Genomic DNA, 57,671 nt, shown 5'->3' on the forward strand with positions numbered 1-57,671 from the left:
GGACGGGCGGGACCGTCGGCGACGCGGTCGCGGTCACCGAGGAGATCGCCCGCGTCCTCCCCGGCCTGGCCGTCGACTACGTCACCTGCGGCATGGCCATGCGGATGCTGGGTCCGGACGGCGGAGACGGCACGGCGGCCCGCGGCTGGCTGCCGCGGATCGCGTCCGGCGAGATGATCTGCTCGTTCGGGATGAGCGAGCCCGACGTCGGCACCGACCTGCTGAACCTCCGCACGTCCGCCCGCGTCGAGGACGGACGCTGGGTGCTGCGCGGCCAGAAGCTCTGGATCTCCCTCGCCCACAAGGCCGAGGTCGTGTTCGTGCTGTGCCGCACCGACCCGCCCGAGGAGGGGCGGCGGTCGCGGGGCCTCAGCGTGATCGCGGTGCCGATCGACCAGCCGGGCGTCACCGTCAACCGCGTCCACCTCGCCGGGATGCGCGCCGCCGGCACCTGCGAGATCTACTTCGACGGCGCGGCCGCGCCGCTCGACCACCTCGTCGGCGAGCGGGGCCGCGGCATGGCGCTCCTCGCGCAGACCCTCGACGTGGAACGCGTCCTCGCCGCCGGCATCAGCCTCGGCATCGGCCGCGCCGCCCTGGACCTGCACGTCTCCCACCTGCGCGAGCGGGAGGCGTTCGGCGGGCCGATCGGCCGCTTCCAGGCGCTGCAGCACGCCGCCGCCGACTCGGCCGCCGACCTGTCGGCGGCCCGGGCGCTGGTGAACACCGCCGTCCGCTCCATCGAGGACGCCCGCCCGTCGACGGCGCTGACCGCGATGGCCAAGCTCGTCGCCGGCGAGTCGACGGCCCGCGTCGTCGACCGCGGGATGCGCGCGATGGCCGCGCACGGCCTCGCCGAGGAGTCGGCGATGCAGATGTACTTCCGGGACGCGCGGCTCCAGCTGTTCAGTCCCGTGAGCAACGACATGATCCGCAACATCCTCGGCGAGGCGCTCGGCCTGCCGAGGAGCTACTGAGTCGGGGAGGTTCCCGGTGGACATCACGCGAGAGAAGACCGCACTGCTGGTCATCGACATGCAGAACGGCTTCACCGAGGCCGAGGGGTCCATGGCGAAGGTCGGGCTCCCGTACCAGGAGCTGCGCGCCGCGATCCCGGGCTGCCGGACGCTGGTCGACGCGGCCCGCAAGGCCGGCGTCCCGGTGATCTACACCCGGTACGTCTTCCACCCCGGGTACGTGGACGGGGGCATCCTGCCGAACCACATCGTCCCGGCGATGAAGGAGGTCAACTCCCTCGCGGCGGGCGCCTGGGACGCGGAGATCATCGACGAGCTGACCCCGGCCGACGGCGAGCTGGTCATCGACAAGTCGCGGCCGAGCTCCTTCTACGGCACGCGCCTGGAGCCGATCCTCAACAGCCTCGGCATCCGCTCGCTGGTCATCTGCGGGGTGACCACGAACATCTGCGTCGAGACCACCGCGCGGGACGCGGGCCAGCGCGACTACTTCACCCACGTGATCAGCGACGCGACCGCCGAGTTCGACAAGGACCGCCACGAGCACGCCCTGACCGGCGTCGGCTTCCTCTTCGGCTGGGTCAACACGGTGGACGACGTCCTCCGCGCCTGGGCCTGACATCCGCGCCCGGGCCTGACCCCACGATCTGCCCGCGGCGCGTCCCCCGCTTTTCTCAGCAGCCGAGCGGGGCGGCGCGCCGCGGGTCTTTTCGTCGTGACGTGTCCGAGCACCGCGGCCGCACACCACGGGCCGGGCGTCCGGTCAGCGGGCGAGGGCGGCGACCAGCGCGCGGGTGGCGGACCGTTCGTCGGGGGTCCCGATGATCCTGGCGGCGAACGTGGTCACGCCCAGGTCGGCGAACGACTCGATCCGGGCGGCGACCGTGCCGGCGTCGCCGATCAGGGCCATCCGACCTGGGGTGTCGCAGCCCTCGCGGTCGAGCATGGCCCGGTAGGACGGCAGCGTCCCGTACCACTCCAGGTCCGCTTCGGCGCGGGCCAGGGCGGCGGGGACGTCGTCCGTCACGCAGACCGGCAGCGGGACGACGATCTCCGGGGCGGGGCGGCCGGCCCTGGCGGCGGCCTCCCGGATCGTCGGGATCGTGAGCTCCCGGAGGGTGCGCGGACCCACCATCCACGTGATGGTGCCGTCGGCGAGCGCGCCGGTGATCTCCAGCATCTTCGGTCCGAGCGCGGCGACGAGGACGGGCGGCGCCGGGGCGCCGGGGACGTCCAGGTCGCCGCGGGCGGTCAGCACCTCGCCCCTGAACCGGACGCGCTGGGTCAGCGCGCCGGTCAGCGCCTCCAGGTACTCGCGCATGTAGCGGGCCGGGCGGTCGTACGACATGCCCCAGCACGGCTCGACCACCGACCGGTGGGACGGGCCGATGCCGAGGGCGAGCCGTCCGTCCACGAGCAGGTTGGTGGTCAGCGCCTGCTGGGCGAGCGCCATCGGGTGCCGCGGGTAGGCGGGGACGACGGCCGTGCCGACCCGCAGCCCCGGCAGGTCGCGGGCGACCGCGCCGAGCACGGTGAGCGTGTCGGTCCCGAACGCCTGCGTCAGCCAGTAGGAGTCGATGCCGTCCCGCGCCGCCGCGCGCAGGTCGGCGGCCGTCTCGGCGATGTCGCCGACCCGGTCGAAGATGCCGATCTTCACGCGCCGGGCCCGGACCGGAACGCGAGCAGGTCGCGGTCGGTGGCGCGCACCAGGAGCGCCAGGCCGAGCGCCTCGGCGCGGGCCCGCTGGTCCTCGACGGCCGTCCAGATGGTCTCCAGGCTGGTGGCGACGATCTCGGACGGGTGCTGGGCCATCACGTGCGCGATCTCCAGGGCGCGCGGAACGAGGTCCTCCAGCGGGACGACCTCGCTGACCAGGCCCAGCTCGCGGGCCCGCTCCGCGCCCAGCCGGTACGCGCGGCCGCTGGCGACCATGCGCGTGACCTCGGTCAGCGGCAGGCGGCTGAGCAGGCCGACGGCCTCGACCGGGTTGGCCAGGCCCACGTCGACGTGGGTGTCGAAGAACGTCGCGTTGTCCGAGCAGATGATCACGTCGGCGTCGTTGACGAAGTGCCATCCGCCGGCGCAGCAGTGCCCGTTGACGGCGACGATGATCGGCTTGAAGACGCGCAGGTCGCGGGACGTGAGCGCGACCCGGCCGTCCTCGTCCAGGGACGGGCTGGCCACGCCGCCGGCGAGGGTGTCGTCCACGTCGAGGCCGGTTGAGAAACCGCGGTCGCCCGCACCGGTCAGCACCGCGACGCGCAGCTCGTCGTCGTCGCGGAACGTCCGCCAGACCTCGCGCAGCTCCCGCACCATCGTGGCGTCGTAGGCGTTGAGCACCTGGGGCCGGTTCATCGTCACGAGCAGGACGTGGCCGTCCCGGCTGACGTCGAGCGTCTTCACGCGCCCTCCGCGGGCAGGACGGGCCTCGGGGCGGGGATGGCGCTCACGTCCCGTAGGTGTCGCGGATGACGCGCTTGAGGATCTTGCCGTTGGCGTTCTTCGGCAGCTCGTCCACGGCCTTCCACACCTTCGGGGTCTTGTAGCCCGCGAGCCGCTCCCGGACGGCCGACTCCATGGCGGCGAAGTCGAGCTCCTGCCCCTCGCGCGGCACGACGAACGCGCCGACCGTCTCGCCCCACTTCTCGTCGGGCAGGCCGACGACGGCGACCTCGGCGACCCCGTCGCACTTGTGCAGGACGCCCTCGATCTCGCGCGGGTAGATGTTCGCAGCCCCGGAGATGATCATGTCCTTCTTGCGGTCGACGATGGTGATGAAGCCCTCCTCGTCGCGGACGGCGACGTCACCGGAGGACAGGTACCCGTCCGGCCGGATCGCCTCGGCGGTCGCCTCGGGGTCGTCCAGGTAGCCGAGCATGTTGAACGGGGAGTACCCGAACAGCTCGCCCGGCTCGCCCGGCCCGACCTCCTGGCCGTCCTCGTCGAGCAGCTTCACGTCGGTCATCCACCACGGGTGCCCGACCGACCCGGCCTTGCGGAGCGCGTCCTGCGGCCGCAGGTCCGTCACGACGCCCGCCTCGGTGGAGCCGTACACCTCGTGCACGCCGACCCCCGGGAACGCCTCGATCACCCACTCCTTCAGCGGCACCGGCAGCGCGGCGGCGTTGAAGTACAGGGTCTCCAGGCTCGACAGGTCCCACTTGCGCGGCGCGTTCGCCATGACCTCGCGCAGCATCAGCGCGTGCGTGGGCACCAGGAAGATCGTCTGGAGCCGGTCGCGCTCGATCATGTGCAGCAGCTGCTCGGGGTCCCAGCGGCGCAGCATGGACGTCTGCCCGCCCATGAACGGCCCCGCATAGGCGAAGCAGAACCCGGCGCCGAGCGCCATCGGCGCGATGGCCGCGGTGCGCTTGCCTGGGCCGACGCCGAAGTCGACCGCGCAGCCGAACATGGTGAGGACGCGGGACCGGTGGGTGAGCAGGGCGCCCTTCGGCCGGCCCGTCGTCCCGGAGGTGTACTGCACGCAGAACGGGTCGGTCTCGCTGACCTCGACGCGCGGGTCGACCGCCCGCGCCTCCGCGAGGGCCTTGTCGTAGGGGCGGCCCCAGCCCTGCGAGCCGAGGGAGAGGGCGAGCGGCAGGTCCTCGGCGACGCCGGGCACGTTCGCCTCGAACGCCGAGTCGGCGATCAGGCCGGTCGCGCCGGACCGCTCGATCAGCGAGCCGTGCTCGGCGGCGGTCCCGCGCGGGTTGAGCGGGACGATCGCCACCCCGGCCTTCGCGGCGCCCGCGGAGGCCTCCACGTACTCCAGCTGGTTGCCGAGCAGGACGGCGACGCGGTCCCCGGCGGTGAACCCCGCGTCCACGAGCAGGCCGGCGACACGGTTGCTGCGGTCGTCCAACTCGGCGAACGTCAGCCGCCGGTCCCCGTCGATCAGTGCGGTGGCACGCGGCGTGCTGTGCGCGAACTCGCGGATCCCGCTGGCGATGTTCATCTGTGCCATGGCTGCCCGCCTCTTTCCCTTGCTACTTGCGTCTACAAGTGTCGTCTGATCTATCTCTCGACAACGGTTGACCGGCCTGCCCTGCCCGGCGCGTGTCCCTGCAGGTTATGCCAGTTATATGTCTGATTTATTTCGGTGTAATGCTCGGGCCGAGACCGGACGTGGCCAGGGTGCGGCGCGCCAGCCGGATCACCGCCGCGTCGATCAGCCGGCCGTCGGCGTCCAGCACGACGCCCGACCCGGCCGCGGCCGCCGCCTCGTACCGCGCCAGGACGTCCTCCGCCCGCGCGATCTCCGGCGCCGACGGCGTGAACACCTCGTGCACGACCGGGAGCTGCGCCGGGTGGATGCACGCCCGCCCCACGAAGCCCTGCCGCCGGACCCGCTCGGTGGACTCCGCGAGCGCCGCCGGATCGGCGGTGATCGCCGACACCGGGCCGACCGGCGGGGGCAGCCCGGCGGCGGCGCTCGCCATGATGGCCATGCTCCGGGCGAACGCCAGCTCCGCCTCGTCCGGGCCGGGGTCGAGCCCCGCGTCGGCGGCCAGGTCCACCTCGCCGATCTGGAGCCGGTGGACCCTGGGCGCCCGGGCGATGTCCCGGACGTCCAGGATCGCCCCCGCCGTCTCCAGCAGCGGCATGAGCCGGGCCGTCACGTCCCCGAGGTCGGCGAGCAGCGCGGCGACCGCCGCGACCTGCGCGGCGTCCTCGGCCTTGGCGAGCACGAGCCCGGTCAGCGCGGGCAGCCCGGCGAGCGCCCGCACGTCCTCGTGGCCCGCCTCGCCACCGTTGATCCGCACCCACAGCTCGGTGCCGCGGGCCGGGGCCCGCGTCCCCAGCCAGTCGGCGACCGCGCGCCGCGCCGCGTCCTTGCCGGCCGGGGGGACCGCGTCCTCCAGGTCGACGATCAGCGCGTCCGCGCCGCGGGTGAGGGCCTTGCCGAGCTTGTCCGGGGCGTTGCCCGGCACGTAGAGGTAGCTGCGGGGCAGCCGGCCGGGGGTCGGTGAGGGGGTGGACGAGGCGGTGGTCAACGCACGACCGTTTCGCCGCGCAGGAGGGACTTGGCCACCACCGTCCGCAGGACGTCGTTGGTGCCCTCGCCGATGCTCATCAGGATCGCGTCGCGGTAGAGCCGCTCCACCTCGTACTCGGTGGAGTAGCCGTAGCCGCCGTGGACCTTCATCGCCTCGATCGACGCCTGCAGCGCGACCTCCGAGCAGAAGATCTTCGCCATGCCCGTCTCCCCGTCGGCGCGGCCCCGGCGGACCGCGTCCGCCGCGAAGTAGGCCATCAGCCGGGCGGCCTGGAGCTGGGTCGCCACGCTCGCGAGCTGCAGCTGCACGGCCTGGAACTCGCCGATCGCCTGCCCGAACGCCTTGCGCTGCCCCGCGTAGGCGAGGGCCTCGTCGTGGGCGCGCTGGGCGATGCCGACCGAGCGGGCGGCGATGTTGACCCGGCCCCACTCCAGCGCGGACAGCGCGTGCTGCATGCCCTTGCCCTCGACGCCGCCGAGGAGGTTCTCCTTCGGCACCCGCACGTTGTCCAGGACGATCTCGCAGGACTCCGTGCCCTTGTAGCCGAGCTTCGGGATGTCCTTGGTGATCTGGTAGCCCTCGGAGCCGGCGTCCACGAGCAGGATGCTCATGCCCTTGTGCGCGGGGGACGCGGTCGGGTCCGTCTTCACCAGCACCGGCAGCGGGTCCGCGTACCGCGCGTTGGTGATCCACATCTTCGACCCGTTGACGACGTAGTGGTCGCCCTCCAGCCGGGCCGTGGTGCGGATGCCCTGCAGGTCGGTGCCCGCGTCCGGCTCGGTGAGGCCGATGCCGGTGCGGCGCTCACCGGAGGCGAGGCCGGGCAGGTACTTGTTCTTCTGCTCCTCGGTGCCGCGCATCGCGATCATGCGGCAGGCCAGCGAGTGGCTGCCGAGGATGCCGGCGATGCCCATCCAGCCGCGCGCGATCTCCTCGAAGACGAGCGCGAACGAGACGGGGTCGAGGTCGAGGCCGCCGTACTCCTCCGGGATCGTGATCCCGAACAGGCCCATGTCCCGCATGCCCTTGACGATCTCGGTGGGGTAGCGGCCGGACTGCTCCCAGTCGCGCGCCACCGGGATGATCTCGTTGTCCACGAAGTCGCGCAGGACGGCGCGGAACTCGCGCTGGTCCTCGTTGAGCTGGAAATCCACTTAGCTGCCTTCCTTGGTCTCAGGGGACGACGGTGCCGCGGACGGTGCGGCCGGGACGAACACCGGCAGGGCGCGGCCGTCGTCGAGGTCGACCCACGCGACCCGGACCGGGTCGTCGATGCGCCATTCGTCCGGCTCCCGCTCCTGGAGGCGGGTGAGGAGGACGACGCCCTCGTCCAGCCGGACCCGGGCGATGACGTACGGGACGGCGAGGTCCGCGCGCGGCGCGCGGTGCACCACCGTGCAGGCGTCCACGACGCCCGTGCCGGCGGACGCGACCCAGTCGAGTTCGTCCGACCCGCAGTGGATGCAGAGCGGGCGCGGCGGGTGCTGCACGCCCACCGGTCGATCACGCCGGTCCTCCCGGGCGCAGCGCGAGCAGGTCTGCAGGACGAGCCGGTGCTCGGTCGTCGCCTCCCACCACGGGCCCGTGATCTCGTCGGGCGCCGGGACGTCGGGCTTGAAGCCGTCGAGGCCGGTCATCCGTCCACCCCCAGTACCACCGTGGCGTGCGTCGAGAGGATCCCGCCCGTGCCGTGCGCGACCGCGAGCCGCGCGCCGTCGACCTGCCGGTCCCCGGCCTCGCCGCGGAGCTGCCGCACCGCCTCGACCAGCAGCAGGATGCCGAACTGGCCGGGGTGGCAGTAGGACAGGCCGCCGCCCGAGGTGTTGAGCGGGAAGTCGCCGCCGGGCCTGATCCGGCCGCCGGCGATCCAGTCGAGGGCCTCGCCGCGCCCGCAGAAGCCGAGCCCCTCCAGCGTCAGCGCGACCGTGATCGTGAACGAGTCGTACACCTGCACGACGTCGATGTCGGCAGGGGTGACGCCCGCGCGGGCGAACGCGTCCGCGCCGGAGCCCACCGCGCCCGTGACGGTCAGGTCGGGCACCGCGGTCATCGACGTGTTGGTCGTGCGCTCGCCGTACCCGAGCACCTCGACGGGCGTGCGGCGCAGGTCGCGGGCGCGCTCCAGCGAGGTGAGGACGATCGCGCCGCCGCCGTCGGTGACGAGGCAGGAGTCCAGCGCGGTGAGCGGGCTGGAGATCATCGCCGAGCCGAGCACGTCGTCCGCGGTGAGCGGGCCCTTGCCGTAGCGGAACGCGGCCGGGTTCAGCAGCGCCCACTCCCGCGCGGCCACCGCGATCTCCGCGAGCTGCTCGCGCGTCCCGCCGTACGCGTGCAGGTACCGCTGCGCGGCCATCGCGTAGTACGACAGCGGGAACAGCGGCCCGTACGGCGTCTCGAACTGCGCCTCGGGCGTGTGGTCCTCGATGACGCCGCCGAGCGAGCGGGACCGCGCCGACCGCTGGTTGGACGCGAAGGTGATCACGACGGTCTCGGCCTGCCCCGCCTGGATCGCCTGGGCGGCGCGGGCGACGAACATCTCGTACACCGAGCCGCCCGCGTACGTCGAGTCCGTCCAGCGCGGCTCGATGCCGAAGTAGTCGGCGAGCTGGGTCGCCGAGAACCGGGACACGCCGGTCGTGGCGATGCCGTCGACGTCGCGCAGGTTGAGGCCCGCGTCGTCCAGCGCCCGCGAGACCGCCTGCGCCTGGAGCCCGAGGATCGACCGGTTCGTCACGCCGAGGTCGCACTCGGCGGCGCCGACGATCGCGACACCCGTGCTCATCGTGCCTCCTTCCCCCCTGGCCCGTCGGCCGTGCCGAGCAGGACCCGGGCGCTCGCCGGGGCCACGGCGACGCGGTCGGCCTCGCCGTCGTCGCCGACGACGACCACCCGCAGGTCGAGGTCGAGGTGGCCGTCCCCGGCCTCGGTGACCGTGCCCTCGCAGCGGACGGTCTCCTCCGCGAACACCAGGGCCTTGAAGCTGAACTCCAGCGTGCGGACGAAGCACTTCGGGCCGAGCCAGTCCTGGATCTGCTCGACGAGGAGGGCGCCGAACACCTGGCCGTCCACGACCACGCCGGGCAGCTTCTTCGCCTTGATGAAGTCCAGGTCGTAATGCAGCCGGTACCAGTCCCAGGTGGCCCCCGCGTAGGCGATCATCTCCGGGAACGTGATCGTGCGTTCCAGCGGGGGAACGGTCTCCCCGGCCCGGTGCGCCGCCGTCGCGGCGGTCATGTCCCCGGTCATGTCCCCGCCTCCAGCGATACGTAGATGATGGTCTCCTCGTTCTCCGCGAGCAGGTCCCTGTCCTGCTGCGTGTACGTGGCCCGCGAGGTGATGATCAGCATGTCCGCGCCCGCCCGGTTCCGCTTGCCGGCCACCTCGGTGATCTCCCAGGTGGCGGTGACGATGTCGGACGGCAGGATCCGGCGGTGGAACACGTAGCGGTTGCCGCCGCGGACCTGCCGGGTGCCGGGGAGGTCGATGCCCCAGTTGTGGCCCGCGTGGCCGTCCGGGTCGATCGGCAGGTTCGCGTACTGGTTCGTCTCGCAGATCAGCGTTGGCGGCGCGGTCACGTCGGCCAGGCCCTGCGCCCGCGCGAACTCCGGGTCGGAGTACAGCGGGTTGTGGTCGCCGATCGCCAGCCCGAAGTAGCGGCCGGCCGCGGCGCCCATCGGCTCGGGCGCGGTGTAGACCTTCTTCCGGCCGGCGAGGGCGCGCATCTCGTCGGTGAGCAGCGTCATGACGCGTCCCCCGTGGCGTGCCCCGTGGCGGCGTGCGCCGTGGCGGCGTGCGCCGTGGTGGCGTGCGCCGTGGTCGGGGCGCCCTCGGGGTACAGGGCGGTCGGGAACACCTCAAGGAGGAACTCCGGCCGCAGCAGGCCCTTGCAGATCGCCCCGGTCGACGCCGGCCAGGGCGGCGACAGCAGCCGCTCCCGGACGGGCGCGACCGCGCGGTACTGCCGCAGCGCCGACTCGACGCAGAACTCGATGGTCGACAGCAGGTCCGCCGGGCCGAGGCCCGCGTACTCCAGCAGGTGCAGGATCGAGCCGTAGGTGACCTCCGCCTGCGCCCCGATGTCGTCCGGGTGCAGCGCCTCCTGCGTCTCCATGTCGAGCGCCGCGAACCCCGACATGAACAGGGTGCGTCCCGCGCGGACGCCCGGCGCGTAGGTCAGCGTGTCGTACCGCGACCAGCCCGGGTTCACCAGTTCGAGGGGGTGCCGGGACGCGGTGACGTCGATCGCGACGAGCGCCTCGGGGTGGTGCAGCCGGCTCATCAGGATGCCGCCCGCCCCCGGGTACACGCCCGCGCCGCCGAGCCGCTCCTTCCGGACGCGGTGCGTCTTGCGGTACACCTCGCGCGTGGCGGGCGTCGAGTAGTCGTAGGTCGTCACCGCGTTGTCGAGCGACAGGCCCGCCTTGCGGAGCAGCGCGTCCGCCCGGTCGAGGCAGTAGGCGTACTGGCCGGCGAAGTCGCCGGGGCTGACGACGTCGCCCGACCCGTCCACCGGCACCATCGTCGGCAGGTGCACGGTGCCGTCGTGGCCCTCCCGCACCGGCGAGGGCGCCCACGTGCCCGGCTCGCGCCGCTCGCTGGCGGCGAGCAGCTCGGCGCCGCCCCCGCGGACGGCATGCAGCTCGACCTCCAGCAGCGCGGCGGACCGGACGAGCCGCTCCACGACCACCGTCGTCACCGTGGGCCGGTGCTCGCCGAAGACCTCCTCGCGGACCGCCGCGGCGGCCGCGTAGTCGGCCAGCCCGGCGATCGTGACGTTCTCCGTCACGTGCACGACGTCACCGGGGCCGTACCCGGCCGCCTCGATGATCGTCATGGTCTTCTCGTAGGCGGTGCGCGCCTGCTCGGTCATCGTCCCGGAGACGGTCATCTTCCCGACCGCCTCGTCGAACGCGGCGGCGGTGTGCCCGGACGACCACGCGCCCCCGTCCTCCGACAGCCCGAGGCAGAACGTGAACCCCTCGTAGGGGAACCACGGGAAGGCGGCGGGCTTGATCGCTTGCAGTGTCATTGGTTCTCCTGCCGGTTGAACTGGGCGAGGCCGGCGGCGGCCCGCATGACGGCGGCGGCGTCCGGCTGCCCGCCGAGCGACTCGACGGTCCGCGCGAACCCCTCCGCCTCGGCCGCCGGGACCCCGGCGGCGCCCTCGAACTTGGCGAGCAGTGCCGCGCGGCCGAGCGGGCGGTCCCCGCCGCCCGCGCTGCGCGGTACCGAGCCCGTCACCTCGCGGCCGTCGGCGAAGGTGATCGTGACGCGGCCGGGCGCGTCCGCGGCGGCCACGCCGGGCGGGCCGGTGACGTCCCAGCGGACGCGTGCGGCGAGCCGGGTCACCTCGGGCCGGGCGATCGAGCCCGGCTCGAACGTGTCCAGCGCCAGTCCCCCGTCGGTGATCAGCGCCGCGACCGTCCAGGGCAGCGAGAACTTCGCCGCGTACGGGGTCGCGGGCCGGGTCAGGTCGCGGGAGGTGTCGCAGACGGTCGGCGCCGAGTCCGGGTGGACCACGGCGTGGATGCTCGCGATCTCGTCCGGGACGAGCCGCTCGCGGGCCATGACGTCCAGGACCGCGTCGATCGTGGCGTGCGACAGCTGGCACGCCGCGTACGGCTTGATCCCGATCCGGGTGGTCTCCCAGCGCTCCCCGAGCCCGGCGACGATGGACGCCGGGTCCGCGGCCTTGCCGGAGAGGGCGTCGAACACGCCGTGCGGCCCGTCGAAGACGGTCTCCGGCCCGGTCGCGCCCGCCGCCGCGAGCCGCGCCGCGATGATCCCGGACTGCGTCGCGAACCCCGGGTGCAGCTGCTTGGTGGACGCGCCGGTGCCGAGGAAGGCGAGCAGGCCGCCCGCCTGGCTGCCCGCGATGCCCAGTGCGCCGGCCGCCCGCACCTCGTCCAGCCCGAGGAGCCGCGCGGCGACCAGGGCCGACGAGAACACCCCGGCGACCATGGTGGCGTGCAGCCCGCGGGCGTGGAAGCCGTGCGGCGCGGCGGCCGCGACGCGGCACGCCGTCTCGTAGCCGGCGACCGCCGCGAGCAGGACCTCCCGCCCGGAGGCGCCGGTCTGCTGGCCGACCGCGAACGCGGCGGGCAGCACCACCGCGGTCGCGTGCACCAGCCCGCCCGCGTGCGTGTCGTCGAAGTCGAGGGCGTGCACGAGCGTGCCGTTCGCGAGCCCGGCGGCGGGCGCGGACAGCAGCTCGCCCGTGCCGAGCACCGCCGCCTCCGGCGGGCCGCCGAGCCCCCGCGCCACCTCGATCGCGGGCGCCGCCGCGCCCGTGCGGAGGGCGCCGAGCGCGGTCCCGAACCCGTCCAGCAGGTGCCGTGTCGCGGCGGCGCTCACCGGCCCGGGCACCTCGGCCAGGCCGAGCGCCCAGGCGGCCAGCTCCCGTGCGATCATCGTGACGCCGCCTCCGGCTCCGTGTCGGCGGACGCCGCGGGCGCGCTCTCCTCGGCGGGCGCGTCGCCGAACGCTCCCCCGGCCCGCAGCCGCTCCACCGTGGCGTCGTCATACCCGGCGATCTCCCGGACGACCAGGTCGAAGTCCTCGTTGCGGCGCGGCGCCCTGCGGTACTCGGGCGGCTCGGAGCCGACCCGGACCGGCGAGGCGAGCTGCTCCACCGTCCCGAACCGCGGGTGCTCGGTCGTCACCCGCAGCCCGCGGGCCTTGGTGTGCTCCTCCTCCATGGCCTGCGCGACGTCGTTGATGGGGCCGCAGGGGATGGACGCGGCGTAGAGCTGCTCCAGCCACTCGTCCACGGTGCGCTGCCGGAAGATGTCCTCCAGGAGCGGGATCAGCGTGTCCTTGTTGCGGCGCCGGTCGGCGAACGAGCCGAACCCCGACTCGGGCTCGGCCCACTCGGGGTGGCCCACGACGGACGCCAGCCGCGTCCAGAACTTCTCCTTCGCGCAGCCGACGATGAACCAGCCGTCGCTCGCCTCGAACGCCTGGAACGGCACCAGCGACGGGTGCGCGGAGTGCCGTGTCCGCTCCGGCGTGAACCCGGCGTTCAGGTGCCAGACCGCCGGGTAGGTCAGCAGCCCGATCGCGGTGTCGTACAGGCTGACGTCGCAGTCCATGCCGACGCCGTCGCGGCGCGCCGCGTGCAGCCCGGCCAGCAGCGAGATCGCGGCGACGAACCCGCCGGAGTAGTCGACCAGCGACAGCCCCGACTTGGTCGGCGGGCCGTCCGGCTCGCCGGTCAGGTCCATCCAGCCGGCGAGGCCCTGCAGCACGTAGTCGTAGCCCGGCTCCCTGCTGCGCGGCCCGTGCATGCCGAACCCCGTCAGCGAGCAGCACACGATGGCCGGGTTCAGGTGCTTCAGGTCGTCGTAGGTGATGCCGATCTTCTTCGGGACGTCGCCGCGCAGGTTGGAGTACACGACGTCGGAGACCTTCACCAGGTCCTCGAAGACCCGGCGGCCCGCGTCCGTCGACAGGTCGAGGGACAGGCTGCGCTTGTTGCGGTTGAACGTCTCGAAGAACAGGGAGTCCTCGCCCTCGCCGTACGGGGGGACGTAGCGGCCGACGTCGCCGCCGGACCGGGGCTCCTCGATCTTGATCACCTCGGCGCCGAGGTCGGCGAGGTGCACGCTGCCGAACGGGCCGGCGCCGTACTGCTCGACGGCGATGATGCGGACGTCTTCCAGAGGTTTCACGAAGCGCTCCCTGTGAGGTCAGGCAGCAGCGCCAGGAGCTCGTCCTGGGCCGCGCGGGTCTCGGCGGCGCTGAGGCCGTGGGTCGGCGGGCTGAGCTTCACCGCGTCGGCGAGGCCCTCGTAGGCGGCGATGCGCTCGGCGACCTCCGCGCGCCCGCCGGCCATCGTGAGCGCGTCGATCATGTCGGCGGAGACCGTCTCGGCGAGGTGCTCGGCGCCGGTGCCGTTGCGGAACGCGTCGATCACCGCCTGCTGCTGCTCGGCCAGGCCGTGGAAGTCGAAGAAGTCGGCGTAGGTGCGGACGCTGGCGTAGAAGCCGACGAGCCCGGAGACGCGGCGCAGCGCGGTGGCGCGGTCGTCGGACACCGAGCAGCACGCGGAGACGACGACCTCGACGTCCGCGCGCCGCTTGCCCCCGGTCCGGGCGATCCCGGCCTCCAGCTCCGGCAGCACCCGCTCGGCGAGGTAGCGCGGCGAGCACAGCTCGTGGCTGATCCAGCCGTCGCCGATCTCGCCGGCCAGCCGGGTCATGGCCGGGCCCATCGCGGCGATGTGCACGGGGATATCGGTGCGGCGGACGGCGAACGGGCGCTGGTAGCCGCGGATCCGCATCGGCTCCTCCTCGCCCGGCAGGTCGATCGGCTCGCCCGTCGTGCACGTCTCCCAGAAGTGGCGGACGTTGCGGACGACCTCGCGCATGTGCCGGACGGGCTTGCCGAACGGCACGTTGTGCCAGTCCTCGTTGAGCCGCTGCACCCCGGAGCCCAGGCCGAGGACGAAGCGCCCATCGGACAGGTCGTCCAGGTCCAGCGCCTCCAGCGCGGTGATCATCGGGCTGCGGGTGAACGCGAGCGCGATCCCGGTGCCGATCCGCGCCCGCTCCGTCGCGGCGGCCAGCGCAGCCGCGGCGACCGTGGCGCTGCGGTGCAGCTCGGGCACCCAGATGACCTCGGCGCCGCCCGCCTCGGCGCGGCGGGCCGCGTCGGCCAGCTCCGCCAGCGTCTCCCCCCAGGGCGCGAAGGTGATCCTCATGCGCGCTCTTCCTCGGTCTCGAGGGTGAGCGGCTTCTTCGCCTCGGGGAACAGGTCGTTCAGCGGCTCGGCGCCCCGCTTGTAGACGTAGAAGGTGCGGCGGAACGTGCACACCTCGTCGCCGTCCTGGTTCAGGGTGCGGGTGCGGATGGTGACGATCCCGGCGTGCGGGCGGCTCGACGACTCGCGCTTGTCCAACACGATCGACTCGCTGAACAGCGTGTCGCCGGCGAAGACGGGGTGGGGGAGCTTGATGTCCTCCCAGCCGAGGTTGGCGAACGCGTTCTGCGTGGTGTCGATGACGCTCTGCCCGACGGCGATCGCGACGGTGAGGGTGGACACGACCAGCGGCTTGCCGAACTCGGACTTCGCGGCGTACTCGCCGTTGAAGTGCATCTGGTTCGTGTTCATCGTCAGGAGCGTGAACCAGGTGTTGTCGGCCTCGGTGACCGTGCGCCCGAGGGGGTGCCGGTAGACGTCGCCCACCTGGAAGTCCTCGTAGAACCGTCCGTTCCACCCGTCCTTGAGCGTCATGGCCGTCCTCTCGCATCGCGCTGGAGTCGTTAAAGTCAGACGTATTGATTCTAGGGCAAGGTCACGGCCGATGTCCAAGCCGGGGCGGCTCTCCGGTTAGGTTCGCTGACGGGCTGCACCTGCGCATTTGCGGTGCCGACCGCGCGAGCCGCGGCCAACGTCGGTGCGGCCGCGCCTCAGCGAAACATCAGAGGTTTGCGGTCAGCTGTCCGCGATGTGCAATGCGGCCAGCGCGGCGTTGACGATCGCGCCGGGCCGCAGGTCGTGCAGCTCGTACAGGTCCCGGATGCTCCCCGACTGCCCGAACTCGTCCACGCCGAGCGGGACCGCGGGCACGCCCAGCGCGGAGCCGAGCCACGACAGCGCGTGCGAGGCCGCGTCCTGCACGGTCACGACCGGCGCCCGCTCGGCGAACGCGGCGCGCAGCGCGCCCGGCCCCGGCCGCGCCGTCGCCGTGCGCACGCCCTCCCGCAGGCCGCCCTGCCACGCGCGGTAGAGCCGGCCGGCGGACGTGACGTCCACGACATGGGCGGCGACGCCCTCCTCGCCGAGCTCCTCGGCCGCCTCCAGGACCTCCGGCATGACCGCGCCCGACGCCGCGAGGTGCACGACCGGCGCGCCCTCGTCCCGCAGCGCCGGCCGGTCGTGGTGGGCGTCCCGGAGCCGGTAGGCGCCCGCGAGCGCCTGCGCCCGGAGCGCCGCGTCGCCGAGCCGGGCCCGCGCGGCCTCGAACGGCGCCTGGTCGATCGGCCGGGTCGTCAGCCGGAAGTAGTACGCGCCCTCGTCGTCGCCCGCCCCGCCGGGGTCGGCGGCGATCCGGCCGAGCGCGTCGCACAGCAGCCAGTCCAGCGCCGCGCCGTAGGCGGGCTCGACGAACGTGACGTCCGGCAGCTCGATCCCGACCGACGCCGTGACCGACGACTGGTGCGCGCCGCCCTCCGGGGCGAGGGAGATGCCCGACGGCGTGCCCGCCACGACGAACCGCGACCCCGAGTACGCCCCGTACAGGAAGGCGTCCAGCCCGCGCAGGACGAACGGGTCGTACACCGTGCCCACGGGCAGCAGCGGCTGGCCCGACAGGTCCCACGCCAGCCCGAGCTGCCCGAGCAGCAGGAACAGGTTCATCTCCGAGATGCCGAGCGGGATGTACTGGCCGGCGGGGTCCTCCGTCCAGCGCAGCGGGCCGTCCTGCGACCAGGTCCGGCGGTGCGCGGCGGAGAAGACGCCGGTCTTGTTGATGAAACCGGCGAGGTTGGTGGACGTCGCGACGTCCGGGGCCGTCGTCACCAGGTAGGGGGCGACCTTCTCGTCGCGCGCCAGGTCGGTGAGGACCCGGCCGAAGACCTCCTGGGTGGAGGTGGGCTTCGCCGTCCGCACCCCCGTGGCGTCGGGCACCGCGATCCGCGGGGCCTCGGGACGGGGCGGCCGCTCCAGGTGCTCGCGCCGCTCCTCGGCCCAGATGCCCGCCGGGGAGTCCGGGTCGAGCCGGTCCCACTCGGTCTCGGGGGTGAGGCCCGTCCGGGTCCGCAGTTCGTCGATCTGCTCGCCGGTGAGCAGCGCCGCGTGGTTGCGGGCGCCGCCCGCGAGCGGGAGCCCCCAGCCCTTCACCGTGTAGGCGAAGATCACGCTCGGCTTGTCGCGGACCGCGTCGCACTGGGCGAACGCGTCCAGCACTGCCTCGACGTCATGCCCGCCAAGGTCGGTGACCAGCGGGCCCAGCTCCGCGTCGGGCACGTCCGCGACGAACTCGCCGACCTCCGCCGGCGCGCCGTCCAGGAAGCGTTCGCGCAGCTCGGGCCCCTCCAGTCCGAACAGCGACTGGTACTGCTCGTTGGGCATCGCGTCGATCCACGACCGCAGGTGCTCGCCGCCGGGGCGGGCGAAGGCGGCCTGGAGGCGGCGGCCGTACTTGATCTCCACCACGTGCCACCCGGCCGCGGCGAAGTGCCCGCGCCACTGGCCGATGCGGACGCCCGGCACGATCCGGTCCAGGGACTGGCGGTTGAAGTCCACGAGCCAGGTGACGTCGCCCAGCCCGGCCGCCGCGGGTTCGGCGACGGCCTCCCAGACGTTGCCCTCGTCCAGCTCCGCGTCCCCGATCAGCGCGATGAACCGGGACGCCGGCCGCGCGCCGAAGTGGGCGTCGACGTACCGGCGGGTGAGCGAGGCGAACAGCGGCGCGGCGGCGCCGAGACCGACCGATCCCGTGGAGAAGTCGACGGTGTCGGGGTCCTTCGTCCGGCTCGGGTACGACTGGAGGCCGCCGCGCTCGCGCAGCCGCGTCAGGTACGAGCGGTCGAGCCCGCCGAGCAGGTACTGGATGGCGTGGAAGGCGGGCGAGGCGTGCGGCTTGACCGCCACGCGGTCCGCCGGGTCGAGGTGCGCGAACCACAGCGCGGTCATCGCGGTGACCAGCGAGGCGCTGGACGCCTGGTGGCCGCCGACCTTGAGCCCGTCGCCGGTCTCGCGCTCGCGGTTCGCGGCGTCCACGATGCGCGTCGCGAGCCACAGCACGCGCCGCTGGATCTCGTCGAGGACGGTCGGTGTCGGGCCCGCTGGGAACTTGCCGGCCTCGCTCACGGCTTCACCTGCCTGGTCTCGCGCGGATACTGCATCGTATATGTCCGATTTTTAGTCGAGAACCGGTCATCTGTCACCCCTGGTGTGGGGTGGAGGTGGAGTTGACTGGCAAGATGGACCGGCTGATACTCATTCGCGGTGATACATCAGATATATACCGGGCGGCGTCGTCGCCCGGGGGGAGGGCGGGGCCGTGCCGACGCTGGAGACCATGAGCCTTGAGGTGGCGGACCGCGTGGCGCGCATCACGTTCACCCGCCCCGATTCGCTGAACAGCCTCACGCCGCAGGTGTTCGACGAGCTGGAGGCCGCCATCGACGCGGCCGAGGCCGATCCCGACGCCCGGGTCCTCGTCATCGGCGGGACGGGCCGCGCGTTCAGCGTCGGCCTCGATCTCACGCTGCTGGACGAGGCGTTCGGCGACCCCGCGGTGTGGGAACGCGTCGCCAAGCGGCTCGCCGCGCTCACCCTGCGCCTGGAGGGCCTGCCGATGCCGGTGATCGCCGCCGTCAACGGCCTCGCCCGCGCCGGCGGCTTCGAGCTGCTGCTGGCCTGCGACCTGGTCCTGATCGCGGACTCCGCCCGCATCGCCGACGCGCACGCCGAGTTCGGCGTCATCCCGGCGGGCGGCTCGACCGCGCGGCTGCCCCGGATCGTCGGCCGGCAGCGCGCCAGGGAGATCTTCCTCACCGGACGATGGATTCCCGCCGCCGAGGCCGTCGAACTCGGAATCGCCCTCAAATCCGTCCCGGCGGACGAACTGGACGCCGCCGTGGCCGAACTGGCCGGCCGTCTCGCCCGGCAGTCGCGCGCCTGCATGGCCGCCATGAAGCGCCAGTTCGCGGCGGTCGAGGCACTCCCGCTGGCGGAGGCCGTCGTCCCCGAGATCGAGGAGTTCGTCTCCTACACGACCCCGTCCGACTCCGACGGCCAGGAGGGCTTCCGCGCCTACCGCGAGAACCGCCCGCCGTCCTGGGCATGACCCCGCCCCCCAAAAGCCCGGTCGGGTGCGGCTCCGGGGGCCGCACCCGGCCGCCCAACACGCCGCAGTGAATCGGGGCGCTGACGGGGCGGTGTCCGAGTGGGGGACGCAGCGTCTGCGGGATATCAGCCCGGACGGGAAACGGCGTAGATCCGAGCCGGACGTCCGTTCTCGTCGGTGATGTCGGGACGCCGCGACATGCCGAGCTTCACCATGACCCGCTCGGACGCCGCGTTGCGCGCGTCGCACCCCGCCATGACGGAGGACGCCTTCGTCCGGTGGAACACGTCATCCAGCATGGTCGTCATCGCCTCGGTGGCGATGCCCTGGCCCCAGACGTGCGGCTCGACCCACCAGCCGATCTCGGCGGCGGGCTTCTCCAGGCTCGGTACGTCGTGTTCGGTCCAGCCCGCGGCGGCCAGCCCCAGGAACGCTCGGTCCGACTTGCGGAGGATCGCGCGCCAGCCGAAACCGCGCTCCTCCCAGCGCCGCAGGACTGCCGCGTGGCGCTTCTCCGCGAATTCCCGTGTCCAGAGCTCGTCGGACACGTAACGCATGACCCGCTCGTCGGAGGACATCCTGACCAGATCTTCCAGGAACTGATCGTCCCAGCGAGGCAGGACGAGCCGCTCCGTCTCAAGAGGCGCAACAGGCTCCATGAAGCACGACCCTAAGGGCCGGCGGCATCCCGCACTGAGGGCCGGGGCGAAGCGGGGGTCAGTGCTCGCGGTAGGCGTCGCGGATGTGGTGGAGGTGGTCGCGCATGGCGGCGGAGGCGGCCTCGCCGTCGCCGGCTTCGAGCAGCTCGATGATCTGCTCGTGCTGGTCGTCGACCTGGGCCCAGAACTCGGCGGGGGAGTCGGCGTTCAGGAAGCGCGTCCGCAGGACGTGGAAGACCGGCTGCGTCATCATCGTGAGCAGCCCGTTCCCGGTCGCCTCCATGATGATCCCGTGGAAGTGCCGGTGCTCCTGGAACTTCATGCTGCGGCCCCGGGAGCGCTTCTCGCGCTCCGTCGCGGCGTGCAGCGCGTCGAGGTGGCGCTGCTCGCGCCGCTCTGCCGCGATGGCCGTGGCGGGGACCTCCAGCAGCTCGCGGGCCTCCAGGATCGCCGCCAGCGGCAGCGCCGCCGAGCCCGACATCAGCCCGATGCCGGCCTCCAGGAAGTCGCTGATCTGGTCGGGCTCGATGTGCGAGACGAACGTGCCGCCGGTGGTGCCGCGGACCGTCTTCACCAGGCCCTGCGAGGCCAGCACGCGCAGCGCCTCGCGGACCGTGCTGCGGCTCACCCCGAAGTTGCCGCCGATCTCGCCCTCCGGGGGGAGGCGGTCGCCGGGGGCCAGGGACCCGTCCAGGATCAGCTCGCGCAGCTGGTCGGCGACCTGCTGGTAGGCCGGGCGCAGCCGGCTGACCGGGAGCGCCGTCGCCGTCCCCGTGCCGGAACGGCCGGAGGTGTTGTCTTTGGTGCTGGACACGTCGCTGTCCCCCTGGTCTGGCTTCGAGTGCTGGTTCGTCGAGTCGGGAACTCCGCGCCACCGGGACTCACAGCACGCTTGAGCATACATCAGACATCATGCGGAGCCGTGGCGGGCGGCGGGCGGCGCTTAGGCCGGAGGTGCGGGTCCGGTCCGCACTATCTGCCCTGGCGGGCGGGGCGGAGGAAACCTCCGACACCGTACCGGCGACCGGCCGGCAGGCCGGTGACGGTGGGAGGTGTCCTCGCCCACGTTCCGATCAAGTGGCTTTGGTACCGTGAGTGGTAATACATCAGACTTTATCGTGCCGGTTCCGGCTGCGAACCGGTGGCGGCGATGGGGGACGGGAAAGTGTTCGACGGTATCGACATCGTGGTCCTGCCGGTGGCCGGCACCGGCCCGCTGCTCGACCTCTACGTGGACGCGATGGGGTTCGAGGTCGTCGAGAAGGGGCCCGTCCGGGAGCCCGCGGTGTGGCAGCGGCTGTGGGGCCTGCCGATGCCGCCCGCGGAGTCGGTGCTGCTCGGCAAGCCCGGCAGCAAGGGCGGCTGGATCCGGCTGGTGGACGTGCCCGGCCTGCCGCGTCCCGACGCCGCCGGCGTCCCCGACCGGCCCGGGCCGTACGCGCTCGACTTCTACCTGCGCCACCCCGACGCCACCGAGGACGCGATCGGCGGGCAGGGGTGGACGTTCGTCAGCGACCCCGTCGACTACCTTCTGCCCGGCACCGAGTACCCGGTCAGGGAGCGGCTGCTGGACCAGACGCACTCGGGCCTGCGGCACGCCTTCGTCCAGTACCGGGAGGGCCGGACGCGGTGCGTGCTCGGGGAGCGGCCCGAGGTGGACGTCAGCGAGGTCAACGCCGTCGTGTTCGCCACCGCCGACCTTCCGGGGGCGCGGGCGTTCGTGGCGGACGTCCTCGGCGGCCGCGTCTACTTCGACGGCCGCTTCGACGGCCCCGCGGTGGAGCGGCTGCTCGGGCTGGCGCCCGGGGACGGCTTCGACGCGGTCATCGCCCGCGGACCGGCGTCCCGCAACGCCCGGCTGGAGTTCCTCCAGCACGTGGCCCCCGCGGCGCCCCGGCCGCCGCACGCCTGCCCACGGGTCGTCGCGGGCTGCGCGATGGACGACCTCGGAGCGCTCGCGGCGCGGCTCGCCGCCGGGGACCACGGCGTCTCGACCGGCGTCGTCGAGACCGCCGAGGGGCCGCAGCTCGGGCTGCGCTCCCGGTACGGCGCGTCCTTCCACTTCTGGGAGCGCTGAGGACCGGCCGGTCGCGGGCGGCGGCGTCATAGCAGCCGGGCGATCTCGTCGAGCATGACCTCGGTCGACCCGCCGCCGATGGCGAGGAAGCGGGCGTCCCGGGCGATGCGCTCGACCGCCGAGCCCGCGACGAAGCCGTTGCCGCCGTTGAACTGGACGCACTTGTACGCCAGCTCGTTGACGACCTCCGGCACCGAGGACTTCAGCACCGCCGCGTGCGTGCGGGGGTCCTGGCCGGAGTCCGCGAGCGCGGCCGTGTGGTAGAGCAGGGTCTTGGCCGAGGCGAGGCGCGCCGTCAGCCGGGCCATCTCGTGCCGGAGGGCCTGGAGGTCCCAGAGCGTCGCGCCGTAGGCGGGCCGCGTGTGCAGCCAGGCGGCGGTCTCGGCGAGGGCGGCCTCGCCCAGGCCGACGGCCTGCGCGGCCAGGCCGATCCGCTCGTGGTCGAGGCCCCGCATCATCCAGCGGAACCCCTCCCCCTCCTCGCCCAGCCGGTTGCGCGCGGGGATGCGGCAGCCGTCGAACACCAGCTCACCGGTGTCGGACGAGCGCCAGCCGGTCTTCTCGAACGTCCGCCCGTTGCTCAGGCCGGGCGTGCCGCGTTCCACGACGAACAGGGAGAGCCCGTGCCGTCCCGGCTCGCCGGTCCGGGCGACGACGAAGAACAGGCCGGCGATGTTCGCGTTCGTGATGAACGTCTTGCGGCCGTCGAGGACGTAGGAGTCCCCGTCCCGGCGCGCGCGGACGGCGAGCCGGGTCAGGTCGGAGCTCGCGTCGGGCTCGGTGACGGCGAGCGCGCAGATCTTCCGGCCGGACAGGATGTCGGGCAGGAACCGGCGCCGCTGCTCGTCGTCGCCCGCGCGGGACAGGTGGAGCGCGGAGTAGTCGGTGTGGACGGAGATCGAGGTGGCCACGCCGCCGAACGTGGAGCGTCCCAGCTCCTCGTTGAGGACGACCGCGCCGCGCGTCCCCGCGCCGCCCCCGCCGTGCCCGGCCGGGAACGACAGCCCGAGGAAGCCCAGCGCGCCGAGCTCCGTGAACACCTCGTCCGGGACCCGCAGCTCCGACTCCCATCCGGGTGCGCGCGGGACGATGTAGTCCTGCACGAACCGGCGCAGGACGCCGCGCAGCGCGCGGTGCTCTTCGTCGAGGAACGTGTCATCGAGCCGCAGGGAGTCGATGACACGGTTGCTAGCGGACATGGGTCCGGCCCGTGCTCTGCGCGAACGTCGTCATCGCACTGATCAGCGTCTCGTCACGGCCTGGAGCGGCGACCCACTGCAGGCCGATCGGGAGGCCGTCCCGGTCGGTGCCGAGGGGCTGCGTCCCGCATGGGAGCGCGGCCAGGTTCGCCAGGATGTTGTACCGCAGATGCGCGGCGGCCATGGTCACCTCCGTTCCGCCGACCGGAACCATCCCGTCGGCGACGGCGTCCGCCCGGGGCGCGACGCAGGGCATCGTGGGCGTGGCGAGCAGGTCGACGCCGGCCAGCGCCGCGAGCGCCTCGCCGCGCAGCAGGTGCCGCACCCGCTGCGCCCGCACGTAGGCACCGGCGGGGACCTCCTCCGCGAGGTCGAGCATGGCGCGCACGTCGGCGCCGAACAGCTCGTCACCGCCGGGTCCGCGCCGCTCGCGGTGGTAGTCGAGGCACTCGCCGAGGATGATCGTCATGCCCGCGGTGACGCCGGCCCAGCCGTGCGGGATCTCCACGTCGACGACCTCGCCGCCGAGGTCGCGGACGGTGGCCAGCGCCCGCTCGAAGGCCGCGCCGATGCAGGGGTCGATGGGCTCGTCCAGCGTGCCCGCCGGCACGCCGATCCGCAGGCCCTCGAACCCGGCGGGACGGGCCGCGCCGCCCGGCGGGGGGATGATCCCCAGGGCGTACGCCGACAGCGCGAGGTCGCCGGCCGTCGCGGTGATCAGGCCGACCCGGTCCAGCGACCAGGCGAGCGGCAGCACGCCGTCGCCGGGCAGCCGCCCGGGGGACGGGACGAACCCGGCCGTGCCGCAGTAGGCCGACGGGATCCGCACCGATCCGCCGGTGTCGCTGCCGAGGGCGAGCCGCACGTGCCCGGCGGCGACGGCCGCCGCCGACCCGCCGGACGAGCCGCCCGGGATCCGCGCGGTGTCGTGCGGGTTGCGGGTCGGCGGCGTGGTGCCGCCGAACGCGTACTCGTGCGTGGTGGTCTTGCCGACGACCACGGCCCCGGCGGCGCGGAGCCGCGCGACGCAGCCGGCGTCGGCGGCCGGGACGCGCCGCCTGGGGCCGCCCAGGTGGCGGGACCCGGCGGTGGTCGGCAGCCCGGCCACGTCGATGAGGTCCTTCACCCCGACCGGGAGGCCCCGCAGCGGCCCGCGGCCGCCGTTGCGCTCCGCCTCGGCGCGGGCGCCTTCGGCGTCCACGAGGGCCCAGGCCCGGATCTCCCCGTCGGTGGCGGCGATCCGCTCCAGCGCCCGCTCGACCTGCTCGACCGGGTCGGAGGCCGGCCAGGCCCGCCCGGCGGGGAGGGGCGACGAGGTGCCGCCCGCCGGGTCGCCCTGGAAGAGCGCGCCCGGCAGGCCCGCCTCCTCCAGCGCGATGCCGTAGAGCCGCTCAAGGTCGGCGTGGAGGGGGCCGCCCGAGAGGGGAGCCCCGGTCCCCGAACCCATCAGGCCCCCAGATAAGCCGACCGGACCACCTCGTCGTTGGTCAGCTCCTCGATGCTCCCCTCGACCACGACCTCGCCCTGGCGCAGCAGGTAGCCGCGGTCGGCGAGCTCGAAGGCGAGCGGCGCGTTCTGCTCGATGAGCAGGATCGACAGCCCGTCCTTGCGGAGGGCCGCGAGCGCGTCGAACACCTCACCGGTGATCTTGGGGGAGAGGCCCATGGACGGCTCGTCCAGGATGAGGATCTCCGGCTCGGCCATCAGCGCGCGGCCGACGGCGACCATCTGCTGCTCCCCGCCGGACATCGTCGACGTCTGCTGCCCGGCGCGCTTGCGCAGCACCGGGAACAGGTCCATGACCTTCTCCAGGCGCTCCTCGACCACCGCCTTGGACACCTTGCCGTGGTAGCAGCCGAGCTCCAGGTTCGTCTGGACGGTCTGCTCCACGAAAAGGTGCCGGCCCTCAAGGACGCTGCCGATGCCCCGCGCGACCGACTCGTGCGCCTGCTTGGCCAGGGGTTCGCCGTTCACCCGGACCGTGCCGCCGGCCGGGCGGTAAAGACCGCCCGCCAGCCGCGCGAGGGTCGTCTTGCCCGCGCCGTTCGGTCCGATGACGCAGACGGCCTCGCCGCGGTCCACGTGCAGGTCCACGCCCTTCAGCGCGCTGATCGCCCCGTACCGGTAGACGACGCCGCGCAGTTCGAGCAGCGGACTGTTCCGCGCCTGTGACATCAGTCCTCCTCGGCCGTGGGAACGGGGGCGTCGACGTCCGTCGCCCGGTGGTGCCGGCCGCCCAGGTACGCCTCCAGGACGGCGGGGTCCCGGGTGACCTCGTCCGGCGTGCCGCGGGCGATGACCTTCCCGAAGTCGAGCACCGTGCAGTTCTCGCAGACCGCGTGCACGAGGTCCATGTGGTGCTCGACGAGGATCACCGTGACCCCCGAGTCGCGCATCTCGCGCAGCATGTCCGCGAGGTCGCCGCGCTCCTGCGGGCTGAGCCCGGCGGCGGGCTCGTCCAGCAGGACCACCGCCGGGTCGGCCACCATCACCCGGGCGAGCTCGACCCGCCGCTGCAGCCCGTAGGACAGCGCCGCGCCCGGCTCGTTCGCGAGCCCGTCCAGCGCCAGCCGGCCGAGCACCTCCTCGACCCGCTCCCTGGCCTGCGCCGGGGCGGTCGTGGCGCGGGCCGCGATCATCAGGTTCTCCCGGACCGACATGCTGGAGAACAGCCGGACGGTCTGGAACGTCCGGACCAGCCGCGCCCGCGTCACCAGCCGGTGGCTCGGCCAGCGCGTGACGTCCTCGCCGCCGATGAGCACCGAGCCGCCGGACGGACGCTGCAGCCCGCTCAGCACGTTCAGCAGCGTCGTCTTCCCGGCGCCGTTCGGGCCGATGATCCCGTGGATCTCGCCCTTGGCGACGGTGAAGCTCACGTCCGAGACGGCCGTGAGCCCGCCGAACCGGCGCGTGACGCCGCGCGCCTCCGCGGTCCCCGGTGTCCTCACTTCGACACCTCCGTGACAGTCGCGCCGGCCCCGGGCCCGCGACGGGTGAACCTGGTCAGCAGGCCGCGGCCGATCCGGTGCACGCCCGCGAACCCGTCCGGCAGCGTGGCCATGAACACGATCACGATGATTCCGAGCACGGTCAGCGCCCAGGAGCCCTGGCCCGGCACGGCCGAGATCAGCCAGGTCACCAGCGCCGCGCCGGCCACCGCGCCGTAGATGCTGCCGAGCCCGCCGAGGATCACCATCACGAACAGCTGGATGGAGATCGCCGCGGAGAACAGCGACGGGTCGATGGCGGTCTGCAGCGGGGCGTTGACGCCGCCCGCGACCGCGCCGATCCCCGCCGAGATCGCGAAGATCTGCACCTTGCGGGCGGTGATGTTCACCCCGACCGACTGCGCGGCGACCTCGTCGTCGCGGACCGCGGCCAGCTCCCGGCCCATCCGGGCCGACAGCAGCCACCGCGACCCGAGCAGCACCAGGACCAGCACGACCGCGACGAGGAGGTACTGGTCGCGCGGGTCCAGGAACTTGTACCCGAAGATCTCCGGGAACGGGATCGGCGCGTACCCGTTCACGCCGCCGAGCGGGCCCGGCCGCATCAGGAACCCGTGGATGGCGGTGCCCACCGCGAGCGTCGCCATCGCGAGGTAGTGGCCGCGCAGCCGCAGCGCGACGTAGCCGACCAGCACGCCGATGACGACCGCCAGCACGACGCCGGTGAGCAGCGCGGGCAGGAAGGCCATCTCCCGGTCGCGCATGAGGTAGGCGGTCCCGTACGCGCCGATGGCCATGAACCCCGCCTGGCCGAGCGCGAGCTGTCCGGCGCCGCCGATGGTGAGGGTCAGGCCGACCGCGGCGATGGCCGCGACGCCGATGTTCACGCCGAGGGCCAGGTCGGTCGCGCTCGGCATGACGAACGCGTAGCCGATGACGAGCACGGCGGTCAGCAGGGTCGGGCCCAGGTGCCGCCCGGCCCGGAGGGCGAAGGCTCTGTCAGGCAAGGCGCTGCCTCCTCAGGCCGAACAGGCCGTTCGGCATCACTAGCAGGATGATGATCAGTGCGATCAGCACGATCGGGTCGACGAGGTTGTTCGGCAGCATCAGCGACAGCTCGCTCTCGATCACGCCGAGCAGCACCGCGCCCGCGAGGACGCCGCGGGTGCTGCTGAGGCCGCCGAGCACCGCGCCGGTGAAGCCCTTCAGCGTGAGCATCGTGCCGAGCGCCCCGCCGGCCAGGGTGATCGGCGCGACCAGCACGCCGGCCAGTGCGGCCAGGCCGAACGCCAGCGCGAACGCGATGGCCCGCATCCGCGAGACGTTGATGCCGACCGCGGTGGCGGCGAGCGGGTCGGTCGCCGCGGCGACCATGCCCCGCCCGGTGCGGGTCCGTCCGAGGCCCAGCGCGAGGACGATGCCGACGACGACCACCACCGCCCAGATCACCAGGCTCTGGTAGCCGATCCGCACCCCGCCGATCTCGAGCACGCCGCGGGCGACGGCCGGGAACGGCTTGCCGTCCGGGCCCCAGATGAGCTGGCCGCCGTTGGCGAACACCAGCATGATCCCGACGGTCGCGGCGATCGCCGCGATCGGGCCGTTGCCCTGCGTCGGCAGGATCACCAGGGCGTCATAGGCGATGCCGAGGACGAGCCCCACGGTGAGCACGATCAGCGCGACCACCATGATCGTGGACAGTCCCTGGTTGACCAGCGTCAAGCCGATCAGGCCGCCGATGATCACCTTGTCGCCCTGGGCGAAGTCGATGACCCCCGTCATCTTGTAGACGAGGTGGAAGCCCAGGGCGACCAGCGCGTAGATCGCGCCGAGCGTGAGACCGGAGATGAGAAGGTCGATGAAGCGCACGGGCGGGTTCCTTTGGGCCGGACGGCGGCCGGCCGGGGTGCCGGCCGGCCGCCGTCATGCTGCTGGCTGCCGAAATCAGCCCTGGTCGGGGACGGTGAACTCGCCGTCCTTGAAGGTGACCGGCTTGAACGCGTCGGCGTTCGGGCCGCCGTGGTACTCGTCGGTGTACGCGAGCTTGCCGATGATGCTCTCGAAGTTCAGCGACTGGATCGCCTCGGCGAGCGCCTTGCCCTCGAACGCGTCGGCCTTCTCGATGCCCGCGGCGACCATCTTCATCGCCACGTACGCGTACGCGCTCAGCACCGAGGCGCCCTCGTTGTACTTCGCCTTGTAGGCGTCGAGGAACTTCTTGGTCTCGGCGTCGGGCTCGCCGTAGTTGACCGGGGTCAGCGAGACGACCCGGTCGGCGGCCGCGCCCGCGGTGTCCGGGACGGTCGGGGTGGAGTAGGCCAGGTCACCGATGATCTTGCCGTCGTAGCCCGTGTCCACCATGGCCTTCAGCAGCAGGGAGTCGGCGGAGCCGCCGCCGCCGTACAGGAAGACCGCGTCTGGCTTCTTCGCGGCCGACTTGCTGGCCTGCGAGGTGAAGTCGAACTTGCCGGTGTCGAAGCCCTCGGAGCTGACGATCTCGATGCCCGCGTCCTTCGCGAAGGCGGTGATGTCCTTGTTGCCCTCCTGGCCGTACGGCGTGTTGCCCCAGATGATCGCCGCGGTCTCGGCGTTCTGCGACTTGGCGTACTCGACCATCGCCTGGGAGTTGGCCTTGCCGGGCAGCGGCACCCCGTAGACGTGCTTCTTGCCGTTGGCGATGTGCGGCTGGGCGACCAGCAGGACCTGCGTGACGCCGTACTGCTCGGCGAGCGGCGCCGACGCCATGGCGTTGGCGGTGATGCCGGGGCCGATCACGACCGGGACCTTCTCGTCGGTGGCGAGCTTCTTGAACCCGGCCGTGGTCAGGTTCACCGAGCCCTGGTCGTCCTCGGTCTTCACCTTGATCTTGCGGCCCTTGACGCCGCCGGCCGCGTTGATCTCGTCGACGGCGACCTGGAGGCCGCGCTGCTCCTGCTGACCGACCGCGCTGACGGCGCCGGTCATCGAGTTCAGGAAGCCGATGGTGTACGTGTCGCCCGAAGCGTCAGATGTATCTGAGCCGGACGACCCGCAGGCCGTCACGGAAACGGCCAGTGCGGTCATCACCGCGATGGCCGCATGGCGACGCATGGCTACTCTCATGGTGTCTCCTCGATGATCGCCTTGGTCGGGCGATGCAGGCACCCCCCACCCGAACCAGGGAGTGAATACGTCAGAGTTTGCAGGATGGGGTCGTGTCAGGACAAGTCCCCGATGAAGCTGTTCTCGCTGGTCCGGACGGGAGAGGGTCGCTCAGGCCGGTGCGCGGAGGAGGTGCGGCGGGGTGCGGTGACACCTCCCGCGCCCTGCTCGGCAGGGCCTTCCGGCATGGATCGCAGGCCGGGAAGGCCCTGCTCACAAGGAATCTCGGCGGCTGTTCCGAGATGCTCCTCCGCGGGGCCGCCGGCCCGTGCCCCGGATCGGGGGGCGGGGTCCGGCGGCTGGCTCGACCGAAGGTCGGGCGTGAACTAGAGTGTAATACATCAGTCTTTTACACCTGAGTAACAAGCCGGACATCGGATTCCGGCTCTGTACAGGGTGAATCGATCAAGTCAGACCACGAACGAGGAGGCCAGCGTGCGGCCGACACCCGAGACCCCCGCGGAGCTGGACGAGCTGCGCGAAACCGTCCTCCGGATCTGCCGCGATTTCGGGCACGAGTACTACGTCCGCTCGTCGGACGCGGGGGACAACGCACGCGACCTCTGGCGCGCCCTCGGCGGCATCGGCGCCCTCGGCGCCGGCATCTCGGAGGAGCACGGCGGGGCGGGCGCGGGTGTCGAGTCCCTGGCCGTGGTCGCGGAGGCGATCGCCGAGGCGGGGCTGCCGCTCATGCTCGTCGCGCTCTCCCCCGCGGTCTGCGCGACCATGATCGACGGCTTCGGCACGCCCGGGCAGAAGGCCGAGTGGCTGCCGGGCCTGGCGGACGGCTCCCGCGTCCTCGGCTTCGCCATCACCGAGCCCGACGCCGGGTCCAACACCCACAACCTGCGGATGCGCGCGCGCCGCGAGGGCGACCAGTGGGTGCTGTCAGGCCAGAAGTACTACGTCTCCCACGTCGACAACGCCGACGCCCTCCTCACCGTCGCCCGCGTCGAGGACGAGCTGAAGGTCTTCATCGTCCCGACCGACGCACCCGGGCTCACCAAGAGCCCCATCGAGGTCGAGATCCTGTCTCCTGAGCGCCAGTACAGCGTGTTCTACGACGATGTCCGCGTGGACGCCTCCGCGATAGTCGGAGCTGACGCGGGCATGGCCGTCCTCTACGCGGGCCTCAACCCGGAGCGCATCATCAGCGCCGCCCTGCTGAACGGCATCGCCAGGTACGCGATCGACATCGCCGCCGGCTACGCCCGCGAGCGAACCGTTTGGAGCGTTCCCATCGGTGCGCACCAGGCCGTCTCCCACCCGCTCGCCCGCGCCGAGACGGCGCTCACCGCGTCGCGCCTCCTCACGGCGTCCGCGGCCCGCGCGTTCGACCGCGGCGAGACCGGCGGGGTGGAGGCGGCCATGGCGAAGCTGACCGCCTCCGAAGCCGCTTCGGACGCGCTCGACGCCGCCATGCAGACCCTCGGCGGCAACGGCATGTCCCGCGAGTACGGGCTGGCCACCCTGCACGGCCTGGTGCGCCTGTTCCGGATCGCCCCGGTCAGCTCCGAGATGCTGCTGAACCACGTCGCGCACAAGCGCCTGTCCCTCCCCCGCTCCTACTGAGCGCGCGATGCGGACACGACGCGAGGGGCGGCTCGTCCGGGCGACGCTGGACCGCCCGCCGGTCAACGCCCTCGACATGGCGTCCTACAGGTGGCTCGGCGAGACCTGCGCCGCCATGCGCCCGGACGAGTGCCTGCTGATCGACGCCGCCGGGCACGTCTTCAGCGCGGGACACGACCGCGGCGAGGACGCGACCGCCGGCGGCCTCACCGTCGGCGCCGCCGCGCTGACCGCCGTCCTGCGCTGCCCGGCCCCGGTGGTCGTCGCGGCCCAGGGCCCGGCGATCGGCGCCGGGGCGCTCCTCCTGGCCGCCGCCGACATCCCGCTCATCGCCGCGGACGCCTGGCTGAAGCTCCCCGAGCTGGACGTGGGCGTGACCGTCGGCCACGCCATCCTCAGCCGCCTGCTCCCGCCCGCGATGGCGAGCCGGGCCCTGCTGACCTCGGAGCGGATTCCCGCGGCGGGCCTGGACGCCGTGCTCGTCCGCCCGCCGGACGAGCTCGCGCGGGCCGCCGAGGACGCGGCCCGCACCCTCCTCGCCAAGCCCTCCGACCTGGTCTCCCTGGCCCGCCGCAGCTGGGGCGAGCGAGAGCGGGCCGCCGCGGCCTACGAGTCGGAGGTGGCCGACTTCCAGGCCCGCCGGCGGTGAGACGTACATTTCAATAACTTGAATCATTCAAGAAAATGGGTAAGCTGGGCCGTGCCGACCCTCGCCGCGCCTGCCTCTGGTTCGCACGCCCGGTCCGAGGCCCGGGTCGGCGGCGACACCCCCGTGTCGCGAGCAGCCGACGCACGACCCACCAGGAGCGAGCTTTGCCCGAGAACAACCAGAAGCCACTGACCACGGTCGCCGGTGCACCGGTCCCCGACAACCAGAACTCGATGACCGCGGGCCCGCGCGGCCCGATGCTCCTGCAGGACGTCTGGTTCCTGGAGAAGCTCGCCCACTTCGACCGCGAGGTCATCCCGGAGCGCCGGATGCACGCGAAGGGGTCGGGCGCGTTCGGCACCTTCACCGTCACCAACGACATCACGCGCTACTCCGGCGCGAAGATCTTCTCCGAGGTCGGCAAGCAGACCGAGATGTTCGCCCGCTTCTCGACCGTCGCCGGCGAGCGCGGCGCGGCCGACGCCGAGCGCGACATCCGCGGCTTCTCGCTGAAGTTCTACACCGAGGAGGGCAACTGGGACCTCGTCGGCAACAACACCCCGGTGTTCTTCTTCCGCGACCCGCTGAAGTTCCCCGACCTCAACCACGCGGTGAAGCGAGACCCGCGCACCAACATGCGCGACCCGGAGAACAACTGGGACTTCTGGACCAACCTCCCCGAGGCGCTGCACCAGGTCACGATCGTGATGTCGGACCGCGGCATCCCGGCGTCCTACCGGCACATGCACGGCTTCGGGTCGCACACCTACAGCTTCGTCAACGCCGCGGGCGAGCGGTTCTGGGTGAAGTTCCACCACCGCACCCAGCAGGGCATCAAGAACCTCACCGACGCCGAGGCCGAGGCGCTCATCGGCAAGGACCGCGAGTCCCACCAGCGCGACCTGTTCGAGGCGATCGAGCGCGGCGACTTCCCGAAGTGGAAGCTGTACGTCCAGATCATGCCGGAGGCCGAGGCCGACACCTACCGGTACCACCCCTTCGACCTCACCAAGGTCTGGTCGAAGAAGGACTACCCGCTGATCGAGGTCGGCGAGTGGGAGCTGAACCGCAACCCCGCCAACTACTTCGCCGACGTGGAGCAGGCCGCCTTCACCCCGGCGAACGTGGTGCCGGGCATCGGCTTCTCGCCCGACAAGATGCTGCAGGGCCGGCTGTTCTCCTACGGTGACGCCCAGCGGTACCGCCTCGGCGTGAACCACCACCAGATCCCGGTGAACCAGCCGAGGAGCCCGGTGAACTCCTTCCACCGCGACGGCGCCATGCGCGTCGACGGCAACCACGGCGCCACCCCGGGCATCGAGCCCAACTCCTACGGCCGCTGGCAGGAGCAGCCCGCCTACCGCGAGCCGAGCCAGGCCGTGGGCGCCGTCGCCGACCGGTTCAACTTCCGCGAAGACGACGACAACTACTACGAGCAGCCCGGCATCCTGTTCCGGAACATGAGCCCCGAGCAGCGGCAGGTCCTGTTCGAGAACACCGCCCGCGCGATCGACGGCGCCTCGCAGGCGACCATCGAGCGGCACATCGCCAACTGCACCAAGGCCGACCCCGCCTACGGCGAGGGCGTCCGCAAGGCGATCGAGGCCCTGGCGGCCGGCAACCTCTGAGCCGTGTCCGTCCGCTGAGCCGTGTCCACCCGCGCGTATCCCGCGCATACCTGAACACACCTCGTCCCCGGCGTGCCCGCACGCCGGGGACGAGGTGGTCAGCAGGAGCAACCCATGAACGACACCGCACTGACGGCCGAGCAGACCGAGCGCGTCGTGGCCATCGCCATGGACCTCGCCCGCGAGGGCGACGCCGGGCAACTGGCCGAGTTCGTCGACCGCGGGCTTCCGGTCGACGTGGCCGACGCGAACGGGAACACGCTGCTCATGCTCGCGTCGTACCACGGCCATGCCGGGACGGTGCGCGCCCTCCTCGCCCGCGGCGCGGACCCGGACGTGCGCAACGCCCGGAACCAGTCCGCCATCGCCGGCGCCCTGTTCAAGGGCGCCGACGACGTTGTGACGGTCCTGCGCGACGCCGGCGCGGACCTCGACGCGGGCGCCCCCACCGCCCGGGAGACCGCGGCCATGTTCGGCCGCGCGCACCTCCTGGCCGGCTGAGCCGCCCGGCCGACCCGCCTTACCGGCCGGTGGCCCGCGACCAGGGGCGGCGGCGGACCTCGTCCTCCAGCTTTTGGAGCAGGGGCGCGGTCCGCTCGTAGTTCGTGAGGCGGTCCGGCAGGCCCTCCCAGACGCGGGCGGCCAGCTCCGCCGCCTCGGCGAGGATGGCGTCGGTGTCGATGTTGAGGACCTTGCCGTCCCGCACCACCGGCGTCCCGTCGACCAGGACGGTGTCGACGGCGTGGTTCATGTCGGCGTACGCGAGCTGGTAGGCCACCTGCTCCTTCGGCGCGACGAACACCTCGCTGGTGCGCAGCAGGACGAGGTCCGCGCGGTGCCCGGGGGCGATGCGTCCCAGCGGGGCGCCCATGGCGCGGGCGCCGCCGTCCCAGCACATGTCGAGGACGGACAGCGCGCCCGGCCAGGACGCCCGCTCCTCGTGCGCCCGCGGCAGAAGCGCCGCCATCTTGAGCGTCTCCCACATGTTCTGGCTGTCGTTGCTGCTCGCGCCGTCCGAGCCCAGCGCCACCGCCGCGCCGGCGCGCAGCAGCGCCGGGACCGGGGCCACCCCGGCGCCCAGCTTGAGGTTGCTGACCGGGTTGTGCACGGCGACCGCCTCGGACGCGGCGAACCTGGCGATCTCGTCGTCGTCGAGCCAGATGGCGTGGGCGAACGACGCCCACGGCCCCAGGCAGCCGATGCGTTCGAGGAACTCGACCGTCGAGGTGCCGTAGCGGGTCGCGGCCACGTAGACCTGCGACTTGGCGGACAGCAGGTGCGTCTGCAGCCGCAGCCCGCGGTCCCGCGCGACGTCCGCGCTGGTGGTGAACAGGTCGGTCGAGCAGCGCGGCAGCGAGGAGGGCCCGAGCATCGGGGTGATGCGCGGGTTCTCGCCCTGCCAGCGGTCGATGTAGCCGAGGACTTCGCCGAGCACCTCGTCGGGCCTGGCGCGGGGCGGCCGGACGAGGTGCTCCGTCCCGTCCACGAGGTCCAGGGGCAGCGAGGAGAAGAAGTCCAGGTCGCTGTACTGGGCGGCGACGTTGGCGCGCATGCCGACATCGGCGTACGCCTGGGTGATGGCGTCGAGGCCCTCGCCCATCCACTCGTGGTCGGCGCGGGCGCAGTCGAGCACGCTGGTCGTCCCGTTGCGCAGCATCTGGATCGCGCCGAGCATGGCCGACACGTACAGCTCGCGGGGGCTGAGCCGGGCGCCCGCCCCGCCGTAGCTCGCGAGCACCATCCAGGTGTCGAGCGGCAGGTCGTCGCACAGGCCGCGCTCGATGGTCTGGTTGGAGTGCGTGTGGGCGTTGACCAGCCCCGGGATCACGATGCGCCCCGAGGCGTCCACGGTCTTCGCGCCGGGCGCGTCGAGGTCGTGCCCGACGCGGACGATGACGCCGTCCTCCACCAGGATGTCGCGCACTCCGAACTCGGACGCCACGTCGAAGACGTGCCCGCCGCGGATGAGCGTCCTGCCCGTGCTCGACGTGCTCTTGGTGCCGTTCGCCGTGCTCAAGTTCGACCTCCGGATTCGTCGCGTGCGGCCAGCCTCCGCTGGAACACCGCCTTGTCGTCCGCCTGCGACCAGCGGCCGGCCTTGGGGTAGGGGGAAGCCTCGGACTCCACCGGCTGGACGACCACCGCCGGCCCTTCGGCGTCGTACATCCGCCGGACCGCGGCGGCGACGGCCGCCTCGTCCGCGTCGGCCGGGGGCGACTCGACCCGCTCCCAGCCGCAGGCGCGGGCGGCGGCGCCCAGGTCGAGCCGCCCGGCGAGCGACTGCCCGCCGCCGGTCTCGTACCGGCCGTTGGCGAAGACGACCATGCGCAGGTTCGGCGGGGCCGCGCCCGCGATCGCGGCGAGGACGCCGAGGTTCATCGCCAGGTCGCCGTCCCCCTCGATCAGCACCACCCGGTCGTCGGGGCGGGACAGGGCGAAGCCGAGCGCGAGCGACGGCGCCATGCCCATCGGGTCGGACGCGAAGTAGGTGAGGTTGGGCGCGGACGCCTCCCGCCAGGCCCGCCCGGCCGACCCGAGCGAGCAGATGACGATGTCGTCCTCGGCGAGGACATCGGCGACGATGCGTGCGAGCGTCGACCGTCTCATCGGGCGTCCTCCCCGAGCAGGGACACGCGGTCCAGCAGCAGGACGACGGGCCGGCGGTGCAGCCGGGCCTGGTCCGCCGCGGCGGTGACCAGGCGCGGGTCGGCGCCGCCGCGCATGCGGTGGTACGGCACGCCGATCGCGTCGAGCACGGGCGGCACGACGCGCCCCTTGTACGCCTGGTAGTAGAAGCCGTCGTCGACGTCGCCGCGCTGCGCGGCCACCACCAGCAGCGGAAGCCCGTGCAGGTGGACGTACCCGGCGAGGGCGTTCGCGCCGACGAGCAGCCCCGCGTTCTGGCAGACGACGGCGCCGAGCCCGCCCGCGAGCGCCGCCCCGGCGGCGATGCCCAGCGCGTCGTCCTCCCTGGTGACCTTCACGTGCCGGATCCGCGGATCGGCGTCGAGGGCCGTGAGGAGAGGGGACAGCCACGAGTCGGGGAGGCTGGCCACGACCTCGATGCCCGCCTCGCCGAGCGCGGTGCGCAGGATCGCGGCCGGGTCCCGGCCCGGTGGACGCTCGTTGCTCACTGGTCTCCTTCCATCCGTCCGGCCGCCCGTACCGCCATGCCGAGCGCCGCGTCGAGCTTCCAGTCGTTGCCCGCGAGCGGGTGCCCGTGCCTTGCCAGCTCGCCGTCGAGGAGCGCGCGGAACCGGGCGGAGTCGAAGCGGGCGCCGTCGCATCCGGCTTCGGTGGCGCGGGCCCGCCACGGCGTGGGGGCCACCGCGCCGAGGACGACGCGGGTGCCGTCCCAGCGCCCGGCGGTGACGGCGGCCGACAGCGCGACCGACACGACGGCGAAGTCCCCCGACCACAGCTGGAGCTTGTCGAACACGCAGCGGCGGTCCCGCGCGGACGCCGGGACGCGCACCGCCGTGACCAGTTCGCCGGGCCGCAGGCACGTCTCCCCCGGTCCGGTGTAGAAGTCGCCGATCGCGACCGTCCGGTCCCCGGCGGGGCCGGAGAGCAGCACCCGGGCGTCCAGCGCGGTGAACACGGTGCCGAGGTCGGACGGCGTCACCGCCTGGCACCGGTGCCCGCCGATCGCCGCGTGGTAGAAGCGGTGGTCGCCCTGGACGGCGTAGCACGGGCACGCGGCGCCGCCGCGCTTGTAGCAGTCGAAGCCATTGCGGAAGAACCAGCAGCGCTTGGCCTGCACGAGGTTGCCGCCCACCGTGGCGACCGCCCGGATCTGCGCGGACGCGATCGACTCGACGGCGTCGGCGACCGCGTCGAGCCGGCCGCGGGTCGCGGCCGCCAGGGCGTCCAGGGTGACCGCGGCGCCGATGTCGAGGGCGCCGTCGTCGCGGTCGGTGATCGTCCGCAGGGCCGGGACGGCGCTGAGCCGGACCAGGGTCGTCGGTGCGACCAGGCGCTGCTGCCGCTGCGGGGCGAGGTCGGTGTTGCCGCCCACGGCGGTGCCGCCCGCGCCGGTCAGCGCCACGGCCTCGGCGGGGTCGGCGGGCCGTTCCACCGACTCGATCTCCCGTGCCGGGACGCGGCGGGCCAGCCGGGTGCCGAACCGGTGGAGCGTCCAGTGCACGCCGAACGGGTACGCCCGCCGCAGCAGCTCGATCCACCACCGCGACGGCCGCGCCGCGATCCGGTACCTGCGGGCGGGACGGCCGTCGCGTTCGGCCAGGGCGCGCAGCACCTTGTCCGGGGTGATCGGCAGGTCGCGGATGCGCACGCCGATCGCGTCGTACACCGCGTTCGCGACCGCGGGGGCGGGCGGCACGATCGGCATCTCGCCGACGCTCTTGGCGTGGTACGGCCCGGCCTCCTCGTCCCCCTCGATCAGGACGACCCGCACCGGCGGCAGGTCGGCGGCCCTGGGCAGGGCGTAGTTGATATAGGCCGGGTTGACGGTGCGGCCGGACTCGTAGAGCAGCTCCTCGCCGAGCGCGGCGCCGAGCCCCTGCGCGACCCCGCCGATCACCTGGCCCTCGGCCATCGCCGGGTTGATCGCCCGGCCGATGTCGTGGGCGGCGACGTAGTCCAGGACGCGGACCCGGCCGGTCACCTCGTCCACCTCTACCTCGACGGCGTGGGCCGCGAAGGTGTAGCTGGCCGAGACGTTCGGGCGGGGGTTGCCGCCGCCGAAGGTCTCCATCCGCGGGTCGACATAGGACGTCTCGTGGCTGAGCGTCCCGTCGCGCGCGTCCGGGCTGAGCGCGACCAGGTCGCCGAGCGCGATGTCCGCGTCCGGGGCGTGCGCCCGCCCGCCGGCCAGCCGGACGTCGTCCGAGCCGAGCTTCTCCGCCGCCAGCCCGCGCACGGTCTCGGCGAGTTCCGCGGCGGCCTTCCGCACGGCGTGCCCGCCCATGTGCGTGCCGCGCGACGACCAGGCGCCCATGTCGAACGGGGTCAGCTCGCCGTCGGCCATCAGGACGTCCACGTCGTCGGCGTCGAGGCCGAGCTCCTCCGCGGCGATCTGCGCGAGGACCGTGCGCTGGCCGGTGCCCGCGTCGGCGCCGCCGAACCGCACCCGCGCCCGGCCGTCCTCGAACAGGTCGACGGCGGCGTCGGAGCGGTTGGAGCCGCCGTGCGCGTACGAGCCGCTGCCGTGCATCCCGCACGCGACGCCCACCCCGCGCAGCGGGCGGCGGTCGCGGCGCTTCTCGTCCCAGCCGATCGCCTCGCGGACCGCGGCCAGGCACTCGGCCAGCCTGGCGGAGCCGAGCCGGGCGCCGGACAGCGTCGTGGTGCCCGGCTCGTTGGCGTTGCGGATCCGGAAGTCGATCGGGTCGATGCCGAGCCGCTCGGCCAGCTCGTCGGCCTGCGACTCCATCGCGAAGGCGACCTGCGGGCTGCCGTAGCCGCGGAACTGCCCGCCGGGCGGCAGCGCCGTGTCGATCAGCCGGGCGTCCCAGGCGACGCCGTCCGGCCGGTAGATCGAGCCGAGCGTCTTGATCCCGACCTTCATGATCGACGGGCCGTAGTGGTTGTAGGCACCGTTGTCGACGTCGAGCCGGGCGTCGAGGGCGCGCAGCCGGCCTCCGTCGTCGGCGGCCGAGCGGAGCCGCACCCGGAACGCGTGCCGCGGCTTGGTGGCGGCGAACTCCTCCTCGCGCGTGTACGCCAGCCGGACGGGCCTGCCCGCCGCGATGGACAGCGCCGCGGCGAGCGCCTCGTGCTCGCACACCTTCGACTTGGACCCGAACCCGCCGCCCACGGCGACGTCCCGGCAGATCACCCGCGCGGGGTCGAGCCCGAGCACGTGGGCGACCTCGGTCGTCACGAACCACGGGGCCTGCGTCGAGGTCCACAGTTCGAGGGTTCCGGTGTCGGCGTGCCAGTGGGCGAGCGTGGTGTTCGGCTCCATGCAGGCGTGCGAGACGCGCGGGTAGTGGAACGTTCCCTCCACCGACACCGTGGCGGCGTCGCGGCCGGCCTCGGGGTCGCCCCACTGCCCCGTGTCGTGCACCGACACGTTGTGCTCGCCGGACGGGCGGCGGTGCAGCCGGAGGGAGCGCCGCTTCAGCGCGGCGTCCATCGTCAGCGGCGGCCGCCGGCGGGGACGGAGGTACCGCACCACGATCGCCTCGGCGGCGGCCCTGGCCTGCTCGGCCGTCTCCGCGGCGACCGCGGCGACCTCCTCGCCGACGAAGCGGACGACGTCGCGGGCCAGCGGATGGCGGTCCGAGTGCGCCCCCTCCGCGTGGATGTAGGGGGTGTCCACCGGGAAGTCCGCGGCGGTGATCACGGCGTGCACGCCGGGCATCCGGCGCGCCCGCTCGGTGTCCAGGGAGACGATCCGCGCGTACGGGTGCGGCGAGCGGAGGACGTGCGCGGTCAGCGTGCCGGGCGGGTCGAGGTCGCCGGCGTACGCGTCGGTGCCGGACGTCCGCTCCTCCCAGTTCTTGGGCGGCACGCTGGTGCCGACGACCCGCGGGACGGACGGGGACGTCATGCCGTCTCCCGGTGCGCGGCCGCTTGGCGGATCGCGTCGATGATCTGCGTGTAGCCGGTGCAGCGGCAGATGTTGCCCGACATCGCGGCCCGCAGCTCCTCGTCGCTGAGCCCCGCGGCCTCGTCGAGCAGCGCGCCCGCCCGGACGATCTGCCCGGGCGTGCAGAAGCCGCACTGGAACCCGCCCTTCTCGGCGAACGCGCGGCGGAGCTCGCGGTGCTCCTCCGCGAGCCCCTCCGCGGTCGTGATCCGGCCGTGCTCGGCCTCCTCGACCATGAGCACGCACGACATCACCGGGACGCCGTCGAGCAGGACCGTGCACGCCCCGCACTCGCCGCGCCCGCACGCCTCCTTCGCGCCGCGCAGCCCGAGCCCGCCGCGCAGCACCGACAGCAGCGGCTCGCCGGGCCGCGCGTCGACCTCGACGACGGTGCCGTTGACGTCGAGTTCCGTCCGCCGCGATCGGGTCATCGTCCGGTGCCCGGCCTCAGCGCGGCGATCAGCTCGTCCGCCGTGGTGACCACGCCGTGGAAGCGGTCGGTGCTCGCGAGGACCGCCGCGTGGGCGGCGTCGTCGGTGTCGGCGACGCACTCCGCCGGGACCACGACGTCGAAGTCCCGTGCGTACGCGTCACGGATGGTGGAGTCGACGCAGAAGCTCGTCGTGGTGCCCGCCACGACCAGCACCTGCACGCCGCTCATCCGCAGCACGCTCTCCAGCCGCGTGTTGTAGAAGCCGCTCGCGCGGTGCTTGACGATGACCTCGTCCTCGCTGCGGACGTGCTCCTTCACCTCGTCCAGCAGCTCCGCGTCCCAGGTGCCCTGGTGGCACAGGTCGAGCTTCACGCCGCGCCGGTCCAGGTGCGACGGGATGCGGCGCCGCGCGCGGCCGCGGTCGCCGGGGAAGTGCACCTGCCGCGTGAACCACACCGGGATCCCGGCGGCGCGGCAGCGTTCGACCAGGCTCAGCGCGTGCGGGACCATCTCGCGCGGCTTGGCCACGCTGTCCGCGCCGAACGCGCGCCCGCGCGACCCCTCCGGGTGGCAGAAACCGTTCTGCAGGTCGATGACCAGCAGGCCGACCTCGGCCGGGTCGAGTGTCACGTCAAGCGGCATGGTTTCCTCCGTACGAGTCGTCTTTTCCGTGGCCCGTGCTTCTGAAGGTCACGGGCGCAGCACCTGGCCCGACCCGGGGCGCACCGACACCTCGCCGTCGCGCAGCTGGACCTCGCCGCGCCGGATCGTCAGCGCCGGCCAGCCCTTCAGCGCCATCCCCTCGAACGCGCTGGTGTACTTGCTGCGGGTGACGTCCGGGCCCACGACCCGCTCGGTGTCGAGGTCGACCACGACGAAGTCGGCGTCGCTGCCGACGGCGATCGCGCCCTTGCGCGGGTAGAGGCCGAAGATGCGGGCCGGGTTCTCCGCCATCGTCGCGGCGACGTGCTCCAGCTCGATGCGGCCCTTCAGCACGCCCTCGGTCAGCACCACGGGCAGCATGGTGGCGAGCCCGGCGAAGCCCGGCTTCTCCTCCCACAGCGCCGCGCCGGTCTTCACCAGCGGGACGTGGTCGGAGCCGATCGTCCGGATGCTGCCGTCGCGGAGGCCGTCCCAGAGGCGCAGCCGGTCCTCCTCGCCCCGCAGCGCCGGCGCGACCTTCCCGACGCCCGCGCCCTGCTCGGCGAGCCGCTGGTCGTCGATGGTCAGGGCCAGGTAGTGCGGGCAGGTCTCCAGGACGACGTCGGCACCGCGCTCGCGGGCCTCGCGGGCGGCGTCGATCCCGGCGCCGATCGTCGTGTGCGGGATGTACAGCGGGGACTTCTGCAGCTCCGCCAGCCAGATCGCGCGCAGGATGTCCTGCTCCTCGACGAAGCCGGGCCGCGAGTCGGTGTAGGCGGCCAGGTCGTTGCGGCCGCTCGCCTTGACCCGCTCGGTGAGGTGCTCCACGAGCGAGTCGTCCTCGCAGTGCACCATGCACCGCGCGTACGGCCCGAGCTCGCGGATGCGGGCCATGGCCTCGTAGAGGTCGGCGTCGGACACGGTGACCAGGCCGATGGGGTTACCCTCCGGGTAGCCGCCCATGTAGAACTTGTAGCTGCGCACCCCGAACCGCTCGGCGTACTGGGGGATCTCCTCGATCTGGGCCATCGAGTTGAGGATGAAGTGGAACGCGGTGTCGAACGAGCTGTGCGCCTGCGCGATGTCCCGTTCCTTCTCGAACGTGTCGAGCAGCGAGGTGGCGCTGCGCTTGTACTGCAGCAGGGTGGTGACGCCGCCGATCGCCGCGGAGACCGACTCGGTCTCGCACAGTTCCTCGTACGGCACGCCGCCGCCCAGGTGGACGTGCGGGTCCACGATGCCCGGCAGCACCGGGCGGCCCCCGCAGTCGATCGTCTCGTCGGCCGCGGGCAGGTCGGCGTCCCGGCCGATCGCGATGATCTTGCCGTCGCGCACCGCGACACCGGCGTGGACGCGGCCCTTCGGCGTCACGAGTTCCGCGTTGTGCAGCGCGAGGTCTGCGCTCATGGTGGAAGTCTCCTGTTCGTAGAGGTGGAGGGCGGGGGAGGCGGGCTCAGCCCGCGCGGGTGCTGCCGAGTTCCCGGGTCAGGCCGGCGGCGACCCGCACGAGCGCCTTCGCCATGGGCGAGCCGCCGTCCGGCGGGACCGTGACGGTGGTGCCGACGATCGCGATGGCCGCCGTGATGCCCGAGTCCTGGAAGACCGGCGCCGCGAGCGTCCGCACGCCCGTCGCCTGCGGCGTGTTCGTCGCGAGGTTCTGCGCGCGGATGTCCGCCAGTTCGGTGCGCAGCTCGCGCGACCTGCGCAGCCGCCCGGCCAGGCCCGGGACGGCCGCCGGGTCCAAGAACGCGCAGAACAGCCGGCCCTGCGCGGACTCCAGCGACAGCCGCGAGCCCGCCCGGATGCTGATCCGCACCAGCCGGTTGGCGTTGTCGTCGACCCGGACCACGATGGGCCCCTCGCCGTCCCACACGCTCAGCACCACGGTCTCGTTCACCTCCCGCACCAGCGCCTCCAGGTAGGGGCCGGAGGCGCTGATGATCGGGTGACCGGACCGCACCGCCGCCGCCAGCGTGAGGATCTGCGGCCCGAGCGAGTACAGCCCGGTCGCCGCGTCGAACCGCAGCAGGTTCGCGGCGCGCAGCGCCTTGGTGTAGCGGTGCGCGGTCGGCTTGCTGACGCCGAGCCGGGCGGTGAGCTCGTTGAGAGTGAGGCGCGGGCGGCTCACCGTGAACGCGTTCAGTACCGTCGCCGCGCGCTGTACCGACTGGATGACGGGGGACGCGCCGTCCGGCGGCCCCCCGCCCGTCCCGCTCACGCCCGTTCCGGTGCCGGAGCCCCGTCCCATCGCGATGGACCCGTCAACTCATCAGCTCCGGGCGTACTCCGGCACGAGCTTCTCCACGTCCGGGAGCTTCTCGGTCTGGCCCTGGTCGACGAGGATCTGCGCCATCTGCTTCATCGCGTCCATCGGCACGTCCGCGAAGTACGGGTTCTCCGGGTCCGTGGCCAGCTTCTTGGCGTCCTGCCCGCAGTGCTCGGCCTCGATCCGGTACTTCTCGTCCTTGTTGGCCGGGTCGTTGACGGCGGTGTTGGCCTCCTTCAGGGAGGTCGAGAACTTCTTCATCGCGTCCTCGTTCTTCTCCACGAAGTCGGCGGTCCCCACGTAGCCGGCGAAGACCAGCCACTTGTCCTTGCCGACCTCCATGTACGGGTCGCCGAGGCTCTTGACACCCGGGGTGTTCGAGTACTGCTCGGGCGCCTGCGAGGCGTCGACCTTGCCGGACGCCACCGCCGACGCCAGCTCACCGAACGGCAGCGCGACGAACTTGACCTTCGACGGGTCGCCGCCCGCGTCCGTCACGAACTGCTGGACGATGATCTGGTTGATCCCGCCGAGCTCGTTGACCGCGACGGTCTTGCCCTGCAGGTCCTTGCCGTTCTCGATCGGCGAGTCCTCCTTGACGAGCACCGCGTTCGAGGGGGTCTCCCCCTTCTTCGGCGTGCCGTACGCGGTCGCGACCCAGCGGAGGTCGATGCCGCTGTTCATCGCGAGCATCGTCGAGAACGGGTTGGTGAACGCGAGGTCCGCCGACTTGCCCTGCACGGCGGCCAGTCCCGCCGCGCCGCCGCCGGCCTTGATCAGCTCGACCTTCAGCCCGTTCTTCTCGAAGACGCCCTTCTTCTGCGCCCACAGGACCGAGATCTCGTTGCACAGGCTCAGCGTGGTGACCTTCAGCTCGCTGACGCCGGCCTTGCCGTCACCGTCGTCCGACGCCGCGCCGGGCGACCCGCACGCCGCGGTGAGCAGCGCGGTGACCGCCCCGACGGCGATCAGGAACGACTTGCCGGAGCGCCGCTGCGGACGGTTCCCGGCGCGGGGCGATGGCGTGGATTCCTTCGTGGACATGCCGACTCCTCAAGGATCGAAGCGTGCCGGGCCGGCGTCGTCGCGCCGGCGCGGCGATGGGGGTTCACGCCGAGCCGGCTCGCTTGCGCGACTCCCGGTGCCACCGGAGGACGCGGGCCTCGACGAGCGCGAACGCGACGTTCAGGAGCAGGCCGATCACCGCGATCAGCAGCACACCGCTCCACATGTCGACGTAACGGAACTGGCGGGAGGCGAGCACGATGTAGTAGCCGATGCCGTTGGTCGCCGCGAAGAGCTCCGAGACGACCATGAGGATGAGGCCGATGCCGAGGCTCACCCGCAGCCCGCTGATGATCTGCGGGCTGGCGCCGGGCAGCAGCACCGTGAAGAAGTAGCGGACCTTGCCCATCCGCATGCTGCGCGCCGTCATGATGACGGTGCGGTCGATGCCCTGGACCCCGTCCATCGTGTTGATCAGGATCGGGAACACCGTGCCGACGACGATCAGCGAGACGTTCATCTCGTCGGTGACGCCGAAGACGACCACGGCGAGCGGGAGCAGCGCCGTCGCCGGGATCGACATCCCGAACCGGATCAGCGGGTTGAACACCGCCGCGGCGCGTGCCGAGACGCCGAGCGCGATGCCCGCGCAGAGGCCGACGACCACCGAGATCAGCCAGCCCTGCCCGGCGCGCGCCATGCTGTTGCCGAGGTCGGTGGTGAACTGCTCGGTGACGAAGCCGCGCGAGGCGTCGGTGGTGAACCAGTTGGTGAAGAACGCGCCGGCGGACTCGCTGAAGGTGGGGAAGTACGGCGACTGGTACAGCCGGGACGCCGCCTCCCACGCGATCAGCAGCAGCACGACCATCCAGGAGTAGGCGGCCGCGCGGCCCAGCGCCGTCCCCGCCGAGGACGCCGCCTCGGCCAGGCCCGCCAGCGGTGGCCGGCCGCCGCTCCCGGTGCCCTGCTCGGCCCGTGCGGCGTCCTGCTCGGCGTGCGCGGCGCTCGTCGTCTCGGTGCTCGTCGTCTCGGTCATGACCGTCCCCCCGCGTCAGTGCCCCGCCGCGTCCACGGCAGGCTGCGCCGCTCGACGGCGGCGAGCGTGGTGTAGAGAAGCCAGCCGAGAACGCCCGCGAGGATGATCCCGGCGTACACGAAGTCGGGCCGCGGGATGCCCTGGTACTTCACGATCACCGTCCCGATGCCGTAGCTCGCGCCGAGCAGCTCGACACTGACGATCACGATCAGGGCGATGCCGCTGGCCACCCGGATGCCGGTGACGATGGACGGCAGTGCCGAGGGCAGCACCACGCGGCGCAGCGTCTGGAACCGGGTCCAGCGCATGCTGCGCGCGACGGTCAGCAGCTGCGGCTCGGTGTTGTGCACGCCGTACACCGTGTTGAGCAGGATCGGGCCGAAGATCGCGAAGACCGTCAGGGCGAGCTTCATGCTCAGCCCGAGCCCGAAGAGCAGCACCGACGCCGGGATGAACACCGTGGCGGGCACCGAGCGCAGCGCGTGCACCACGGTGACCGTCGGGCGGTACAGCGCGGCGACCGTGCCGAGCACGATGCCGAGCGGGACGGCGACGGCGATGGTGAGGGCCATCGACAGGAACCAGGTGTAGACCGTGTCGAGGACCTGGAGGCGGAAGTCCCCGCTCAGCGCCAGGTCCTTGATCCGCAGCGTCACCGTCCAGGGCGCCGGCAGGGACTCGCGCGCCACGAGTCCGAGGCTGCTCGCGACCTGCCACAGCGCGACCAGGAAGCCGACGCCGAAGAGGCCGAGCGCCAGCGGTGAGCGCAGGGCCCGCGCCAGCGGCCCGGCGGGTCCGCCGGCCGCGGCCCGGGCCTTGCCGGGGGCCTTGTCGAGGGTCTGCACGGATGTGGAGGACATCGTTACCGTCCAGCCGGAAGGGAAGGGGGCACGCCGACTCCAGCTCTGCTTCGAGGGCCATGTCCATCTCGGAGGACGTAATGGCGTTGCGGGTGACGGTATGGCGCACGTCTCACGGAAGTCAAGGGTCGCCGGTATTCAAAAGCACAGAAGACTTTTTTCGGCGAACCAATGCAAAGCGCACGACGACAACGGCCGACGGCAATGCCGGCGGCCGTTGGAAGGCGCACTTGCGTCCGCCCTGGCCGGGTGTTCCCACGACACCCGGCCGGGCGTCATGAATCGATTTCTTGCTTTTTCAGCCCGTAATCTGAAGGCACGGGCGACATATCCCGCAGGAATCTCTCCGCGGAACGGAACCATGTTGCGCCGCCGATGCTAGGCGGCCGGCATGTCCTTCATGACCAGGCGGAAGACCTCCGCCCGCAGCTGGGCGTAGACGGGGTTCTCCTTGGTGGCGAACTGGTCGCGCGGCCGGGGCAGCGGCACTTCGAGTTCCGCGACGACGCTCGACGGGCTCTTGGACAGCACGACGATCCGGTCGGAAAGGTAGACCGCCTCGTCGATGTCGTGGGTGACGAACAGGATCGTCTTGTTGTACTCCTCCCAGACTCGCAGGAGAAGGTCTTCGAGCCCGGTCCGGGTCTGGGCGTCCACCGACGCGAAAGGCTCGTCCATGAGCAGCACTTTCGGGTGCGAAATCAGCGCGCGGGCGATCGCCACGCGCTGCTGCATGCCGCCCGAGAGCTGCCAGGGGTAGCGGCCCCCGACGGACGGGTCGAGGCCGACCTGGGTCAGCAGCCGCGCCACGTCGCGCTTGATCTCCGCCTTCGAGGCCCGCTCCGACTTCATCGGCAGGCCGACGTTGCTCTCCACGCTCAGCCAGGGGAACAGCGACCTGCTGTAGTCCTGGAACACGACCGACAGGCCGGGCGGCGGCCCGGTGACGGCCCGGCCGCCGAGCGTGACGCTGCCGCCGGTGGGCGGGAGGAGGCCGGCGATGCAGCTCAGCAGGGTCGTCTTGCCGCAGCCCGAGGGGCCGACGATGGAGACGAACTCCCCCTCGTGGAGCGTGAACGAGACCTGCTCGATCGCCCGGACGGCGCCCTTCTTGTTCGGATAGGACTTCGCGAGACCGTCCACCGCGAGCATCGCGGCCCCCGAGCCGGGGGGCTCCGCGGTGGCGGTCGGTGACGGGGGCGTCGAGTCAGGTTTCATAGCGCTCTCCTCGCACCAGGGTTCACGTTTTATACAATGCGAGATGGCGTCTCGTCAAGTGTGAACGCCCTGGTGAGGGCCGGTCTCCGGGTTTCTCGTCGCGTTCCGGGGATAGGGAGCGGACGGATGGAGTCGTGCTACAGGGGAGGCCCGCACATGAACATGCCGCACCGGACGATGCGCCGGCTGGAGGAGGCGGAGGCGCTCGACGGGATCGCCAAGCCGCTGAGCAAGGCGGCCCAGGGCGCGGTACGGCCGCGCATCGTCCGCAACCTGCTGAGCGGGGCCAAGACGGGCCATCCGCTGCATCCCCCGCTCACGGACGTGCCGATCGGCGCGTGGAGCATGTCCGCGGTGCTGGACGTCATGGGCGGCCCCGGCGCCGAACCCGCCGCCGACATGCTGGTGAAGGTCGGCCTGTTCACCGCCGTGCCCACCGCCCTCAGCGGCCTGAACGACTGGTCCGACACGATCGGGGCGGACCGGCGGGTCGGGCTCGTGCACGCCGCGGCCAACAGCGCGGCCCTGACCCTGTACGCGGCGTCCGCCGTCGCGCGCGCCCGCGGCAAGCGCGGGACCGGCAAGGCCCTCGGCTTCGCGGGCCTGGGGATGATGGCGATCGGCGGCTACCTCGGCGGTCACCTGTCGTTCGCCAACGGCGTCAACGTCAACCGCACGGCCTGGGAGCAGGAACCGGAGGAGTGGACGCCGGTCATGGTCGAGACCGAACTGGCCGACGGCCAGCACCGCACGGCGGACGCGAACGGCGTGGAGGTCCTGCTGTACCGCAAGGGCGCGACGATCTACGCCATGTCCGCCACCTGCAGCCACATGGGCGGCCCCCTGGGCGAGGGAACGATCGAGGACGACTGCGTCACCTGCCCCTGGCACGGCAGCACCTTCCGGTTCGCCGACGGCGGCATCGAGCGCGGCCCGGCCAGCAGCCCGCAGCCGCACTTCGAGACGCGCATCGAGGCCGGGCGCATCGAGATCCGCCTCGCCCCGCCGGAGGCGCCCGCCAAGGAAGGCGAGGGAGGCATCCACCGAGGACACCGCCGCCCCCTCGCCCGAACGCCCGCTTCTTGACGGACGCCGGGTGACCGCGCGGTTTCACGGCCGTCCGGCGCGGAACGCCCGGCGGTAGGCGCCGGGGGTCGTGCCCGTGGCGGCGCGGAAGCGCCGGCGCGAACGCGCCCGAGCAGATGCCGGCCACGCGCGCCCCGCGAGCGTGCGCGCGGCGCAGCGCGTCGGCGACCTCCGGCGAGGGCGGCTCCTCGGCGGGCAGCCAGCCCGGCACGATCACGGTGTCCGCCCGGTCGAGGGCGTCCAGGCCGTCGGTCACGAGCATGTCGTAGCCGGCGTGCGTGGCGACCGGGCCGGGCTCCTGCGTGCACACGCCGAACGTGTACCGCCGACCACGGGCTGCACCATGTTCCTCTTCTACCCGGAGGGCTAGCGCCGCGACCCGGCCGCCCGACCCGTGACCATTACCGGGCTTGATTTCCGACCCGTCCGTTTCTTGTGGGATCGTCACCGTCGCACCGTGACCGCGATCCCGAGGAGCCGATGGTGAGGCGCGACTCCGCCGAAGAGCCCGGGCCCGCCGAGGCCGGACACCCGCGGGACGGCGAGGCGGCGGGCGGGTACTCCGGCCGCGTCCTCATGCCCGGCGACGTGCTGGACGCCATCGAGCGGCGGGAGCCCCCGTCCCGTCCGGAGCGCGGCCTGACGATCCTGCACGACCCGAGCGACTTCGGCGACCTCGGGACCGCCGACCGCCCCGGCGAGGAGGGCGAGGAGATCGGCGGTGCCGCCCACGCGGCGCCGCCGTCCCTGGCCCGCTCCAGCGTCATCATGGCGATCGGGACGGTCGTGTCCCGCGCGACGGGCTTCATCCGGACGGCGGCGATCGTCGCCGCGCTCGGCACCGGGCTCCTCGGCGACGCCTACCAGACGGCCAACATGGTGCCGTTCGTCGTGTACGACCTGCTCATCGGCGGCCTGCTGGCGAGCGTCTTCGTGCCGTTCCTCGTGAAGCGGCGGCAGCAGGACCCGGACGGCGGGGTCGCGACCGAGCAGCGGTTCATGACGGTGACGCTGCTCGCCCTGGCCGCCATCACGTTCGTCGCCGTCCTCGGCGCGCAGGTCCTCATCACCGTCTACGCGGGCGAGTGGACCGGCAACCAGCGCGAGGTCGCCGTCACGCTGTCGCGCTTCCTGCTGCTGCAGATCTTCTTCATCGGGGCGAGCGGCGTCGTCAGCTCCATGCTGAACAGCCGCCAGCGGTTCGGCGCGCCGATGTGGGCGCCGGTCGTCAACAACCTCACGATCATCGCGATGGCCGTGCTGTTCCTGCGGATCGTGGGACCCGGCCGCACGGCCGACGACATCACCGACGGCCAGGTCGCGCTGCTCGGGCTCGGCGCGACCGCCGGCCAGCTGCTCCAGGCGCTCATCCTGGCGTGGGCGCTGTGGCGCGCCGGGTTCCGCTGGCGTCCCCGGCTCGGCCTGCGCGGATCCGGCTTCGGCGAGGCGATGCGGAACGCCGGCTGGATGATGGTGTACGCCGTCGTCGCGCAGATCAGCCTGCTGGTCAGCACGAACGTCGCGACCCGCGCCGGCGCCCGGGTGGCGGAGGCGGGGCTGGAGACCGGGGCGGGCATCACCGCCTACAAGAACGCCTTCGTCATCTTCCAGCTGCCGTACGCCATCATCGCGGTCTCGGTGATCACGGCGCTGCTGCCGAAGATGAGCCGGCACGTCGCGGAGGGACGCAAGGACCTGGTCCGGCTGGACTTCTCCCGCGGGGTCCGGCTGGCGGCCGTCCTGCTGGTCCCCGCGTCCGTCGCGATGGTGGTGTTCGCGGTGCCGATGGCGGTCGTCCTGTACGCCCGCGGAAGCGCCTCGGTGGACGACGCGCACGTCATCGGCTACGTGCTCATGATGTTCGCGGTGTCGCTCATCCCGTTCACGCTGTTCCAGATGATGCTGCGGGTCTTCTACTCGCTGGGCGACACCCGCGCCCCCGGGCTCATCGCGCTCGCCCCCGTCGCGATCCACGGGATCTCGGGCTTCCTCGTCCTGCACCTGGCGCCGCCGGAGCACATCGTCATCTACCTGCCGATCGGCCACGGCCTGTACTACGTGGTCGGCTTCCTGATCGCGGGCCAGATCCTGCGGAAGCGCCTCCACGGCCTGGACGGCCGCCGCGTCTTCCGCACCCTGCTCCTGCTTCACCTCGCGGCACTCCCGGGCGCCGCGGCGGGCACCGCGGCGGCCTGGCTGCTGGGCGGCTTCACCGGCGGCACCGCCGCCGCCCTCCTCTCCCTCCTCGCAGGCTGCGCGGTAGGCGGCATCGTCTTCACCGTGGCGGCCTATGCCCTGCGCATTGAAGAGCTAAGGGTCTTCCTGGAAACAGCCCGCACCAAGGTCCTCCGCCGCTAGGAGTGCGACGGCCGACGCCCGTCCGAAGGGCCCGTGCATTTGTCGCTCACTTTCTTACGATCAGGGGGCGTAAAGGGGCGATAATGTCTCGGCAAACGTGAAAGCGCCGCGCAGCACGGGGACGGGGAGCCGTAGATGAAAGTCGATCTTGCCGAGATGATCGGGCAGCTGCGAACCGAACTGACCGAGGCCATGCGGGCGGGAGCGGACTCCGAACTGCGGTTCGAGATCGGCACCGTGGAACTCGAACTGGCGGTGCAGGTCCAGAAGGAGGCCAGGCCGGGGGCGAAGGTCCGGTTCTGGGTGGTGGAGGCCGGCGTCGACACGGCGGTGTCGTCGGTCTCGACCCACACGATCAAATTGTCGCTCGACCCCAGGCACGTCTCGGCTCCCGACCGCAGCCCGCTGATCTCCGGCGCCGAGGTCGACGGTGAGCGGCGTTGAGCCGCGTCGGGAGCGCGTCGCCGAGCTGATCGTCACCCGCCCGGACGAGGTGGGACGGGGTTCGGGCTACCTCGTCGCGCCGGGACTCGTGCTGACCGCGGCGCACGTCGTGGCCGCGGCCACCGAGGTGAAGATCCGTTTCGAGGCCGATCTGCCCGGCGAACGCTCCGTGCACGCCCTGAACTGGCAGCGGCTCGGAGACACCGACCTCGCACTGGTCGCCATCCCCGCGGAGGAGGGCGCCGGGGACCCGACGCGCTACGGCCAGGTCGGCGACCATGCCGCGCGGGTGTCCGTGCAGTCGGTGGGCTTTCCGCTGTGGAAGCTCCGCGACCACCCCGAAGGCGGTAAGTACCGCGACAGCCACCACGCCTTCGGCAAGGTCGCGCTCCTCTCGAACTGGCGGGACCACACCCTGGAGATCACCGTGGGCCCGCCGCCCAGGGACCCGGATCCGAACAAGTCGCCATGGGAGGGCATGTCCGGCGCGGCGGTGTGGGCGGACGGCCGCATCATCGGCGTCATGAAGGCCCACCACCGCGGTGACGGGCTGTCGCGGCTCGCCGCCACGCCGCTGAGCGACGCGCTCCGCACCCTGGAGCCGGCCGAGCTGACCGGAGTCCGCAACCTCCTGCCGGCGCTGCCCCCTCCCTGGGACCTCGTGGACGTCACGCCCCGGCAGCCGGCCGACCGCCCCCACTCGTCCGAGGTCGCCGTCGCCCGCTCCCGGGAGCGGGCCGCCCACCTGCGGCGCTACCTCGAACTGATCGGCGAGAACTTCCGGTGGCTGAAGCTGCCCGGCATCGACGAGGCGGGTTCGCTGCAGATCGAACTGGAGCGGGTGTACGTCGCGCTGAAGGCGGAACCGGAGAGCGAGTACGACCTCACGCACCTGGCGAGGCTGCACGCGCACGAGATCCGCGAGGCCGCCGGGGACGCCGGGATCGACTCCATCGCGCCCGCCCGCCTGGCCGAGCTCGACGCGCACGTCGTCCGCCGCTCCTACCGGCCGCGCCGGGAGGAGGCGCGGCGCGCGAAGATCGCCGAGGTGGCGACGATCGCCGACGCGTTCCGCCGGCACCACCGGATGGTGATCCTGGGCGGGCCGGGGAGCGGGAAGAGCACCCTGGGGCGCTGGCTGGCACTCCAGCTGGCGCGCGGCATGCTCGACCAGAGCGCCCGGGAGGTCCCGCCCGAGGCCGAGCCCGCGCCGCCGGACGCCGTGCGCGTCCACGTCGCCGCGGGAACGGCCTTCTCCTTTGCACGGAGGCACTTCGTCCCGTCCGATCGGGCCGACGGCGTCAGCGCCGTCGTCATCGACGCGGTGCCGGTGCGCGGGACGCTCGCGCTGTCCGGAACGCCGGTCACCGTCGGCCAGGTCGTCCCCCTCGACCAGGTCGAACGCCTGACGTACACCCCCGCCGGCGAGGAGTGCGGCGTCCGCTACGCGCGGCTGGCGTTCTCGGTGGGCGACGACCCGGCGGCGCGGTCCGGCGGCGTGCTCGTGTTCGACGTCGGGCTGCACGTCAGGGTGCCGGTCTCGCGGGTCGACCCCGATCAGGTCACGGCGGACGGCCCCGAGCGAACGGTGGACATGGGCCCCGCGCGCGTCCCCGTCTTCCTGCGGCTGGCCCATTTCGCGCACGAACTGGCCGAGCGGGAGCGCGAGCGCCTGCCGGGCCTCTCCCTGGAGGAGTACCTCGGGCGGGACCCCGACCTGCCCGGCGGGGACGCCGACGGCCGCAACGCCATGCTGCGCGCGCTGCTCGCCGAGGGAAGCTCCGTCGTCATCCTCGACGGGCTCGACGAACTCCCGGAGGCCAATCGCCGGACGGTGCTGCTGGAGGTCCAGTCGTTCATCGACAGGCTCGCCGAGCCGAACGCGACCGACGAGCGGGACGAGCCCTGGCGGGCCGGCGGCAACCAGGTCATCGTGACCAGCCGGTACGTCGGGTACAAGGCGATGAGCGTCCGGGCCGGGTGCGCGCATCTCGGCATCCAGCCGATGCGGCGCCCGGCGGTCGAGCACTTCGCCCGGATGTGGACGGCGGCGGTCAACGCGGAACTGGCCGCGGACGCCTCGTCCCGCCCGGTCGCCGACGCCCTCATCCGCGAGATCTACGACGACTCCCGGCCCGCCATCCGCGAACTGGCGAGGAATCCGCTGCTCGTCACGATCCTGGCGCTGGTCTACTGGGCGGACGGACGGCTGCCCGATCAGCGGGCGGCCGTCTACGACCGCGTGGTGGAGATCCTGCTGCTCATCTGGCTCGCGCGCCCGGAGTGCCGGGCGCACTCGCTGACGCGGGACGAGCTGCTGGCGGCCTTGGAGCCGCTGGCGGCCGACATGCAGGACAACACACGGGACAACGGCCTGGCCGGCCTCGACCGGGTCAGTGAGCTGATCGAAGGACCGCTGGCCCTGATGCGGGGGGCCTCGCCGGCGGACCGCGCGTTCCAGCCGGTCCTCCGCGACCTGCTCACCACTGTCCGGAAGCAGGTCGGCCTGCTGGAGGAACAGGCGTCCGGGAACTACGCGTTCGCACACCGGACCTTCCAGGAGTTCCTCGCCGCACGGCACATTCTCGCCGCGCGGGAGCGGGCCGCTTCGACGATCGTCGAGCGGCTCGACGACCCGCACTGGCGGGAACCGCTGCTGCTGGCGCTGGGCCTCGCGATGACCAGCACCGAGTGGGGCGGCCCGCGCGCCCGCGCGCAGCTGATCCGCGACGTGCTCGCCGGGGACGACCAGGACCCCATGATCCCGCGGGCCGCGATGCTGCTGGTCGACGCCCTCCCCGACCTCGAGGACGTACCCGAGGGCGTGGTGGAGCAGCTGGTCGGACGGCTTCTGCGGTCGTACGCGCTGAGCCGGGACCAGCCGGAGGCGGAGGGGGTGCGCGAGTCGATCTGCGCGGCGTTCGCCCGGCTGCGCGACGGGCCGCAGGGCGGGCTGGTCGCCGAGGCGGTCGCCGAGGCGGTCCGGCGGCCGCCCGCCGAGCGCGACCTGTCCGGTGCGGCCGCGATGGTGCTGGTCAGAACCGACTGGTTCACCACAGACATCGTGGACGCGTTGCTGGAGAAGGCCCATCAGGACCACGACGGGTCGAGGTGGCCGATCCGGTGGGCGCTGGTCGCCGCGCTGGCCCGCCCCGTCGGGGAGCCGCCCTGGCGGAAGCGGGCCGCCGAACTCAACATGCCGCGCCTGCTGGCGGCGCACCTGCCCATGCGCAGGCTGCTGGAGTCCAGGCCCGACCTGACGGCCTTCGTGCGCGGCGACGTCGACTGGCTGTGGCTGATGACCGCCCTGTACGGCGGCCTCGGGCGCGGGGACGTCCAGAAGGACCTCCGCGCGTACCAGCTGAAGCGGCTGCGCCGCCTCCGGCCGGTCGTGACCGACCCGGCCGAGGAGGCACCGGGACCGCCGCCGACGGTGCCGCCGGTCGAGTTCTGCCCCGGCGACATCGTCCACGACCTGGCGGACGCGGAGCTGAGCCGCGCCGTCCAGCGGCACCTCCGCGCGCGCGGCCCCGCCCGCGAGCTGGCGGAGACGTTCCGCCGCGGCTGGGAGCGCGGCGCGGACCCGGCCGGCCGCGCCGACGCGATCGTCGGCCTGGCGGCCTTGGGCGAGGACGTCGTCCCCATGATCCGCGAAGCGCTGGACGACGACGCCCGCCGTCCCGCCGCGCAGAGCGCGCTCGGGAGGTTCCGGTGGCTGTGGTCGCTGCTGCGGGAGCCGCTGCTCAGGTCGGCGGACGTCGCCGCACGGACCATCCCCGCCGAAGCCCCGGAGGAGCACCAGCTCGATCTGCTGCGCGCCGTCATCGACGGGCACGTCTCGGCGGGCGGCGGTCCGCTCCAGGTCAGCGACGTGGTTCCCGAGTACCGCTTCGTCGATGCGACTTCGGAGCCGATCCGTGCCGCGCTGGACGCCGAGTACTGGTCGTACGCCTTCTCCGGCCTGGCCGTCGACGGATCCGGCGGGACGGCCGCCGCGGCACCCGGGGCGGTCTCCGCCGCGCACCTCCGTTCGCCGGACCGCGTGATCCGCGGCTGGTCGAGAGCCCGCCGGGCGCGCAACGACCTCGCCCGGCAGCGGCTCCCGTGGCCGGAGCCGGCGAACGCCGCGCGGTCCGCGACGCGCGTCGACCACTACCTCGCGATGCTCGACGGCCTGTGGGAGGCGCCGCAGGAACTCGACTACACCGCAGGCCACCTGCTGGGGCGGTGCAGCCCGCTCGTCGACGCCCACCCGGAACTGTTCTGGGAAACGCTCGCGGTCTGCTGCGGCCGCGGCGCGGGGTTCCGGACGGGGTTCCTCACGGGGGTCGCCGACGCCCGTACGGTCGGCCCGGTCGGCCCGGCCTGCCCGTCGGTCGCGTCCGACGCCGTGCTCTCCTGGGCCGAGGGCTTCGTCGAGCCGGCCGCGGCGGCGAACGTCCGCGACATCGTGACCGGCATGTTCCGCCTGGGCGAGGAAGACGTGTACGACCCGGACGGGAGGACCCCCCGTCCCGAGTCGGTCTCGTCCGCGTCGAGCTACGCCGCCCGGATCAGGACTCCGTACCTGCGGTTCCGTGCGCTGTGGCGGCTGCTCGACGCCCTCGGGGACCTCGACGTCGCGCTCGCCAACCGCAAGGTGAGCCAGGCTCTGACCAGGATCATCGATCCGCATGACATGGTGCGGGCCTTGGAGATGATCGCGGCCACCATCACGAGCACCCTGGAGGACACGATCGCGGTCGCGGTCGAGTTCCTCGGCGTCGACGGGCTGGTGAAGAAGCTCGGCGGCGTCCGCGATCGCGAGAAGCGTGCGCATTCCCTCGTCCGGCTGGCCGGCTTCATGCCCGAGCGGTCCGCGGAGCTCCTCGACGCCGCGGTCGACTCCATCGTCCGGATCGACGACCGGCGGCGGCGAGCCGAGGAGATCGACGGCATGCGCGGCGTGCTCGACGGGTTCTCCCGCCCGGTGGCCGCGCTGGACGCCGCGGCCGAGGAGATCGACGACCCCTGGCTGCGGAACCTGGCGTCCGGCCGCGCCTCCCGGCTCATCGAGGTTTATCGCGACCGGTACACGAAAGGGGCGCTCGCCTGGCGGCTTCCGCCGGACACGGCGGCCGTCGCCTTCCGGAGCCACCGGCCGGCGTCCCCGACCGGGCACCTTCCGTGGGGCCTGCTCTACCTGAACGCCGTCGCCGCCGAGGTGGACCGGATCGAGGCGGTCCCCACGGGGGGCGGAGCGGCCTGGGAGCAGCTGACGGGCCCGGACCCGCGGGCCGCGGTGGAGGCGCTCATCGAGGCCGCGGGCGGCGGCGGGGTGAGGGTCACGCCACGGGAGGCGGCCGTGCTCGGCCGCGTGGTCGAGTCGGGCGGCACGGAGGCCCTCCGCCCGCTCTGGGCCCACCTGGAATGCACGGACGCGGCGGCCCTGGCGATCGTGGCCCGGCTGGACGGGACGGACGGCGCGGTCAGGCGCTGGAAGGCCCTCGTCCAGGTCGAGTCCGGGCGGCTGACGGCGGAGAACCTCGTAGAGGTCGTCGACCTGCTCGCCGAGTCGACCGACCGGCTGCGATTCCGCGCCGCCCTGGCCCTGCACGGCCGCAGGCCCACCTCGCACAACCGGAACCGCCGCTGGTCCGTCAAGCGCGTCGGCAGGCGGGTCGTCGAGATCCTCGCCGAGCAGGCGCGGCGACTCGACATCCCCCGGTCCGTCCGAACAACGCTCCGCTGGGTCCAGCACGACGTCCATCATGACGACGCCGAAGCGCTCGATCACTGGATGTCGGCGGCGTCGCGGGACGATCCGGTCGCCGCATGGATCCTCGGTTCGGTCGAGTCGCTCGATCCCGCACTGGTCACGCGGCTCGTGGACGCCCTGCCGGGAGCCGCCCCGGCGTTGCAGCGCACCTTGCTCGAGGCGCTGGCGAGACTCGCCCATCTCAACACCACCAACCTGGCGGCGTCGCGTGATTCGGTGTGCACGGCGATCGCGTCGGTCCCGGAGCCGACGAGGCGTGCGGCGAGCGTCCTGCTGAACGGGCCGGCCACCTGCCTCAAGGTGGCCGAACAGGCGGTGGCCGAGTACGACACCGACGAGGCCCGCCACGCGGGCGCCGTGGAGATGATCGAGGGCTCGAGCGTATGGCTCGACGACGAGTGCCTGGCCGATTCAGAGGCGTGCATGAAGAGGCTCCGGGAACTCGCCGTCAATCACTACCTTCCCGGGGACTACTGGTCGCAGCCCTACGCGGTGGCCGCCACGCTGAGCGGCGACGAGGACGTGCTGCGCCTGCTGCTCTCATTGGTGGAGTCCGCGAGCCTGAACGACGAACCCGAACTCGTTCTCGGCGACCTGCTGGCGGCGACCTGCGCGCTGGCCGAGGCGTCCCCCTACGCGTTCACCGCCTCGGCCGATCCCGACGTGTGGGAGTCGATCCTCACGGAACTGGCCGAGGTGGCCTACCAGTGGAACACCCGCTTGGCCGCCGTCCGGCTGCTGGGCCTGCTCCGCCGCGTCTCCGGGAACGTCGTCGCGGCGCTGCGCACGGCGGTGAACGACGTCTCCCCCGTCCAGGAGGCCGCCTACGCCTCCGCCGAGCAGTTCCGCCACATGCAGCGGGACGTCATCCCGGACCTGCTCGCCCTGCTGGACGTTCCGGACGCTGGCGTGGCCGCGTCGACGACGCGGCTGCTCGTCGGGCTGGCCAAGGCGGAAGGCGCGACCACCGACCGCCGCCGCATCCTCCGGGGCCTGCGGGAGACGGTCGCCGGGTCGGAGCGGCCGCGGCACGTGTATCTGATGCGGAGCAACGATACGACGGGGGAGATGTGGATCGAGCACGTCGACCGCTTGGACCGGATCCTCTACCGGGCGATCCTGGACATCAGAGGCTGGTGAACCGGACCCGCCGTTCCGTTCAGGAAGCGAGTCTTCCGATCCGGTGCGGCACCCCGTCGAGGTGCACGATCTGCTCCCGCGGACCGAGCGCCCAGACCTCGTTCATCGGCAGCCCCAGGAACGTTTCGGCTTCGGACGCCGCGGCGGAGTCCTTGGTCCCGAACACCTGCACCGCCCCGCTGCCGGAGACGATCGCCGGCCACGCGCTCGGGTAGGTCGTGCGCAG

At 72.8% G+C, this 57,671-nt stretch carries 49 protein-coding genes (1 of these 49 running past the window's edge); 12 read left to right on the plus strand and 37 right to left on the minus strand.

The genetic code is table 11. The features are described 5' to 3' along the window. Together E1266_RS02785 and E1266_RS02790 are read left to right on the plus strand one after the other, a co-directional pair. On the plus strand, nt 1-977 hold a 977-nt coding region (locus E1266_RS02785), incomplete at its 5' end, for an acyl-CoA dehydrogenase family protein (protein WP_132043381.1). Between the two features lie 16 nt (nt 978-993). Then, complete coding sequence (locus tag E1266_RS02790) at nt 994-1,596, plus strand: isochorismatase family cysteine hydrolase (protein ID WP_132043383.1); 603 nt, start codon at nt 994-996, stop codon at nt 1,594-1,596. Nucleotides 1,597-1,740: 144 nt separating this feature from the next. Here the strand turns inward: E1266_RS02790 and E1266_RS02795 are convergent, their stop codons facing one another. From E1266_RS02795 to E1266_RS02865, 15 genes are all read right to left on the minus strand, one after another. Then, complete coding sequence (locus tag E1266_RS02795) at nt 1,741-2,634, minus strand: TIGR03564 family F420-dependent LLM class oxidoreductase (protein ID WP_165965902.1); 894 nt, start codon at nt 2,632-2,634, stop codon at nt 1,741-1,743. Then, nucleotides 2,631-3,380: an enoyl-CoA hydratase/isomerase family protein gene (locus tag E1266_RS02800; protein ID WP_132043387.1), complete on the minus strand. Its 750-nt coding sequence runs from the start codon at nt 3,378-3,380 to the stop codon at nt 2,631-2,633. The genes E1266_RS02795 and E1266_RS02800 overlap by 4 nt, the downstream gene beginning before the upstream one ends. A gap of 43 nt (nt 3,381-3,423) precedes the next feature. Then, nucleotides 3,424-4,941: an AMP-binding protein gene (locus E1266_RS02805; protein WP_243718190.1), complete on the minus strand. Its 1,518-nt coding sequence runs from the start codon at nt 4,939-4,941 to the stop codon at nt 3,424-3,426. 127 nt (nt 4,942-5,068) lie between these two features. After that, nucleotides 5,069-5,971 carry a CoA ester lyase gene (locus E1266_RS02810; RefSeq protein WP_243718191.1) on the minus strand — a complete coding sequence of 301 codons (903 nt, stop codon included), beginning with the start codon at nt 5,969-5,971 and terminating at the stop codon, nt 5,069-5,071. Then, complete coding sequence (locus E1266_RS02815) at nt 5,968-7,128, minus strand: acyl-CoA dehydrogenase family protein (protein WP_132043389.1); 1,161 nt, start codon at nt 7,126-7,128, stop codon at nt 5,968-5,970. The genes E1266_RS02810 and E1266_RS02815 overlap by 4 nt, the downstream gene beginning before the upstream one ends. Beyond that, on the minus strand, nt 7,129-7,611 hold the full coding sequence (locus E1266_RS02820; RefSeq protein ID WP_132043391.1) for an OB-fold domain-containing protein: 483 nt from the start codon (nt 7,609-7,611) through the stop codon (nt 7,129-7,131). Continuing rightward, nucleotides 7,608-8,756 carry an acetyl-CoA acetyltransferase gene (locus E1266_RS02825; protein ID WP_132043393.1) on the minus strand — a complete coding sequence of 383 codons (1,149 nt, stop codon included), beginning with the start codon at nt 8,754-8,756 and terminating at the stop codon, nt 7,608-7,610. The genes E1266_RS02820 and E1266_RS02825 overlap by 4 nt, the downstream gene beginning before the upstream one ends. After that, nucleotides 8,753-9,220, minus strand: a complete 468-nt coding sequence (locus tag E1266_RS02830) for a MaoC/PaaZ C-terminal domain-containing protein (protein ID WP_243718192.1) — start codon at nt 9,218-9,220, stop codon at nt 8,753-8,755. The genes E1266_RS02825 and E1266_RS02830 overlap by 4 nt, the downstream gene beginning before the upstream one ends. Further along, nucleotides 9,217-9,717, minus strand: coding sequence for a MaoC family dehydratase N-terminal domain-containing protein (locus tag E1266_RS02835; protein WP_132043395.1), 501 nt, complete (start codon nt 9,715-9,717; stop codon nt 9,217-9,219). Before E1266_RS02835 ends, E1266_RS02830 begins: the two co-directional genes overlap by 4 nt. Further along, on the minus strand, nt 9,714-11,003 hold the full coding sequence (locus E1266_RS02840) for a RidA family protein (RefSeq protein ID WP_132043397.1): 1,290 nt from the start codon (nt 11,001-11,003) through the stop codon (nt 9,714-9,716). The genes E1266_RS02835 and E1266_RS02840 overlap by 4 nt, the downstream gene beginning before the upstream one ends. Continuing rightward, nucleotides 11,000-12,385 carry an MmgE/PrpD family protein gene (locus E1266_RS02845; RefSeq protein ID WP_132043399.1) on the minus strand — a complete coding sequence of 462 codons (1,386 nt, stop codon included), beginning with the start codon at nt 12,383-12,385 and terminating at the stop codon, nt 11,000-11,002. Before E1266_RS02845 ends, E1266_RS02840 begins: the two co-directional genes overlap by 4 nt. After that, on the minus strand, nt 12,382-13,644 hold the full coding sequence (locus E1266_RS02850; protein WP_132043401.1) for a CoA transferase: 1,263 nt from the start codon (nt 13,642-13,644) through the stop codon (nt 12,382-12,384). The genes E1266_RS02845 and E1266_RS02850 overlap by 4 nt, the downstream gene beginning before the upstream one ends. After that, nucleotides 13,641-14,675, minus strand: coding sequence for an LLM class flavin-dependent oxidoreductase (locus E1266_RS02855; RefSeq protein ID WP_132043403.1), 1,035 nt, complete (start codon nt 14,673-14,675; stop codon nt 13,641-13,643). The genes E1266_RS02850 and E1266_RS02855 overlap by 4 nt, the downstream gene beginning before the upstream one ends. Continuing rightward, complete coding sequence (locus tag E1266_RS02860) at nt 14,672-15,208, minus strand: MaoC family dehydratase (RefSeq protein WP_132043405.1); 537 nt, start codon at nt 15,206-15,208, stop codon at nt 14,672-14,674. The genes E1266_RS02855 and E1266_RS02860 overlap by 4 nt, the downstream gene beginning before the upstream one ends. Nucleotides 15,209-15,409: 201 nt before the next feature. Beyond that, a complete protein-coding gene (locus tag E1266_RS02865; RefSeq protein ID WP_132043407.1) occupies nt 15,410-17,788 on the minus strand; it encodes a pyruvate dehydrogenase in 2,379 nt (792 codons plus the stop codon). Between the two features lie 193 nt (nt 17,789-17,981). On the opposite strand from E1266_RS02865, the gene E1266_RS02870 reads away from it, so the two are divergent. Next, nucleotides 17,982-18,770 (plus strand): enoyl-CoA hydratase/isomerase family protein, encoded by a 789-nt coding sequence (locus tag E1266_RS02870; RefSeq protein ID WP_132043409.1) that lies wholly within the window; start codon nt 17,982-17,984, stop codon nt 18,768-18,770. Between the two features lie 125 nt (nt 18,771-18,895). On the opposite strand, the gene E1266_RS02875 is transcribed toward E1266_RS02870, so the two are convergent. Both E1266_RS02875 and E1266_RS02880 read right to left on the minus strand, forming a co-directional pair. Next, nucleotides 18,896-19,429 (minus strand): GNAT family N-acetyltransferase, encoded by a 534-nt coding sequence (locus tag E1266_RS02875; RefSeq protein ID WP_132043411.1) that lies wholly within the window; start codon nt 19,427-19,429, stop codon nt 18,896-18,898. A gap of 58 nt (nt 19,430-19,487) precedes the next feature. After that, nucleotides 19,488-20,243, minus strand: coding sequence for a FadR/GntR family transcriptional regulator (locus E1266_RS02880; RefSeq protein WP_165965903.1), 756 nt, complete (start codon nt 20,241-20,243; stop codon nt 19,488-19,490). A gap of 336 nt (nt 20,244-20,579) precedes the next feature. Here E1266_RS02880 and E1266_RS02885 point away from each other — a divergent pair, with 336 nt between their 5' ends. Further along, nucleotides 20,580-21,506 (plus strand): hypothetical protein, encoded by a 927-nt coding sequence (locus E1266_RS02885; protein ID WP_132043415.1) that lies wholly within the window; start codon nt 20,580-20,582, stop codon nt 21,504-21,506. A 26-nt stretch (nt 21,507-21,532) separates the two neighbouring features. Here E1266_RS02885 and E1266_RS02890 read toward each other — a convergent pair whose 3' ends face one another. The 7 genes from E1266_RS02890 to E1266_RS02920 form a co-directional block, all read right to left on the minus strand. Further along, complete coding sequence (locus E1266_RS02890) at nt 21,533-22,705, minus strand: acyl-CoA dehydrogenase family protein (RefSeq protein ID WP_132043417.1); 1,173 nt, start codon at nt 22,703-22,705, stop codon at nt 21,533-21,535. Beyond that, on the minus strand, nt 22,695-24,152 hold the full coding sequence (locus E1266_RS02895) for an amidase (RefSeq protein WP_132043419.1): 1,458 nt from the start codon (nt 24,150-24,152) through the stop codon (nt 22,695-22,697). The genes E1266_RS02890 and E1266_RS02895 overlap by 11 nt, the downstream gene beginning before the upstream one ends. Next, nucleotides 24,152-24,880 carry an ABC transporter ATP-binding protein gene (locus E1266_RS02900; RefSeq protein WP_132043421.1) on the minus strand — a complete coding sequence of 243 codons (729 nt, stop codon included), beginning with the start codon at nt 24,878-24,880 and terminating at the stop codon, nt 24,152-24,154. Before E1266_RS02900 ends, E1266_RS02895 begins: the two co-directional genes overlap by 1 nt. Continuing rightward, nucleotides 24,880-25,653 (minus strand): ABC transporter ATP-binding protein, encoded by a 774-nt coding sequence (locus E1266_RS02905; RefSeq protein ID WP_132043423.1) that lies wholly within the window; start codon nt 25,651-25,653, stop codon nt 24,880-24,882. The genes E1266_RS02900 and E1266_RS02905 overlap by 1 nt, the downstream gene beginning before the upstream one ends. Further along, nucleotides 25,650-26,660, minus strand: coding sequence for a branched-chain amino acid ABC transporter permease (locus tag E1266_RS02910; protein WP_132043425.1), 1,011 nt, complete (start codon nt 26,658-26,660; stop codon nt 25,650-25,652). Before E1266_RS02910 ends, E1266_RS02905 begins: the two co-directional genes overlap by 4 nt. Continuing rightward, complete coding sequence (locus E1266_RS02915) at nt 26,653-27,522, minus strand: branched-chain amino acid ABC transporter permease (protein ID WP_132043427.1); 870 nt, start codon at nt 27,520-27,522, stop codon at nt 26,653-26,655. Before E1266_RS02915 ends, E1266_RS02910 begins: the two co-directional genes overlap by 8 nt. A 75-nt stretch (nt 27,523-27,597) precedes the next feature. Then, a complete protein-coding gene (locus E1266_RS02920; protein WP_132043429.1) occupies nt 27,598-28,755 on the minus strand; it encodes an ABC transporter substrate-binding protein in 1,158 nt (385 codons plus the stop codon). A 474-nt stretch (nt 28,756-29,229) separates the two neighbouring features. Here E1266_RS02920 and E1266_RS02925 point away from each other — a divergent pair, with 474 nt between their 5' ends. From E1266_RS02925 to E1266_RS02940, 4 genes are all read left to right on the plus strand, one after another. Then, nucleotides 29,230-30,366 carry an acyl-CoA dehydrogenase family protein gene (locus E1266_RS02925; RefSeq protein WP_243718193.1) on the plus strand — a complete coding sequence of 379 codons (1,137 nt, stop codon included), beginning with the start codon at nt 29,230-29,232 and terminating at the stop codon, nt 30,364-30,366. Between the two features lie 7 nt (nt 30,367-30,373). Continuing rightward, nucleotides 30,374-31,015, plus strand: coding sequence for an enoyl-CoA hydratase-related protein (locus E1266_RS02930; RefSeq protein WP_132043431.1), 642 nt, complete (start codon nt 30,374-30,376; stop codon nt 31,013-31,015). A gap of 164 nt (nt 31,016-31,179) precedes the next feature. Beyond that, entirely contained in the window at nt 31,180-32,643 is a 1,464-nt protein-coding gene (locus E1266_RS02935) for a catalase (protein ID WP_132043433.1), read from the plus strand. 114 nt (nt 32,644-32,757) lie between these two features. Continuing rightward, nucleotides 32,758-33,144, plus strand: a complete 387-nt coding sequence (locus tag E1266_RS02940; protein ID WP_132043435.1) for an ankyrin repeat domain-containing protein — start codon at nt 32,758-32,760, stop codon at nt 33,142-33,144. A gap of 19 nt (nt 33,145-33,163) precedes the next feature. On the opposite strand, the gene E1266_RS02945 is transcribed toward E1266_RS02940, so the two are convergent. The 12 genes from E1266_RS02945 to E1266_RS03000 all read right to left on the minus strand — a co-directional run bounded on the left by E1266_RS02945 (nt 33,164) and on the right by E1266_RS03000 (nt 46,659). Beyond that, nucleotides 33,164-34,660 (minus strand): amidohydrolase, encoded by a 1,497-nt coding sequence (locus tag E1266_RS02945; RefSeq protein WP_132043437.1) that lies wholly within the window; start codon nt 34,658-34,660, stop codon nt 33,164-33,166. Continuing rightward, a complete protein-coding gene (locus E1266_RS02950; protein WP_132043439.1) occupies nt 34,657-35,250 on the minus strand; it encodes a thiamine pyrophosphate-dependent enzyme in 594 nt (197 codons plus the stop codon). The genes E1266_RS02945 and E1266_RS02950 overlap by 4 nt, the downstream gene beginning before the upstream one ends. Continuing rightward, nucleotides 35,247-35,777: a thiamine pyrophosphate-binding protein gene (locus tag E1266_RS02955; RefSeq protein ID WP_165965904.1), complete on the minus strand. Its 531-nt coding sequence runs from the start codon at nt 35,775-35,777 to the stop codon at nt 35,247-35,249. The genes E1266_RS02950 and E1266_RS02955 overlap by 4 nt, the downstream gene beginning before the upstream one ends. Continuing rightward, nucleotides 35,774-39,160, minus strand: a complete 3,387-nt coding sequence (locus tag E1266_RS02960; RefSeq protein ID WP_132043443.1) for a molybdopterin cofactor-binding domain-containing protein — start codon at nt 39,158-39,160, stop codon at nt 35,774-35,776. The genes E1266_RS02955 and E1266_RS02960 overlap by 4 nt, the downstream gene beginning before the upstream one ends. Next, on the minus strand, nt 39,157-39,630 hold the full coding sequence (locus E1266_RS02965; RefSeq protein WP_132043445.1) for a (2Fe-2S)-binding protein: 474 nt from the start codon (nt 39,628-39,630) through the stop codon (nt 39,157-39,159). The genes E1266_RS02960 and E1266_RS02965 overlap by 4 nt, the downstream gene beginning before the upstream one ends. Next, a complete protein-coding gene (locus E1266_RS02970) occupies nt 39,627-40,274 on the minus strand; it encodes an isochorismatase family cysteine hydrolase (protein ID WP_132043447.1) in 648 nt (215 codons plus the stop codon). Before E1266_RS02970 ends, E1266_RS02965 begins: the two co-directional genes overlap by 4 nt. 48 nt (nt 40,275-40,322) lie before the next feature. After that, nucleotides 40,323-41,681: an amidohydrolase family protein gene (locus E1266_RS02975; protein ID WP_132043449.1), complete on the minus strand. Its 1,359-nt coding sequence runs from the start codon at nt 41,679-41,681 to the stop codon at nt 40,323-40,325. 46 nt (nt 41,682-41,727) lie between these two features. Then, the gene (locus E1266_RS02980; RefSeq protein ID WP_165965905.1) at nt 41,728-42,492 is read right to left on the minus strand and encodes an IclR family transcriptional regulator; all 765 of its coding nucleotides are present in this window, start codon (nt 42,490-42,492) and stop codon (nt 41,728-41,730) included. Between the two features lie 51 nt (nt 42,493-42,543). Next, nucleotides 42,544-43,584 carry an ABC transporter substrate-binding protein gene (locus tag E1266_RS02985; protein WP_132043453.1) on the minus strand — a complete coding sequence of 347 codons (1,041 nt, stop codon included), beginning with the start codon at nt 43,582-43,584 and terminating at the stop codon, nt 42,544-42,546. 64 nt (nt 43,585-43,648) lie between these two features. Beyond that, on the minus strand, nt 43,649-44,581 hold the full coding sequence (locus tag E1266_RS02990) for an ABC transporter permease (RefSeq protein ID WP_132043455.1): 933 nt from the start codon (nt 44,579-44,581) through the stop codon (nt 43,649-43,651). After that, on the minus strand, nt 44,578-45,441 hold the full coding sequence (locus tag E1266_RS02995; protein ID WP_132043457.1) for an ABC transporter permease: 864 nt from the start codon (nt 45,439-45,441) through the stop codon (nt 44,578-44,580). The genes E1266_RS02990 and E1266_RS02995 overlap by 4 nt, the downstream gene beginning before the upstream one ends. A gap of 378 nt (nt 45,442-45,819) precedes the next feature. Then, a complete protein-coding gene (locus tag E1266_RS03000) occupies nt 45,820-46,659 on the minus strand; it encodes an ABC transporter ATP-binding protein (protein WP_229808271.1) in 840 nt (279 codons plus the stop codon). 156 nt (nt 46,660-46,815) lie between these two features. Between E1266_RS03000 and E1266_RS03005 the strand changes: the two genes are divergently transcribed. From E1266_RS03005 to E1266_RS03025, 4 genes are all read left to right on the plus strand, one after another. Further along, nucleotides 46,816-47,745, plus strand: a complete 930-nt coding sequence (locus E1266_RS03005; RefSeq protein WP_132043459.1) for a Rieske 2Fe-2S domain-containing protein — start codon at nt 46,816-46,818, stop codon at nt 47,743-47,745. 576 nt (nt 47,746-48,321) lie between these two features. Further along, complete coding sequence (murJ, locus tag E1266_RS03015) at nt 48,322-50,103, plus strand: murein biosynthesis integral membrane protein MurJ (RefSeq protein ID WP_132043510.1); 1,782 nt, start codon at nt 48,322-48,324, stop codon at nt 50,101-50,103. A 135-nt stretch (nt 50,104-50,238) separates the two neighbouring features. Then, complete coding sequence (locus E1266_RS03020) at nt 50,239-50,547, plus strand: trypco2 family protein (RefSeq protein ID WP_132043461.1); 309 nt, start codon at nt 50,239-50,241, stop codon at nt 50,545-50,547. Then, nucleotides 50,534-57,445: a trypsin-like peptidase domain-containing protein gene (locus E1266_RS03025; protein WP_132043463.1), complete on the plus strand. Its 6,912-nt coding sequence runs from the start codon at nt 50,534-50,536 to the stop codon at nt 57,443-57,445. Before E1266_RS03020 ends, E1266_RS03025 begins: the two co-directional genes overlap by 14 nt. A 19-nt stretch (nt 57,446-57,464) precedes the next feature. On the opposite strand, the gene E1266_RS03030 is transcribed toward E1266_RS03025, so the two are convergent. Then, a protein-coding gene (locus E1266_RS03030) for a type IV secretory system conjugative DNA transfer family protein (protein WP_132043465.1) crosses the window boundary here: on the minus strand, nt 57,465-57,671 show its 3' end. 1,011 nt of this gene lie beyond the right edge of the window; the window shows 207 of its 1,218 coding nt (coding positions 1,012-1,218); its start codon lies off the right edge, out of view — the gene reads right to left on this strand; the stop codon is at nt 57,465-57,467.

It is taken from the genome of Actinomadura sp. 7K534 (assembly GCF_004348575.1).
GTDB classification, from domain to species: domain Bacteria; phylum Actinomycetota; class Actinomycetes; order Streptosporangiales; family Streptosporangiaceae; genus Spirillospora; species Spirillospora livida.

Coding starts and splice junctions, on each gene's coding strand:
- E1266_RS02805 (WP_243718190.1), bottom strand. CDS start 4,941: ATGGCACAGATGAACATCGCCAGCGGGATCCGCGAGTTCGCGCACAGC.
- E1266_RS02820 (WP_132043391.1), bottom strand. CDS start 7,611: ATGACCGGCCTCGACGGCTTCAAGCCCGACGTCCCGGCGCCCGACGAG.
- E1266_RS02825 (WP_132043393.1), bottom strand. CDS start 8,756: ATGAGCACGGGTGTCGCGATCGTCGGCGCCGCCGAGTGCGACCTCGGC.
- E1266_RS02830 (WP_243718192.1), bottom strand. CDS start 9,220: ATGACCGGGGACATGACCGCCGCGACGGCGGCGCACCGGGCCGGGGAG.
- E1266_RS02835 (WP_132043395.1), bottom strand. CDS start 9,717: ATGACGCTGCTCACCGACGAGATGCGCGCCCTCGCCGGCCGGAAGAAG.
- E1266_RS02840 (WP_132043397.1), bottom strand. CDS start 11,003: ATGACACTGCAAGCGATCAAGCCCGCCGCCTTCCCGTGGTTCCCCTAC.
- E1266_RS02845 (WP_132043399.1), bottom strand. CDS start 12,385: ATGATCGCACGGGAGCTGGCCGCCTGGGCGCTCGGCCTGGCCGAGGTG.
- E1266_RS02855 (WP_132043403.1), bottom strand. CDS start 14,675: ATGAGGATCACCTTCGCGCCCTGGGGGGAGACGCTGGCGGAGCTGGCC.
- E1266_RS02860 (WP_132043405.1), bottom strand. CDS start 15,208: ATGACGCTCAAGGACGGGTGGAACGGACGGTTCTACGAGGACTTCCAG.
- E1266_RS02875 (WP_132043411.1), bottom strand. CDS start 19,429: ATGGAGCCTGTTGCGCCTCTTGAGACGGAGCGGCTCGTCCTGCCTCGC.
- E1266_RS02885 (WP_132043415.1), top strand. CDS start 20,580: ATGGGGGACGGGAAAGTGTTCGACGGTATCGACATCGTGGTCCTGCCG.
- E1266_RS02890 (WP_132043417.1), bottom strand. CDS start 22,705: ATGTCCGCTAGCAACCGTGTCATCGACTCCCTGCGGCTCGATGACACG.
- E1266_RS02895 (WP_132043419.1), bottom strand. CDS start 24,152: ATGGGTTCGGGGACCGGGGCTCCCCTCTCGGGCGGCCCCCTCCACGCC.
- E1266_RS02900 (WP_132043421.1), bottom strand. CDS start 24,880: ATGTCACAGGCGCGGAACAGTCCGCTGCTCGAACTGCGCGGCGTCGTC.
- E1266_RS02920 (WP_132043429.1), bottom strand. CDS start 28,755: ATGAGAGTAGCCATGCGTCGCCATGCGGCCATCGCGGTGATGACCGCA.
- E1266_RS02930 (WP_132043431.1), top strand. CDS start 30,374: ATGCGGACACGACGCGAGGGGCGGCTCGTCCGGGCGACGCTGGACCGC.
- E1266_RS02940 (WP_132043435.1), top strand. CDS start 32,758: ATGAACGACACCGCACTGACGGCCGAGCAGACCGAGCGCGTCGTGGCC.
- E1266_RS02950 (WP_132043439.1), bottom strand. CDS start 35,250: ATGAGACGGTCGACGCTCGCACGCATCGTCGCCGATGTCCTCGCCGAG.
- E1266_RS02960 (WP_132043443.1), bottom strand. CDS start 39,160: ATGACGTCCCCGTCCGTCCCGCGGGTCGTCGGCACCAGCGTGCCGCCC.
- E1266_RS02965 (WP_132043445.1), bottom strand. CDS start 39,630: ATGACCCGATCGCGGCGGACGGAACTCGACGTCAACGGCACCGTCGTC.
- E1266_RS02970 (WP_132043447.1), bottom strand. CDS start 40,274: ATGCCGCTTGACGTGACACTCGACCCGGCCGAGGTCGGCCTGCTGGTC.
- E1266_RS02975 (WP_132043449.1), bottom strand. CDS start 41,681: ATGAGCGCAGACCTCGCGCTGCACAACGCGGAACTCGTGACGCCGAAG.
- E1266_RS02985 (WP_132043453.1), bottom strand. CDS start 43,584: ATGTCCACGAAGGAATCCACGCCATCGCCCCGCGCCGGGAACCGTCCG.
- E1266_RS02990 (WP_132043455.1), bottom strand. CDS start 44,581: ATGACCGAGACGACGAGCACCGAGACGACGAGCGCCGCGCACGCCGAG.
- E1266_RS02995 (WP_132043457.1), bottom strand. CDS start 45,441: ATGTCCTCCACATCCGTGCAGACCCTCGACAAGGCCCCCGGCAAGGCC.
- E1266_RS03000 (WP_229808271.1), bottom strand. CDS start 46,659: ATGAAACCTGACTCGACGCCCCCGTCACCGACCGCCACCGCGGAGCCC.
- E1266_RS03005 (WP_132043459.1), top strand. CDS start 46,816: ATGAACATGCCGCACCGGACGATGCGCCGGCTGGAGGAGGCGGAGGCG.
- murJ (WP_132043510.1), top strand. CDS start 48,322: ATGCCCGGCGACGTGCTGGACGCCATCGAGCGGCGGGAGCCCCCGTCC.
- E1266_RS03020 (WP_132043461.1), top strand. CDS start 50,239: ATGAAAGTCGATCTTGCCGAGATGATCGGGCAGCTGCGAACCGAACTG.